The sequence below is a fragment of the Shinella sp. G-2 genome (genome assembly GCF_050172695.1).
Classification (GTDB): domain Bacteria; phylum Pseudomonadota; class Alphaproteobacteria; order Rhizobiales; family Rhizobiaceae; genus Shinella.
On sequence record NZ_JBBEYH010000004.1, the window covers coordinates 280,856 to 338,526 of the forward strand.

General features: G+C 64.8%; 47 protein-coding genes and 1 tRNA gene (2 of these 48 running past the window's edge). 35 read left to right on the forward strand and 13 right to left on the reverse strand.

The window, feature by feature from the left end:
• The 10 genes from flaF to V8U06_RS10460 all read left to right on the forward strand — a co-directional run.
• Positions 1–220, forward strand: the 3' portion of a protein-coding gene (flaF, locus tag V8U06_RS10415; RefSeq protein WP_427140559.1) for a flagellar biosynthesis regulator FlaF. The gene continues 131 nt to the left of window position 1, outside the view; 220 of the gene's 351 nt are visible here — the last part of the coding sequence; its start codon lies beyond the left edge, outside the window; it ends in the stop codon at positions 218–220.
• Positions 217–663, forward strand: coding sequence for a flagellar biosynthesis repressor FlbT (gene flbT, locus V8U06_RS10420; RefSeq protein ID WP_226920405.1), 447 nt, complete (start codon positions 217–219; stop codon positions 661–663). The genes flaF and flbT overlap by 4 nt, the downstream gene beginning before the upstream one ends.
• Positions 657–1,073, forward strand: a complete 417-nt coding sequence (gene flgD / locus V8U06_RS10425; RefSeq protein WP_226920404.1) for a flagellar hook assembly protein FlgD — start codon at positions 657–659, stop codon at positions 1,071–1,073. Before flbT ends, flgD begins: the two co-directional genes overlap by 7 nt.
• A gap of 9 nt (positions 1,074–1,082) precedes the next feature.
• Positions 1,083–1,349 (forward strand): flagellar biosynthesis protein FliQ, encoded by a 267-nt coding sequence (fliQ, locus tag V8U06_RS10430; RefSeq protein WP_226920403.1) that lies wholly within the window; start codon positions 1,083–1,085, stop codon positions 1,347–1,349.
• A 191-nt stretch (positions 1,350–1,540) separates the two neighbouring features.
• Positions 1,541–3,628: a flagellar biosynthesis protein FlhA gene (gene flhA / locus V8U06_RS10435; RefSeq protein ID WP_427140560.1), complete on the forward strand. Its 2,088-nt coding sequence runs from the start codon at positions 1,541–1,543 to the stop codon at positions 3,626–3,628.
• Positions 3,625–4,377 (forward strand): flagellar biosynthetic protein FliR, encoded by a 753-nt coding sequence (fliR, locus tag V8U06_RS10440; protein WP_427140561.1) that lies wholly within the window; start codon positions 3,625–3,627, stop codon positions 4,375–4,377. Before flhA ends, fliR begins: the two co-directional genes overlap by 4 nt.
• 1 nt (position 4,378) lies before the next feature.
• Entirely contained in the window at positions 4,379–4,777 is a 399-nt protein-coding gene (locus V8U06_RS10445; protein WP_226920400.1) for a hypothetical protein, read from the forward strand.
• 275 nt (positions 4,778–5,052) lie between these two features.
• Positions 5,053–5,604 carry a rod-binding protein gene (locus V8U06_RS10450; protein WP_427140562.1) on the forward strand — a complete coding sequence of 184 codons (552 nt, stop codon included), beginning with the start codon at positions 5,053–5,055 and terminating at the stop codon, positions 5,602–5,604.
• Between the two features lie 15 nt (positions 5,605–5,619).
• Positions 5,620–5,988, forward strand: coding sequence for a hypothetical protein (locus V8U06_RS10455; protein WP_226920398.1), 369 nt, complete (start codon positions 5,620–5,622; stop codon positions 5,986–5,988).
• Positions 5,985–6,518 carry a hypothetical protein gene (locus tag V8U06_RS10460; RefSeq protein WP_427140563.1) on the forward strand — a complete coding sequence of 178 codons (534 nt, stop codon included), beginning with the start codon at positions 5,985–5,987 and terminating at the stop codon, positions 6,516–6,518. Before V8U06_RS10455 ends, V8U06_RS10460 begins: the two co-directional genes overlap by 4 nt.
• 139 nt (positions 6,519–6,657) lie before the next feature.
• Here V8U06_RS10460 and V8U06_RS10465 read toward each other — a convergent pair whose 3' ends face one another.
• Positions 6,658–7,449: a WecB/TagA/CpsF family glycosyltransferase gene (locus V8U06_RS10465; RefSeq protein ID WP_427140564.1), complete on the reverse strand. Its 792-nt coding sequence runs from the start codon at positions 7,447–7,449 to the stop codon at positions 6,658–6,660.
• Positions 7,450–7,777: 328 nt separating this feature from the next.
• Here V8U06_RS10465 and folD point away from each other — a divergent pair, with 328 nt between their 5' ends.
• Complete coding sequence (gene folD / locus V8U06_RS10470) at positions 7,778–8,668, forward strand: bifunctional methylenetetrahydrofolate dehydrogenase/methenyltetrahydrofolate cyclohydrolase FolD (RefSeq protein ID WP_427140565.1); 891 nt, start codon at positions 7,778–7,780, stop codon at positions 8,666–8,668.
• Positions 8,669–8,774: 106 nt separating this feature from the next.
• On the opposite strand, the gene V8U06_RS10475 is transcribed toward folD, so the two are convergent.
• Entirely contained in the window at positions 8,775–9,800 is a 1,026-nt protein-coding gene (locus V8U06_RS10475) for a substrate-binding domain-containing protein (RefSeq protein ID WP_226920394.1), read from the reverse strand.
• A 328-nt stretch (positions 9,801–10,128) separates the two neighbouring features.
• On the opposite strand from V8U06_RS10475, the gene V8U06_RS10480 reads away from it, so the two are divergent.
• The 6 genes from V8U06_RS10480 (at position 10,129) to V8U06_RS10505 (ending at position 17,067) form a co-directional block, all read left to right on the forward strand.
• Entirely contained in the window at positions 10,129–11,469 is a 1,341-nt protein-coding gene (locus V8U06_RS10480; RefSeq protein WP_427140615.1) for an ABC transporter substrate-binding protein, read from the forward strand.
• 134 nt (positions 11,470–11,603) lie between these two features.
• The gene (locus V8U06_RS10485; RefSeq protein ID WP_427140566.1) at positions 11,604–12,614 is read left to right on the forward strand and encodes a carbohydrate ABC transporter permease; all 1,011 of its coding nucleotides are present in this window, start codon (positions 11,604–11,606) and stop codon (positions 12,612–12,614) included.
• 1 nt (position 12,615) lies between these two features.
• Positions 12,616–13,761: a carbohydrate ABC transporter permease gene (locus tag V8U06_RS10490; RefSeq protein ID WP_427140567.1), complete on the forward strand. Its 1,146-nt coding sequence runs from the start codon at positions 12,616–12,618 to the stop codon at positions 13,759–13,761.
• A 25-nt stretch (positions 13,762–13,786) separates the two neighbouring features.
• The gene (locus V8U06_RS10495) at positions 13,787–15,439 is read left to right on the forward strand and encodes an alpha-glucosidase (protein ID WP_427140568.1); all 1,653 of its coding nucleotides are present in this window, start codon (positions 13,787–13,789) and stop codon (positions 15,437–15,439) included.
• Between the two features lie 21 nt (positions 15,440–15,460).
• Positions 15,461–16,552 carry an ABC transporter ATP-binding protein gene (locus V8U06_RS10500; protein WP_427140569.1) on the forward strand — a complete coding sequence of 364 codons (1,092 nt, stop codon included), beginning with the start codon at positions 15,461–15,463 and terminating at the stop codon, positions 16,550–16,552.
• Positions 16,553–16,653: 101 nt separating this feature from the next.
• Positions 16,654–17,067, forward strand: coding sequence for a hypothetical protein (locus V8U06_RS10505; protein WP_427140570.1), 414 nt, complete (start codon positions 16,654–16,656; stop codon positions 17,065–17,067).
• 125 nt (positions 17,068–17,192) lie between these two features.
• Here the strand turns inward: V8U06_RS10505 and edd are convergent, their stop codons facing one another.
• From edd to V8U06_RS10530, 5 genes are all read right to left on the reverse strand, one after another.
• Entirely contained in the window at positions 17,193–19,013 is a 1,821-nt protein-coding gene (edd, locus tag V8U06_RS10510) for a phosphogluconate dehydratase (RefSeq protein ID WP_427140571.1), read from the reverse strand.
• Between the two features lie 122 nt (positions 19,014–19,135).
• Complete coding sequence (pgl, locus tag V8U06_RS10515; RefSeq protein WP_427140572.1) at positions 19,136–19,834, reverse strand: 6-phosphogluconolactonase; 699 nt, start codon at positions 19,832–19,834, stop codon at positions 19,136–19,138.
• Positions 19,835–19,843: 9 nt separating this feature from the next.
• Positions 19,844–21,316 carry a glucose-6-phosphate dehydrogenase gene (zwf, locus tag V8U06_RS10520; protein ID WP_427140573.1) on the reverse strand — a complete coding sequence of 491 codons (1,473 nt, stop codon included), beginning with the start codon at positions 21,314–21,316 and terminating at the stop codon, positions 19,844–19,846.
• A gap of 95 nt (positions 21,317–21,411) precedes the next feature.
• Positions 21,412–22,695, reverse strand: coding sequence for an NAD(P)/FAD-dependent oxidoreductase (locus tag V8U06_RS10525; RefSeq protein WP_427140574.1), 1,284 nt, complete (start codon positions 22,693–22,695; stop codon positions 21,412–21,414).
• A gap of 95 nt (positions 22,696–22,790) precedes the next feature.
• Entirely contained in the window at positions 22,791–24,230 is a 1,440-nt protein-coding gene (locus V8U06_RS10530) for a glutamine synthetase family protein (protein ID WP_427140575.1), read from the reverse strand.
• A gap of 170 nt (positions 24,231–24,400) precedes the next feature.
• Between V8U06_RS10530 and V8U06_RS10535 the strand changes: the two genes are divergently transcribed.
• From V8U06_RS10535 to V8U06_RS10545, 3 genes are all read left to right on the forward strand, one after another.
• Positions 24,401–25,582, forward strand: coding sequence for an NAD(P)/FAD-dependent oxidoreductase (locus V8U06_RS10535; protein ID WP_427140576.1), 1,182 nt, complete (start codon positions 24,401–24,403; stop codon positions 25,580–25,582).
• A gap of 147 nt (positions 25,583–25,729) precedes the next feature.
• Positions 25,730–25,870, forward strand: coding sequence for a hypothetical protein (locus V8U06_RS10540; RefSeq protein WP_427140577.1), 141 nt, complete (start codon positions 25,730–25,732; stop codon positions 25,868–25,870).
• 238 nt (positions 25,871–26,108) lie between these two features.
• Positions 26,109–28,631, forward strand: coding sequence for a methyl-accepting chemotaxis protein (locus tag V8U06_RS10545; RefSeq protein WP_427140578.1), 2,523 nt, complete (start codon positions 26,109–26,111; stop codon positions 28,629–28,631).
• A gap of 181 nt (positions 28,632–28,812) precedes the next feature.
• On the opposite strand, the gene V8U06_RS10550 is transcribed toward V8U06_RS10545, so the two are convergent.
• Positions 28,813–29,265 carry an Lrp/AsnC family transcriptional regulator gene (locus V8U06_RS10550; protein ID WP_427140579.1) on the reverse strand — a complete coding sequence of 151 codons (453 nt, stop codon included), beginning with the start codon at positions 29,263–29,265 and terminating at the stop codon, positions 28,813–28,815.
• 117 nt (positions 29,266–29,382) lie between these two features.
• On the opposite strand from V8U06_RS10550, the gene V8U06_RS10555 reads away from it, so the two are divergent.
• A complete protein-coding gene (locus V8U06_RS10555) occupies positions 29,383–30,357 on the forward strand; it encodes a nucleoside recognition domain-containing protein (protein WP_427140580.1) in 975 nt (324 codons plus the stop codon).
• A 101-nt stretch (positions 30,358–30,458) separates the two neighbouring features.
• Here the strand turns inward: V8U06_RS10555 and V8U06_RS10560 are convergent, their stop codons facing one another.
• The gene (locus V8U06_RS10560; protein ID WP_226920376.1) at positions 30,459–30,698 is read right to left on the reverse strand and encodes a hypothetical protein; all 240 of its coding nucleotides are present in this window, start codon (positions 30,696–30,698) and stop codon (positions 30,459–30,461) included.
• 48 nt (positions 30,699–30,746) lie between these two features.
• Positions 30,747–32,036, reverse strand: a complete 1,290-nt coding sequence (gene aceA, locus V8U06_RS10565) for an isocitrate lyase (RefSeq protein ID WP_427140581.1) — start codon at positions 32,034–32,036, stop codon at positions 30,747–30,749.
• Between the two features lie 219 nt (positions 32,037–32,255).
• Here aceA and V8U06_RS10570 point away from each other — a divergent pair, with 219 nt between their 5' ends.
• The 5 genes from V8U06_RS10570 to V8U06_RS10590 all read left to right on the forward strand — a co-directional run bounded on the left by V8U06_RS10570 (position 32,256) and on the right by V8U06_RS10590 (position 37,909).
• Positions 32,256–33,671 (forward strand): helix-turn-helix domain-containing protein, encoded by a 1,416-nt coding sequence (locus tag V8U06_RS10570; protein ID WP_427140582.1) that lies wholly within the window; start codon positions 32,256–32,258, stop codon positions 33,669–33,671.
• 182 nt (positions 33,672–33,853) lie between these two features.
• A complete protein-coding gene (locus V8U06_RS10575) occupies positions 33,854–34,948 on the forward strand; it encodes a polyamine ABC transporter substrate-binding protein (RefSeq protein WP_427140583.1) in 1,095 nt (364 codons plus the stop codon).
• A gap of 80 nt (positions 34,949–35,028) precedes the next feature.
• Positions 35,029–36,171, forward strand: coding sequence for an ABC transporter ATP-binding protein (locus V8U06_RS10580; protein WP_427140584.1), 1,143 nt, complete (start codon positions 35,029–35,031; stop codon positions 36,169–36,171).
• A 3-nt stretch (positions 36,172–36,174) separates the two neighbouring features.
• Positions 36,175–37,086 carry an ABC transporter permease subunit gene (locus V8U06_RS10585; RefSeq protein WP_427140585.1) on the forward strand — a complete coding sequence of 304 codons (912 nt, stop codon included), beginning with the start codon at positions 36,175–36,177 and terminating at the stop codon, positions 37,084–37,086.
• Between the two features lie 4 nt (positions 37,087–37,090).
• Positions 37,091–37,909 (forward strand): ABC transporter permease, encoded by an 819-nt coding sequence (locus V8U06_RS10590; protein ID WP_226920370.1) that lies wholly within the window; start codon positions 37,091–37,093, stop codon positions 37,907–37,909.
• Positions 37,910–37,924: 15 nt separating this feature from the next.
• Here V8U06_RS10590 and V8U06_RS10595 read toward each other — a convergent pair whose 3' ends face one another.
• Positions 37,925–39,757, reverse strand: a complete 1,833-nt coding sequence (locus V8U06_RS10595; protein WP_427140586.1) for an AsmA family protein — start codon at positions 39,755–39,757, stop codon at positions 37,925–37,927.
• A gap of 179 nt (positions 39,758–39,936) precedes the next feature.
• Between V8U06_RS10595 and V8U06_RS10600 the strand changes: the two genes are divergently transcribed.
• The gene (locus tag V8U06_RS10600; protein ID WP_427140587.1) at positions 39,937–41,889 is read left to right on the forward strand and encodes an acetoacetate--CoA ligase; all 1,953 of its coding nucleotides are present in this window, start codon (positions 39,937–39,939) and stop codon (positions 41,887–41,889) included.
• 267 nt (positions 41,890–42,156) lie between these two features.
• On the opposite strand, the gene V8U06_RS10605 is transcribed toward V8U06_RS10600, so the two are convergent.
• A complete protein-coding gene (locus V8U06_RS10605; protein ID WP_427140616.1) occupies positions 42,157–43,734 on the reverse strand; it encodes an ABC transporter permease in 1,578 nt (525 codons plus the stop codon).
• Positions 43,735–43,919: 185 nt separating this feature from the next.
• Positions 43,920–47,612, reverse strand: a complete 3,693-nt coding sequence (locus tag V8U06_RS10610; protein ID WP_427140588.1) for an ATP-binding protein — start codon at positions 47,610–47,612, stop codon at positions 43,920–43,922.
• Between the two features lie 240 nt (positions 47,613–47,852).
• Between V8U06_RS10610 and V8U06_RS10615 the strand changes: the two genes are divergently transcribed.
• The 8 genes from V8U06_RS10615 to bcsN all read left to right on the forward strand — a co-directional run.
• Positions 47,853–48,302: a phasin gene (locus V8U06_RS10615; RefSeq protein WP_226920365.1), complete on the forward strand. Its 450-nt coding sequence runs from the start codon at positions 47,853–47,855 to the stop codon at positions 48,300–48,302.
• A 143-nt stretch (positions 48,303–48,445) separates the two neighbouring features.
• Positions 48,446–48,522, forward strand: a tRNA-His gene (locus V8U06_RS10620).
• A gap of 333 nt (positions 48,523–48,855) precedes the next feature.
• Positions 48,856–49,431 carry a TetR/AcrR family transcriptional regulator gene (locus V8U06_RS10625; RefSeq protein ID WP_427140589.1) on the forward strand — a complete coding sequence of 192 codons (576 nt, stop codon included), beginning with the start codon at positions 48,856–48,858 and terminating at the stop codon, positions 49,429–49,431.
• Positions 49,428–50,357, forward strand: a complete 930-nt coding sequence (locus V8U06_RS10630) for a DMT family transporter (RefSeq protein ID WP_427140590.1) — start codon at positions 49,428–49,430, stop codon at positions 50,355–50,357. The genes V8U06_RS10625 and V8U06_RS10630 overlap by 4 nt, the downstream gene beginning before the upstream one ends.
• Before the next feature lie 159 nt (positions 50,358–50,516).
• Positions 50,517–52,778 (forward strand): UDP-forming cellulose synthase catalytic subunit, encoded by a 2,262-nt coding sequence (gene bcsA / locus V8U06_RS10635; protein WP_226920356.1) that lies wholly within the window; start codon positions 50,517–50,519, stop codon positions 52,776–52,778.
• Entirely contained in the window at positions 52,771–55,125 is a 2,355-nt protein-coding gene (locus tag V8U06_RS10640; protein ID WP_427140591.1) for a cellulose biosynthesis cyclic di-GMP-binding regulatory protein BcsB, read from the forward strand. Before bcsA ends, V8U06_RS10640 begins: the two co-directional genes overlap by 8 nt.
• A complete protein-coding gene (locus tag V8U06_RS10645; protein ID WP_427140592.1) occupies positions 55,122–57,071 on the forward strand; it encodes a hypothetical protein in 1,950 nt (649 codons plus the stop codon). The genes V8U06_RS10640 and V8U06_RS10645 overlap by 4 nt, the downstream gene beginning before the upstream one ends.
• A 7-nt stretch (positions 57,072–57,078) precedes the next feature.
• Positions 57,079–57,671, forward strand: partial view of a cellulose biosynthesis protein BcsN gene (bcsN, locus tag V8U06_RS10650; RefSeq protein ID WP_427140593.1) — the 5' portion only. 322 nt of this gene lie beyond the right edge of the window; the window shows 593 of its 915 coding nt (coding positions 1–593); it begins with the start codon at positions 57,079–57,081; its stop codon lies beyond the right edge, outside the window.

Sequence of the window (57,671 nt, forward strand, 5' to 3'; positions counted from 1 at the left end):
GGCGACGGTGGAAGCCGTCTATTTCACCCGTCGTGTCTGGATCCGCTTCATCGAGGATCTCGGCAATCCGGAAAACCAGCTCCAGGAGGAGCTGCGCGCCAATCTCATCTCGATCGCCATCTGGATCCTCAAGGAGATCGAAAAGATCCGCAAACGCGAATCCACGAATTTCCAGGGCATCATCGACATCACCACCATCATCAAGGATGGCATCCAATGAAAAGTACGCTGCGTATATCGCTGAAGTCCGGTGAGCGCATTTTCGTCAACGGCGCAGTCCTGCGGGTCGACCGCAAGGTGGCGATCGAATTCCTCAACGACGTGACCTTCCTTCTGGAAAACCACGTCCTGCAGCCGGAACAGGCCACCACGCCGCTCCGTCAGCTCTATTTCATCGCGCAGATGTCGCTGATCAACCCGGAAGGCGCCGAGCAGTCGATCGCCATGTTCCGCAAGTCGGTCATCATGCTCCTGTCCTGCTTCAAGAACGAGGAAGTGCTGGCCGAGCTGAAGCGCGTCGACGCGCTCGTAACGCAGGGCCGCGCCTTCGAGGCCCTGAAGGCCATCCGCGGCCTCTACCCGATCGAGGATCGCATCCTCAACAGCCAGGAACTGGCGCCGGCCACGATCGAACAGATCCGCAGGGAGATTGCACCATGGTAGACACTGTCGGCTCCGCGACGTCCTCCGGTTACACGCCCTCCGTCTCGGGCGCCGATTCGACCAAGGACACCAAGAACGCGACGCTGAACTACGAGAGCTTCCTGAAGCTGCTCGTGGCGCAGATGAAGAACCAGGATCCGACCGAACCGATGGACGCGACCCAGCAGATGGCGCAGCTCGCGACCTTCTCGCAGGTCGAGCAGACCATCAAGACGAACAAGAACCTGGAAAGCCTGCTTCAGCGCACCTCGCTGCAGGAAGCCAACTCCGTCATCGGCCGCACGGTCACCAGCGACGACGGCAAGGTTTCTGGCATCGTCAAGGAAGTGACGCTATATAACGACGGTATCGTCGCCACGCTTGATTCGGGCAAGAAGCTCGTCATCGGTCCCGGCGTAACCGTGAAGTGAACCTATTCCGTGAATGAGGCAGACGCCCTCGACATAGCGCAGGCAGCCATCTGGACGGTCGTCGTGGCCTCCGGCCCGGCCGTTCTTGCCGCCATGCTCGTGGGCGTCGCCATCGCTTTCGTGCAGGCCCTCACCCAGGTGCAGGAAATGACCCTCACCTTCGTGCCCAAGATCCTCGTGATCTTCGTCACGATCGCCATCTCGGCCCCCTTCATCGGCGCCCAGATCTCGATCTTCACCAATCTGGTGTTCTCCCGCATAGAGACGGGTTTCTAGAGCATTTCCAGCCGAAGCGGGATCGCTTCGGCGTTGGATAATGCGGTAAGAACAAAAAGCTAGAGCATTTCCGGTGAACCGGAAGTGCTCTAGCTCACCCTCGCGCAAGCTTCGTTCTGTACCCCATCGGATGAAATGGGCGATGCGTGTGACGCGTCGCTGCCTCTCATGACGAGACGGGACGCATTCAGATGGCGCAAGTACCGGCAATCAACCTTCCGAAGGTCAGCCCCAGCGGGCGCGATATCGCGTTCGCCGTCGGCATCCTGACGATCCTGTCGATCCTTTTCCTGCCGATCCCGGCCTTCATGATCGACATCGGCCTCGCCTTCTCGATCGCCTTCTCGGTCCTTATCCTGATGGTCGCGCTGTGGATCCAGCGCCCGCTCGATTTCTCGTCCTTCCCGACCGTCCTCCTCATCGCGACCATGGTGCGCCTCGCGCTCAACATTGCGACGACGCGCGTCATCCTCTCGCACGGCAACGAGGGGCACGATGCGGCCGGCGGGGTGATCGCGGGCTTTGCCAGCCTCGTCATGTCCGGCGACTTCGTCATCGGTATCATCGTCTTCATGATCCTGGTCGTGGTGAACTTCATCGTCATCACCAAGGGTGCGACGCGTATTGCCGAAGTCGGCGCGCGTTTCACCCTCGACGCCATCCCCGGCAAGCAGATGTCGATCGACGCCGACCTTTCCGCCGGCCTCATCGACGAGAAGCAGGCGCAGCTGCGCCGCCGCGAACTGGAAGAGGAAAGCTCCTTCTTCGGTTCGATGGACGGTGCGTCGAAATTCGTGCGCGGCGATGCCATCGCCGGCCTCATCATCACCGCCATCAACGTCTTCGGCGGCATCATCATCGGCTACTTCCGCCACGGCATGGAGCTGGGCGAGGCGGCCGACGTCTTCGTCAAGCTCTCGGTCGGCGACGGTCTCGTCTCGCAGATCCCGGCCCTCATCGTCTCGCTCGCCGCCGGCCTCATCGTCTCGCGCGGCGGCACGGCCGGCTCCACCGACCAGGCCGTCGTCAACCAGCTCTCCGGCTATCCGCGCGCGCTCTTCGTCGCCGCCGGCCTGATGGTGGTGCTGGCGATCATGCCGGGCCTGCCCTTCCTCCCCTTCATGACGCTTGGCGGTCTCATGGCCTTCGGCGCCTGGATCATCCCGCGCCGCATCGCCGAGGAAAACCGCGTCAAGCGCGAGCAGGAAGCCCAGCAGGTCCAGGCCTCGCGCGAGCAGGAAAAGGACTCGGTCAAGTCCGTGCTCAAGACCGCCGAAATCGAGCTTCTGCTCGGCAAACAGGTCTCGACGCGCCTTCTCGGCGCCCATCAGGAACTGGCCTTCCGCGTCGGCAAGATGCGCAAGAAATTCGCCGGCCAGTACGGTTTCGTGGTGCCGGAAATCAAGGTTTCCGACGACATCACCATCCCGGACAAGTCCTACCAGATCCGCATTCACGGCACGACGATCGCCTCCAACATCGTGCGTGTCGGCGAAGTGCTCGTCGTCACCGGCGGCGGCCGCAAGCCAAGCGTGCCGGGGGACGATATCCGCGAACCCGCCTTCGGCATGCCGGCCGTCTCGATTCTCGAAACCTTCGCCGACGACCTGCGGCGCGAGGGCTTCCACCCGATCGACAACGTCTCGGTGGTTCTGACGCATCTGTCCGAAGTCATCCGCAACAACCTGCCGCAGCTTCTGTCCTACAAGGACGTGAAGGTGCTGATCGAGCGCCTCGATCCGGAATACCGCAAGCTCGCGGACGAGATCTGCTCCTCGCACATGTCCTATTCCGGCCTTCAGGCGGTTCTCAAGCTGCTGCTGGCCGAGCGCGTCTCCATCCGCAACCTGCACCTCATTCTCGAAGCGGTCGCGGAACTGGCCCCTCATGTGCGCAAGACCGAGCAGATCGTCGAGCATGTGCGCATCCGCATGGCGCAGCAGATCTGCGGCGACCTGACGGACAACGGCGTGCTGCCGGTGCTGCGCCTCGGCAACAAGTGGGACATGGTGTTCCACCAGGCCCTCAAGCGCGACTCCAAGGGCGAAATCGTCGAGTTCGACATCGATCCGCGTCAGCTCGAAGAGTTTTCCGAACAGGCGACCCGCGTTATCCGCGAGTTTCTCGACCGCGGTACGCCGTTTGTGTTGGTCACCTCGCCCGAATCGCGCTCTTATGTGCGCATGATCATCGAGCGTCTCTTCGCCACATTGCCGGTTCTCTCGCATGTCGAGCTTGCCAAGGGCATCGAGATCAAGATTCTCGGCTCCATTTCATGATCACGGACCCGCAGGGCACGGTGCTGGCGCTGTTCGCCGCCTTCTGCCGTGTCGGCGGGTGCTTCATGCTGCTGCCGGGCTTTTCATCCGCGCGCCTGTCCATGCAGATCCGCCTGTTCCTGGCGGTGGCGATCTCCATGGCGATCCTGCCGCTGATGTGGGACACGATCTATCCGCGCGCCACCGGCTCGCTCGACGACTATCTCGTGCTCATCACCTTCGAGACGCTGACCGGTGCGGTCATCGGCCTCATCGCGCGCTACTACGTGCTCGGCCTGCAGTTCGCCGGCACGGTGCTGACGATGATGATGGGTTTCAATGCGCCGCCGACGCCTGACGTGCTTGAAGACACGGCCGAAAACCAGCTGACGAACCTGCTGTCCTTCGCCGCGCTGATGGTGCTGTTCATGCTGGATTTCCACCACATCGTCATGCGGGCGCTGGTGGAATCCTACAATGTCATGCCGCTCGGGGCGGGCTTCAATCCGCAGAGCGCGCTGATCACGCTGACGGATACGCTGAGCCAGACCTTCATGATCATGCTGCGGCTCGCCAGCCCCTTCATTCTCTATGGCCTGGTGTTCAACGTCACCATCGGCCTCATCAACAAGCTCGCGCCGCAGATCCCGATCTACTTCATTTCGCTGCCCTTCATCATCATGGGCGGCATGATCCTGCTCTATTTCGGCATTTCCTCGTTGCTTGAAATCTTCGCCGCCGGCTTCCAGCCGGTCTTCCGGGGAGAGTAGCATGGCGCAGAACCGCTCGGACAAGCTGAAGCGTCTCGTCACCGTGCAGCGCCATCTGGAAAAGATGGCCGAGATCGATCTCGCCAACACCACCCGCCAGCGGCAGGAAGTGAACGAGACGATGGAGGTCGTCGTCGAGGCGATCAATTCGCTCGAACCCGTGCACCGCAGCTTCTCCCACCACTATTCCGGCCAGTACAGCCGCCTGCAGCAGCAGGAGCAGATGCTGGCCAACGTGCAGCAGATGCACGAGATGCGCGTGGTGCGCGAACGCACCAAGGGCGACCGCATGGAAGAGCGCATGAAGGAAGCCCGCAGCGCCGAGGAACGCGAGGCCGCGGACGATTCGATCTACGACCTGATCGACCAGCATATCGCCTACAAGGCGCGCAGCGAATAATCGTTTTCACCAAGGTATTGGAAGAAAAAGCGATTTTCCCTGACCTAATCAAGCTTGCGTCAAAATGGATTTCGCCGCCGCCGCCGTCACGGCTTCGTCATCCGCCACCAGCCTCCCGTAAGGTTGAGCAGCGATAGTCGCTTCAGGACGATGACGAGGTTTGCCGATGCGGCCCTGATGGGCGCGGGTGGACCGGGTGTCCGGAAGGTCATGAGGCCGGCGACCGCCATGAGGACGGGTCCGGCTGTTGAGGATCACCTGAAAGGCTCTGAGACGTGGCAATTTCTCCCCCCAGCGATCTGGTGCTCGATGTCGTGCGCGCCGCCGACCCGAGCCAGGTTCAGGAAGCGCAAGCCAAGCTGAAATCGAACCGCGCTGCCTTCGAGGCCAACAGCCTTGCCGAAGCGGGCGCCGGCTTCCAGGCCGCCGTCAGCATTCTCAACCGTGACACGGCCACCACGGGCGCTGCCGACAGCGGCGTCAAGGCCGTGGGCGCGAAGGCCATTCCGGAGTACCTGCGCAAATTCGAGACCATGGTGCTGCAGAATTTCGTGAAGTCGATGATGCCCACCGAGAACGAGGACATCTACGGCAAGGGCACGGCCGGCGAGATGTGGCGGGGCATGATGGCCGACCAGCTCGGCGAAGCGCTCGCCAAGGGCGGCGGCATCGGCATTGCCGAAAGTCTCGCGGCCAAGAGCGGCGTGACGCTCAATCCGAAGGACAAGGATGTCGACCGGGTCGCCGCCGGCATGGTGCAGTCGCTGCAGCGTGAGGCCTTCGCGGACCTCACCCCCGGCATCAAAGAAGACAAGAACAAGGCATAAGCGGAGACCCGACACATGGAACAGGCTAACAACGAACTGCGGATCCGCACCGTCCTCGGCCGGCTCGAGACGATCATCGACAACGAGAACGACAATATCGGCAGCGATCCGGATTTCGACCTGCCGACCTCGAATGCCCACAAGAGCCGCTGCCTCTATGAGCTGGCGATGCTGACCCGCGACGTGCGGCCGGAAGAGGTTCCGCCGACGTTCTCCTCGCAGCTCGGCCGCGTGCGTGACAAGCTCGCCACCAATGCGCAGCGCGTCTCGGCCCATCTGGAAGCCGTGCGCGAGGTCGTCACCATCCTGAAGAATGCCGTGCAGGATCTCGAAGCGGACGGCACCTATTCGCAGGAGCAGTTCCGCCTGGGTTACGGTACATGATCAAGATCATCGGCACCGGCGTCTGGGTCCTCGCGATCACGCTCGCCTCGGTCTATTTCTCGCTGAAGATGGCCTCGGCCCCCAAGGTCGATACCGCCGCCGCCGAGCGCGAGGCGGCGATGGAATTTGTCAGCGGCTATACGACGACCGTTCCCGTCATCGGCGAGGGCGGCGTCAACGGCTATCTCCTGACCAAGCTCGCCTACAAGGCGAACAAGGAGCTGGCGGCCAAGCAGGTCGTGCCGGTTCCGCAGGTCATCACCGACGAACTCTATACGCTGCTGGTCGGCAAGAAGATGATCGACGTGGCGAATGCCGGCAGCTTCGATCTGGAAGCCTTCCGCGGCATCATCAAGGAAGGGCTGAACCGCCGCTTCGGCGCGGAGGTCATCGACGAGGTCTATGTCGAGCAGATCGACTATCTGACCACCGCTTCGGTGGAGGAGCCGCCGCAGAAGAAGGGCGTGACGCTGCTGAAGGGCGACGTCCCGGTCGTCGAACAGCCGGCGGAAAAGAGCGGCGGGCACTGAGGCCCGCGTCTCGACAGGGATTTTGGAGAGGCCGGCCGCTAGAGCATGTCAGGTTCAGATTGAACCGGACATGCTCTGAATTCTTTTGTTTTCGTTTGTCTCTTCGGGAAAACCGGTTCCCACTTTTCCCTGACAAACTCTAGCGCGCGCCGGCCTTTGCCGTTGCGGCGAGCACGGGCAGGGGACGCCGGCCGGAGAGCTTGTGACGCAGCACATGATAGAGGAAGCGCACATTGGCCAGGCCAGGCTCGCTGAACAGGAACCGGCGAAGCCCGTCGAAGCGGCGCTTGCGCACGCCGAGCGGCACACGGTAGGTCTCGTCCACCAGCGCCTCGAAGAGGCCGCCGACGCTGAGCACCAGCCGCGCATGACCCGGGCCGACATGGCGGTCGATCCACTTTTCCTGCGCGGGGCTGCCCATCGAGACGAGAAGGATATCCACCTTCGCCGCGCGCACGCGCTCCATGACTGAATCGGATTGGGCGGGATCGAAGGCGCCATCGGCGATCGGCACGATCTCGTGCCAGGGCGCGTGCCGGCGCAGCGCCTCGGCCGCCGCGATCAGCATCGACTCTTCGCCGCCGATCAGCGCCACGCGCATGGGGCGGGTGAGATAGGTCAGAAGCGCCGGCACGAAGGCCGTGCCGCTGAGATTTGCCGGAAACGACCGGCCATGGAACAGCCGGGAGGCAAGGTCGATGCCCTCGCCGTCGGGCAGCACGATCTGGCGTTCCAGCACGGCGCGATAGTCCGCATCCCGCATCATCCGGTTGCCGTTCTGTGCGGTCAGGAAGGCGATGACGCTCTGTCCGAAAGGCATCGTCGCCACCTCCTCGACAAAGGCGAAGGTATCGGCCCAGCCGAGGTCGCAGACCGGCAGGCCGAGAATATCCCGTTGCGAGGCGATGATGTTGCCTGACACGAAGGCCATGCGCATTCCTTCCTTTGCGACTTCTTCGTCTTTCTCTAGCAAGTCCGGCTGAAAGGCCGTTTAAGGATTTCCGGAAAAGCCGAGGCGCGATTTTCATCCTTCGCTAACCATGCGGTTCAAGCGGCTGGAAAACGGCACTTTCTCCATGATTTTCCCCACCCCAGCCCGTCGTCTCCGGTTGAAAAAATCCGGGGTCTTTCGGCCAAGGAGGGCGGGCTTTGGCCATCGCCGCTTGAAATTATGTGTTTTGGACAGCATAGGGCGTTAAAAGGCCATTCGCCGTCCGGGCAGGCCGCTAGAGTGACGCCATGCATTCAGGGAGAGAAATGTGACCACTGTTATCGATGGGAAGCAGGTTGCCGCTTCCGTGATTGAGGCCGTGAAGTCGGCCACGACAGCCCTGGAAAAGGACGCGGGCGTCAAGCCCGGCCTTGCCGTCGTCATCGTCGGCGATGATCCGGCGAGCCACGCCTATGTCGGCGCCAAGAGCCGTATGTCGAAGGAATGCGGCTTCACCTCCATCCAGCACACGCTGCCCGAGGAGACGACGCAGGAAGAACTCGCCCGCCTCGTCGAGACGCTGAATGGCGATGACAGCATCCACGGCATCCTCGTCCAGCTTCCGCTGCCCAAGCATCTCGATTCCGATCCGATCATCCAGTCGATCAAGCCGGAGAAGGACGTCGACGGCCTGCATGTCGTCAATGCCGGCAAGGTCGCGACGGGCGATCTCGACGGCGGCCTCGTTTCCTGCACGCCGGCGGGCGCCATGGTCTTCGTGCGCCGCACCCATGGCAACGACCTTTCCGGTCTCAATGCCGTGGTGATCGGCCGGTCCAACCTCTTCGGCAAGCCGATGTCGGCCCTGCTGCTCGCCGCCAATGCGACGGTGACGACCGCCCATTCGCGCACCAAGGATCTCGCGGACGTCTGCCGCAACGCCGATATTCTCGTGGCTGCCGTCGGCCGCGCGGAAATGGTGAAGGCCGACTGGGTGAAACCCGGCGCGACCGTCATCGATGTCGGCATCAACCGCATCACCACGGCCGAAGGCAAGTCGCGCCTCGTCGGCGATGTCGCCTTCGAGGAATGCGCAAAGGTCGCCGGCGTCATCACGCCGGTTCCGGGCGGCGTCGGCCCGATGACCATCGCCATGCTGATGGCCAACACCGTCATCGCCGCCTACCGCAAGGCCGGTCGCACGCCGCCGAAGTTCTGAGCGCGGTAGCGCTTCGCCGCCCTCCCGATCGTCATGGCCGGGCTTGATCCGGCCATCCGCCTTCGTCCAGGGCGGCCAGTGCAGCAAGCGCCCCACGGGCGCTTTCTCATTTTCCCGGCGCCGGCCCCGTCGAGGCGCGCACGATAAGATCGGTCTTCCAGAGCTCCTGCTGCGGCAGGGTTTCCAGCTCGAGGATGCCGGCGATGAGCCGGCGGGCGATGCGCTGGCCCGCGGCGCGCAGCGACGACCGGGTCGTCGTCAGCGGCACCATGAAATTCTCCGGCTTCAGCATCGGCAGCACGTCGTCATGGGCGATGAGCGAAATATCCGCGCCGAGTTTCAATCCCGCCTGGCTGATCGCCCGCACCGCGCCGAGCGCCAGCACGGTGCTCGAACACAGCACCGCCGTCGGCGGCGTTTCGAGCTGGAGGAAGCGCTGCATCGCGCGGAACCCGTGCTCGTCCGTCATCTGCGAATGCTGGACGCATTCCTCGCGCAGTTCGAGCCCGTGTTCGGCAAGCGCGCGCACGGTGCCCTTCTTGCGGCGGATCGCGAAGGCAAGGTTTTCCGGGCCGTTGAGGAGGGCGAACTGCCGGTGGCCGAGCTGCGCCAGCAGGCGCGCAGCATCGTAGAAGGCGCCGGTATTGTCGATATCCACGAAGGGATAATCCGTCGGCACGCCGATCGAGCGGCCATGCACGACGAAGGGCATCTTCAGCGATTTCATCATGGCGATGCGCGGATCCTTCTCGCGCATATAGGCCAGGAACAGCGCATCCACATTGCCGCTCGCCACCAGCCGGCGGCAGGTCGCCGCCTCGTCTTCCGGGTGGCTCGGATTGATGACGAAATGGAAGTCGTGTTTGACGGCCTCGTCGCCAAGACCCGCCAGGAACTCGCCGAAATGCACGTCGGAGTCGATGCCGTCGGCGGTCGGCATGACGAGACCGATGGAGCCCGCCCTGCCGGTGGCAAGGCGCTGGGCGGCGCGGTTGGGACGGTAGCCCGTCTCCCGCACGGCATCGAGCACGCGCTGGCGCGTCTCGGCATTGACCTCCGGATAGCCGTTCAGCGCCCTGCTGACGGTTGTCTGCGAGAGGCCCAGCAATTGCGATAACTGCTTGAGATTCACATGCTTAGCTTTCTTGAATTTCTAAAAGCGCTTTGGATGATTGGTCCCTGTTCCCTGATTTTGGTTCCAAAGCGTTTTGGCATCTAACATCAGCAAATCATGGAGGAAAAGCAGGATTTGATCATTTTGCGCCGCAAAACTACGCTGCACTGCGTCAGAAACGGCGTTTTGCGCCCAAATGATTTGGAGGGTCTTGACGAAGGCGCGGGGGAAATGGGATGAAAGGAAATCCAAAGCGCTTTGAATTTTGGGCTATTTTAGAGACTGCCTGCTCCGGGAGAGGGCGGGTCTGCCATGGGAGGCAAATCACGTGAAAAAGACATTGCTGATGACGGCCGCGCTCGCTCTTTTCATGGCGGGTGGCGCTGCTGCTGCCGATTTGAAGTTCAAGCCCGGTGAGGATTCCAAGTTCAACTGGCAGAGCTTCGAGGACTTCAAGAAGGGTCATGACCTGAAGGGCCAGACGCTGACCATTTTCGGCCCCTGGCGCGGCGAGGACGAGGCGCTGTTCAAGATCGTCTATGCCTATTTCAGCGAGGCGACGGGCGTCGAGATCAAGTATTCCTCCTCTGAAAACTACGAGCAGCAGATCGTCATCGACACGCAGGCCGGTAGCCCGCCTGACGTCGCCATCCTGCCGCAGCCCGGCCTGATCGCCGACCTTGCCTCCAAGGGGTACCTCACGCCGCTCGGCGACGAGACCAGGCAGTGGTTGCTCGACAACTATGCCGCCGGCCAGTCCTGGGTCGATCTTTCGACCTACAAGGGCAAGGACGGCAATGCCGCGCTCTATGCCTTCCCCTACAAGATCGACGTGAAGTCGCTCGTCTGGTACGTGCCCGAAAACTTCGAGGACGCCGGTTACGAAGTGCCGAAGACCATGGAAGACCTGAAGGCGCTGACGGAAAAGATCGTCGCCGACGGCGGCACGCCCTGGTGCATCGGTCTCGGTTCGGGCGGCGCCACCGGTTGGCCGGCGACCGACTGGGTCGAAGACCTGATGCTGCGCACCGCGTCGCCGGAAACCTACGACAAGTGGGTGAAGAACGAGATCCCCTTCACCGACCCGGCCGTGGTCGGCGCGCTGGACGAGTTCGGCTGGTTCGCCAAGAACGACACGTTCGTCGATGGCGGCGCGGCGGCCGTTGCCTCCACCGACTTCCGCGACAGCCCGAAGGGCCTCTTCGCCTCGCCGCCGAAGTGCTACCTGCACCATCAGGCCTCGTTCATCCCGTCCTTCTTCCCGGAAGGCACGGTTGTCGGCGAGGATGCGGACTTCTTCTACATGCCGCCCTATGCCAGCAAGCCGGAACTCGGCAATCCCGTGCTCGGCGCCGGCACGCTCGCCATGATCACCAAGGACACGCCGGCCGCGCGCGCCTTCATCGAGTTCCTCAAGACGCCGATCGCCCATGAGGTCTGGATGGCGCAGACGAGCTTCCTGACGCCCTACAAGAGCGCCAACAAGGATGCCTACGCCAATGCGCCGATGAAGAAGCAGGGCGAGATTCTGTTGAACTCCACGACCTTCCGCTTCGACGGTTCGGACCTGATGCCGGGCAAGATCGGTGCGGGCGCGTTCTGGACGGGCATGGTCGACTTCGTCGGCGGCAAGTCCGCGGCCGACGTGGCCGACGGTGTCCAGAAGGCCTGGGACGCCATCAAGTAATCTCCACTGAACCGGCCGGCACCGCCGGCCGGTTTTCAAGAGCATGCGAAAGTGCAGCCGGACCATGCGGTGAGAGCCGCGTGAACGATCGATGCACCCGAGAGGGTGGGGTGCATTCCTGGGGAGGGACCGCCATGCCGCAATTGTTATTCGCCGTTTCCACGATGGTCGGAGGCGTTCTCGCCTGTGTCGTCTATTTCTTCGGAACGAACTGGCTGCTCGACAGGATATTCCCCTCCAAGGGGCTGGTGGGTGCTGAGGCATCCCGTAATCTTCGGCTTACCAATGCCATCCGTCCCTGGCTGTTCATGGCGCCGGCGCTCTTCGCGCTCGCCATCTATCTGGTCTATCCGGTTTTCGAGTCCGTGCGGCTTTCCTTCCTCGATCGCTCCGGCCAGCAGTTCGTCGGTTTCAGCAATTATGTCTGGATGCTGGGCGATGGCGAATTCCGCCAGTCGATCTTCAACAATTTCCTCTGGCTCCTCGTGGTGCCGGCGCTCTCCACCTTCTTCGGCCTCGTGATCGCCGCGCTGACCGACCGCATCTGGTGGGGCAATATCGCGAAAACCCTGATCTTCATGCCGATGGCGATCTCCTTCGTCGGCGCCGCCGTCATCTGGAAATTCGTCTACGACTTCCGTTCCGAGGGGTCCGAGCAGATCGGCATCCTCAACGCCATCGTCGTCGCCTTCGGCGGCACGCCCGAGGCGTGGATGACCATTCCCTTCTGGAACAACTTCTTCCTGATGGTCATCCTGATCTGGATCCAGACCGGCTTTGCCATGGTCATCCTTTCCGCCGCCCTGCGCGGCATCCCGGAGGAGACAATCGAAGCGGCCGTCATCGACGGGGCGAACGGTTTCCAGATCTTCTTCAAGATCATGGTGCCGCAGATCTGGGGCACGATCGCCGTCGTCTGGACGACGATCACCATCCTCGTCCTCAAGGTCTTCGACATCGTGCTGGCGATGACCAACGGCCAGTGGCAAACGCAGGTTCTGGCGAACCTGATGTTCGACTGGATGTTCCGCGGCGGCGGCGATTTCGGGCGTGGCGCGGCGATTGCCGTCGTCATCATGATCCTCGTCATCCCGATCATGATCTGGAACATCCGCAACGCCACCAAGGAAATGGAAGGCCACTGAGATGATCGCCTCGTCCCGTTCGCCGCTCACCATCGTCGTCCATCTTTCCGTCCTGCTGCTCGTCGCGCTCTGGACCCTGCCGACCGCGGGCCTCCTCATCTCCTCGCTGCGCGACAAGGACCAGCTCGCCGTTTCCGGCTGGTGGACCGCCCTTTCCACCTCCTCGCAGAACCTCACGGGACGCGCGGCGTCGCCCGAGGCGCAGGTCGAGAAGGACGGCAAGTTCGTCATCACGGGGGATCTGCTGGAAGGGGGCGACGCCAAGGTCTCCGCCTTCGGCTTCCGTCCCCTGCAGCCCGCCGCCTTCGAGGCCGGCAAGGCGGCCGATATCGGCGACGGCCAGACGCTGACCGTCAACGAGGACGGCAGCTACGAGATCGTCTCGCCGACGAAGATGGAGGGCACGCGCGGCCAGCGCATCTTCTACACCGCCTCCGTGCCGCCGCGCTTCACGCTCGACAATTATCGTGAAGTCCTCAGCGCCGCCGGCATCGGCTCCTCCTTCCTCAACTCGCTGACGGTGGCGATCCCCTCGACGATCATCCCGATCCTCGTCGCCGCCTTTTGCGCCTATGCGCTCGCCTGGATGCCGTTCCCCGGCCGGGCGATCCTGATCGCGGTCATCGTCGGCCTGCTCGTCGTGCCGTTGCAGATGTCGCTGATCCCGCTGCTCCGGCTCTATAACGGCGTCGGCGCCTTCTTCGGCGTGCCGGCCAAGACCTATGTCGGCATCTGGCTCGCCCATATGGGCTTCGGCCTGCCGCTTGCGGTCTACCTGCTGCGCAACTACATGGCCGGCCTGCCGCGCGAGATCATGGAATCGGCCCGCGTCGACGGCGCATCCGACTTCGACATCTTCGTGAAGATCATCCTGCCGCTGTCCTTCCCGGCACTCGCTTCCTTCGCCATCTTCCAGTTCCTGTGGACCTGGAACGACCTGCTCGTCGCCATGGTCTTCCTCGGCACGGGCAATGACGAACTGGTCCTGACCGGGCGTCTCGTGAACCTGCTCGGCTCGCGCGGCGGCAACTGGGAAATCCTCACGGCCTCCGCCTTCATCACCATCGTGGTCCCCCTCATCGTCTTCTTCAGCCTGCAGCGCTACCTGGTGCGCGGCCTGCTGGCGGGGTCGGTCAAGGGCGGCTGAGACAACTTCGATACAGGAAACAGGAATGACGACGTTGGATTCCACTCTTCTCACGCCGGACAAGGACTGGTGGCGCGGCGCGGTGATCTACCAGATCTACCCGCGCTCCTTCCAGGACACCAATGGCGACGGGATCGGCGACCTCAGGGGCATCACCGAGCGGCTCGCCCATGTCGCCTCGCTCGGTGTGGACGCGATCTGGATTTCGCCCTTCTTCACCTCGCCGATGAAGGATTTCGGCTACGACGTTTCGGATTACCAGGACGTCGATCCGATCTTCGGCGTGCTGGCCGATTTCGATGCGCTGATCGCCGAGGCGCATCGCCTCAACATTCGCGTCATGATCGACCTCGTTCTGTCGCACACCTCCGACAAGCATCCCTGGTTCGTCGAAAGCCGCTCGCGCCGCACGAACCCCAAGGCGGACTGGTATGTCTGGGCCGATTCCAAGCCGGACGGAACGCCGCCGAACAACTGGCTGTCGATCTTCGGCGGCTCGGCCTGGCAGTGGGATCCGACGCGCCTGCAATATTACATGCACAACTTCCTGACCTCGCAACCGGACCTCAACCTGCACAATCCGGAGGTTCAGGACGCGCTGCTCTCGGTCGCCCGCTTCTGGCTGGAGCGCGGCGTCGACGGTTTCCGCCTCGACACGATCAACTTCTACTTCCACGACAAGGACCTGCGCGACAACCCGTCGCTCGCCCCCGAGCGCCGCAACGCGCAGACGGCGCCTGCCGTGAACCCCTACAACTATCAGGAACATCTCTACGACAAGAACCAGCCGGAGAACCTGGACTTCCTCAAGCGTTTCCGCGCGGTGATGGAAGAGTTTCCGGCCATCGCGGCCGTCGGCGAAGTGGGCGACAGCCAGCGGGGCCTGGAGATCGCCGGCGAATACACTTCCGGCGGCGACAAGATGCACATGTGCTACGCCTTCGAGTTCCTGGCCCCCGATCCGCTGACGCCGGCCTTCGTGGCCGAGACGCAGCGCGCGCTGGAAAAGGCCGCGCCCGAGGGCTGGGTCTGCTGGGCCTTCTCGAACCATGACGTGATGCGCCATGTCAGCCGCTGGGGCAATGCCGTTACCGACCACGACGCCCATGCCAAGCTGCTCGCCAGCCTTCTCATGTCGCTGCGCGGCTCGGTCTGCATCTACCAGGGCGAGGAACTGGCCCTGCCGGAGGCCGAGCTTGCCTACGAGGATCTGCAGGATCCCTATGGCATCCAGTTCTGGCCGGACTTCAAGGGCCGCGACGGTTGCCGCACGCCGATGGTCTGGGACGGCCGCCAGCAAGCCGGCGGCTTCAGCCTCGGCAAGCCCTGGCTGCCGGTGCCGGATGTCCACCTCGAGCGCGCGGTGAGCGTACAGGACGGCGACGAGGCCTCGGTGCTGGCGCATTACCGCCGCTTCCTCGCCTTCCGCAAGGAGCATGCGGCGCTGGTCAAGGGCGAGATCGAATTCCATGCCGCCGAGGGCGCGATCCTCTCCTTCGTGCGCACACACGGCAACGAGAAGGTGTTCTGCGCTTTCAACATGAGCCCGATCGCCCGCCTTGCCGACCTGCCGTCCGGCACGCTGGAGGCGCTGGAGGGCCATGGTTTCGGCAGCGTGATGCATGAGGAAAATATCGAACTTCCGGCCTGGAGCGGGTTCTTCGCCCGCTTTGCCTAACACGTTACAGGGGAGAGAGACATGACAGGGCTGGTTCTGAAGGATATCCGCAAGTCCTACGGCTCGGTGAACGTGATCCACGGCATCGACCTCGATATCAAGCAAGGCGAGTTCATCGTCTTCGTCGGCCCCTCCGGCTGCGGGAAGTCGACCCTCCTGCGCATGATCGCGGGTCTGGAGGAGATCACCGGCGGCGACATGACGATCGATGGCGAGCGCGTCAACGACGTGCCGCCCTCCAAGCGCGGCATCGCCATGGTGTTCCAGTCCTACGCGCTCTACCCGCACATGACGGTCTACGACAACATGGCCTTCGGCATGCGGATCGCGGGAGAAAGCAAGGAGGAGATCGACCGCCGGGTGCGCTCGGCCGCCGATATCCTCCAGCTCACCAAATATCTCGAACGCCTGCCCAAGGCGCTCTCGGGCGGCCAGCGCCAGCGCGTCGCCATCGGCCGCGCCATCTGCCGCAACCCGAAGGTCTTCCTCTTCGACGAGCCGCTGTCCAACCTCGATGCGGCGCTGCGCGTCGCCACGCGCATCGAGATCGCCAAGCTCAACGAGCAGATGGCCGATACGACGATGATCTACGTGACGCATGACCAGGTGGAGGCGATGACGCTCGCCGACCGTATCGTCGTGCTGTCGGCCGGCCATATCGAGCAGGTCGGTCCGCCACTGGAACTCTATGAGCGTCCGGCCAATCTCTTCGTCGCCCGCTTCATCGGCTCGCCGGCCATGAACATCATTCCGGCGAAGATCACGGCCGCCGGCGAAACGACCGCGCTGGAGCTGACCGGCGGGCGCACCTGCGGCGTCGGCATCGCGACGTCGGCCTCGGAAGTGGGCAAGACGGCGAGCTTCGGCGTGCGGCCCGAGGACCTGCAGATCACCAGCGGCGAGGACTTCCTCTTCGAGGGCACGGTCGCCATCGTCGAGGCGCTGGGCGAGGTGACGCTGCTCTATATCGACGGTCTGGTGCAGGGCGAGCCGATCATCGCGAAGATCCCCGGCATCCTCGACGTCAAGCGCGGCGAGAGGGTGCGCTTCACGGCGGACCGGGCGAAGCTGCATCTCTTCGATGCCGCCGGAAAGAGCTATCGCACAGCCTGATTTCGGGGGGCGGCGGCAGGATTTCGCCCCGCCGCTCAACCCGATGTTAAGCACTCGTCCCTAGGCTTTCTGCGGAAATTGAAAGTGCCGGGGGCAAGCAGATGCGTTTTCAGGATCAAGGGCCGCGAGGCAGCTACCTGAACAAGGAAGAGTCCTTCATGTATGACCGGGAAAAGAGTTTCCCGATGGAGGACACCTGCAACGAGGCGCGCATCGAGTTCACCGAGAGTGGCGGTCTCGTCAATCTCGTCTCGCGCCGTGGCGTGATCGTCAAGCTGTCCCGCAGCGGCGCCGTCATCACCATGACGACGAAGTTCCAGCTGCCGCGCAACTTCTATCTCGACATCGTCAGCGCTCGCCTGCCGATGATCGGCTGCCTGACGCAACGCGTCTATCCCAACGACGTGGTCGAAGCCCGCTTCCTGCGCATGCTCTCCGACAAGGACCTGCAGCGCATCTTCGTCTACTCGACCCATCGCAATCACCAGGGCCGGACGCTGGACATCTATAGCTGAGACGAAAAGAGGGGCGCATGCCCCTCCGTCCGCGATCGATCGCCTGCTTTTCCGCCATCGTGCCCGGGCCTTGCCCGAGCAGGCGCCGGCGCGCGTGAAAATGGCCGCCTGAACGGCCGTCCGCCCTACGCGAAGAGCACGCTCGCCCCGTGGTCCGCCGGTCCCGCAATGGCGCGGAACGGGGCGAAGAGTTCGCGGCCCATGCCGAATTCGTTGCCGGAGAGATCGGCCGCTGCCTGTGGGCGGGCGGAAAATTCGGCGGCGTCGACCAGCACCTCGATCGTGCCATGGGTCGCGTCCAGCCGGATCATGTCGCCGTCGCGGATGCGGCCGATGGGACCGTTGTCGACCGCCTCGGGCGTCACATGGATCGCCGCCGGCACCTTGCCGGACGCGCCGGACATGCGACCGTCCGTCAGGAGCGCCACCTTCTGGCCGCGGTCCTGCAGGATGCCGAGCACGGTGGTCAGCTTGTGCAGCTCCGGCATGCCGTTGGCCTTCGGTCCCTGGAAGCGCACGACGGCGATGAAATCGCCCGTCAGCTCGCCGGCCTTGAAGGCGGCGTTGAGTTCGAGCTGGTCGTGGAAGACCTTGGCCGGCGCCTCGATGACGTGGCGTTCCGGCTTGACGGCGGAAATCTTGATCACGGCGCTGCCGATATTGCCGGTCAGCATCTTCAGGCCGCCCGTCGCCTGGAAGGGGGTCTCGATACTGGCGAGCACCTTCGGGTCGTGGCTGACCTTCGGTGCCGGCGCGCGGTGGACGGTGCCGTTCTCGCCAAGCTGCGGATCGATCGTATAGGCCTGGAGGCCCTGACCGTAGACGGTGCGCACGTCGTCATGCAGCATGCCGGTCTTCAGCAGTTCCTGGATGAGGAAGCCCATTCCGCCGGCGGCGTGGAAATGGTTCACGTCGGCAAGGCCGTTCGGATAGACGCGGGCAAGCAGCGGCACGACGTCGGAGAGCTCGGAAATATCCTTCCAGGTCAGCACGATGCCGGCGGCGCGCGCCATGGCGAGAAGGTGCAGCGTGTGGTTGGTCGAACCGCCCGTGGCATGCAGGCCCACCACGCCGTTGACGATGGAACGCTCGTCGATCATCTCGCCGGCAGGGGTGAACTCGTTGCCCTGCGCGGTGATGGCGAGCGCCCGCTTGGCGGCTTCCCTGGTCAGCGCGTCGCGCAGCGGCGTGCCGGGATTGATGAAGGAGGCGCCAGGCATGTGGAAACCCATGATCTCCATCAGCATCTGGTTGGAATTGGCCGTGCCGTAGAAGGTGCAGGTGCCGGGGCCGTGATAGGACTTGGATTCGGCTTCCAAGAGCTCTGCGCGGCCGACCTTGCCCTCGGCATAGAGCTGGCGCACGCGCGCCTTCTCGTCGTTCGGCAGGCCCGAGGTCATGGGGCCGGCCGGAATGAAGATGGCGGGCAGGTGGCCGAAGGTCAGCGCCGCGATCGTCAGGCCCGGCACGATCTTGTCGCAGACGCCGAGATAGACGACGGAATCGAACATGTTGTGCGACAGGCCGACGCCCGCCGCCATGGCGATCAGGTCGCGCGAGAAGAGCGACAGTTCCATGCCCGGCTGGCCCTGGGTGACGCCGTCGCACATGGCCGGCACGCCGCCGGCGACCTGCGCCACGCCGCCGGCTTCGCGCGCCGCTTCGCGGATCAGCGCCGGATAGGTCTCGAACGGCTGGTGGGCCGAGAGCATGTCGTTATAGGAGGTGATGATGCCGAGGTTCGGGACGCGGTCGCCGGCGAGCGCATCCTTCTCGGCGGGGGAACAGACGGCAAAGCCGTGCGCGAGGTTGCCGCAGGACAGCACGGCGCGGTGCACGCCCTTGGAGGCAGCGGCGCGCACACGCTCCAGATAGGGCTGGCGGTGCGGCTTGGAGCGTTCGACGATGCGGGCGGTGATGGCTTCGATGCGTTTGTCGGCGGACATGGGAGCTATCCTGACTTTCTCGATTGCAGTCTGGCACGGCAAGGCGAGCGGGAACGCTGCGCCCTCCGCGGGGAAACGGCGCCATGCGCCGGGGCATGTTCGGCTTCAGCCGGCTGGGCGCTTCAGGGCGCCCAGTAGATATCGACCGGCGTTGCCGCGCGCCGCAGAATGGCGCGGACCGGCATGTCGGTTTCCGGACCGTCGCCTTCCGCGGCGGCCAGCACGTCCTTCTTGCCCTGGCCCTCGATATGCAGCACCAGAAGGCGGGCATCCTGAAGGCTGGCGAAGGTGAAGGTGAGGCGGGGCTCGCCCGCGCCTTCGGCTTCCATGGTGATCACGCCGCGCGGCGTCTCGTCCGAGATCGCCTCGGCAAGACGGTTGCCGCCGGGGAAGAACGAAGCCGTGTGGCCGTCCGTTCCCATGCCGAGAATGGCGACGTCGAAGGGATGACCGAGGCTTTCGGCATCGGCGGAGACGATCCTCGCGGCCTCTTCCGCGCTGCCGGCCGCGCGATAGAGCGGCAGGAAGCCCGCCTCCTTCGCCTTGCCCTGCAGCAGGTTGTCGGCGACGAGCAGGTGGTTCGAGCGCGCATTGTCGGCCGGCACGAAGCGCTCGTCGACCAGCGTGATCGTCACCTTCGACCAGTCGAGGTCGCGACCGGACAGCGCCTTGAAGAAGGCCTTCGGCGTCGAGCCGCCGGAAACGGCGAGGGTGGCCTTGCCGCGGGCGGCGACGGCGTCGGCCAGCACGCCGGCAACCCGGTCCGCCAGGCTTTCGGCGAGCGTCGCGCCGTCCTTGAATTCATGCAGTCTCGCGCTCATCGGTCTTCCCTACGTTTCGTGCCAGGTACGGCCGTCGCGCTCGATGAGGGCGATGGACTGGCTCGGACCCCAGGTGCCGGCGGTGTAGCCCTGCGCCTGCTGGCCGGTCGCTTCCCAGGCCTTCAGGATCGGGTCGACCCAGCGCCATGCCGCTTCCACTTCGTCGCGGCGCATGAAGAGCGTCTGGTTGTTCCTGATGACGTCGAGCAGCAGGCGCTCGTAGGCGTCGGCATTGCGCGCGTCGAAGGCCTCGGCAAAGCTCATGTCGAGCGAGACGTTGCGCAGGCGCATGCCGCCCGGGCCGGGGTCCTTGATCATCAGCGACTGCTTGACGCCTTCGTCCGGCTGCAGGCGGATGATGAGCTGGTTCTGCTCGATGCGGCCGGCCGAGGGATCGAAGATCGAATGGGCGATCGGCTTGAAGGTGATGACGATCTCCGACATGCGCGTGGAAAGGCGCTTGCCGGTGCGGATGTAGAAGGGCACGCCCGACCAGCGCCAGTTGCCGATCTCGGCCTTGATGGCGACGAAGGTCTCGGTGTTGGAAACGCCGCCTTCCAGTTCCTCGAGATAGCCCTTGACCGGGCCGCCCGCGGACGCGCCGGCGCGGTACTGGCCGCGCACCGTCAGGCGCTCGACATTGTACTGGTCGATCGGCTTCAGCGCGCGCAGAACCTTCAGCTTCTCGTCGCGCACGGCTTCCGCATCCATGGAGGAGGGTACTTCCATCGCGACAAGGCAGAGCAGCTGGAGAATGTGGTTCTGCACCATGTCGCGCAGCGCGCCGGCCTTGTCATAGTAGCCGGCGCGGCTTTCGAGGCCGACGGATTCGGCGACGGTGATCTGCACGTGGTCGATATGGGCGGAGTTCCACAGCGGCTCGTAGAGCGCATTGGCAAAGCGCAGCGCCATCAGGTTCTGCACCGTCTCCTTGCCGAGATAGTGGTCGATGCGGAAGATCTGCTCTTCGCGGAAGACCTTGCCGATCGTGTTGTTCAGCTCGTTGGCCGAGGCAAGGTCGCGGCCGATGGGCTTTTCGACGACGATGCGGGTCTGCTTGGTGATGAGCTTGTGATCGCGGATCTTTTCCGAGATATCGCCGAAGATGGCCGGCGCGACGGCGAGGTAGAAGGCGCGCACGCGCTCCTTGCCCTCGTCGAGCAGGTCCTTCAGCTTGTCCCAGCCCTGGTCGGACTTGGCGTCCACGGCGACATAGAACAGCCGGTCGCAGAAGATGCGCACCTGCTCGTCCTCGAATTCGCCGGGCTTCAGGTGCTCCTTCAGCGCGTCGATGGCGAACTTGCGGTATTCCGCATCCGTGAAGGCGGTGCGCGACGCGCCGATGATGCGCGTCGGGTCGGAAAGCTGGCCGGCGAGCTGCCGGTGGTAGAGGGCCGGGAGGAGCTTGCGTTCCGCAAGATCGCCGGTTCCGCCGAAGACGACATAGTCGAAGGGTTCAACGGGAATGATCTGGCTGCTCATCGGATATCTCGATCTCGTTCAGTTGCCGGTGTTATAATCTAATCGATTTAAAAACGCCAGAGTGCAACGCAACGAAATCGAGATTTTCGTCCCGATCAGAGCCTGTCGCGCAGCGCGTACCAGGTCATGGCAAGGAACAGCAGCGGCGAGCGGAACCGCGCGCCACCCGGAAAGGCCGGTATTTTCAAGGCCTTGAGGTAGTCGAGTTCCGCGCTTCCGCCCGTGACGTCCTCGGCATAGAGCTTGCCGCAATAGTTCGACAGCATGACGCCGTGGCCTGAATAGCCGCCGATCGTCGTGATGCCGGGCATGACCTCGCGCACATAGGGCTTGCGCGGCATGGTGATGCCGACCGAGCCGCCCCAGGCATGGGTGAGCTCGATGCCCTTGAGTTCCGGATAGACCTCCTCGATCTGCCGGCGGATGGGCGGGGTCATGTCGTCGAGATTTTCCGAATAGGCCTCGCGCCCGCCGAACAGCAGCCGCCCGTCGCGGGTCTTGCGGAAGTAGCGCACGACGAACCGCGTGTCGGCGATGGCTTCGCCGCCGGGAATGACGGAGGGGAACTTGTCGAGCGGCACCGTCGCGCCGATGAAGGAGCGGATCGGCATGACATGCGCCGCCGTCTGCGGCTCCAGATCGCCGATATAGGCGTTGCAGCAGATCAGCGCCCGGTCGGCGCGGATCGTGCCGCGGGCGGTGGTGATGACGGCCTTGCCGCCCGCCCGGTCGATCTTGAGGGCGGCGGTCTTCTCGTGGAGGCTCGCGCCTGCGGCCCTCGCCGCACGGGCAACGCCGACGATGAGCTTCATCGGGTGGATATGGCCGGTGCCGGTATCGCGGATACCGAAGAAGAAGCGCTTCGAGCCGACGCGCTCCTCCGTTTCCGCGCGGTCCATGAAGCGCATATGCGGGTAGTCGTAGCGCGTAGCGGCGATCTCGATGTGGTCGCGGAAATCCTTCTCGTAGCTCGCCTTGTGGCTGACATTGAGCTGGCCGGGCACGTATTCGATGTCGAGGTTCTGGGCGCTGGCGAAATCGTGGATATGCTGCTTGGCGTTCTCCGCGAGACCGAACAGCGCCTTGGCGCGCTCATAGCCGAGCTCGGCCTCCAGTTCCTCCGCCTCGGCGCGCTGGCCGGTGCCGAGCTGGCCGCCGTTGCGGCCGGAGGCGCCGTCGCCGAAGCGGTGCGCCTCGATGAGCGTGACGCGCACGCCCTTCTTCGCAAGATTGTAGGCGGCCTGAAGGCCGGTGAAACCGCCGCCGACGATGGCGACATCGGTCTCGACGGAGCCGTCGAGAGGCGCATATTCGGGACGGTCTCCGACACTCGCCTCATACCAGGAGATGCCGGGAGAAATAGGGCTTTGCCAGGGCATTGCACACACTCGTAAACAAGAGGGTGCGGCGGCGCGCCGGGGCGCCGGCCGCTCTCAGGACTGGATCTCGTCAGGCGGCCCGGACCGCCGGCCGCTCAGACGTTGAGCAGCAGGAACTCGCGTTCCCAGGGGCTGATCACCTGCATGAAGGTCTCGAACTCGCCCCGCTTGACGCCGGAATAGAGGCCGATGAACTCGGCGCTCAGGACCTCGGCAAGCGCGGGATCGGATTCCAGCAGCGACACGGCCTCGAGCAGGCCGCGCGGCAGCTCGATCGATCCTTCGTTGGCGGTATCCTCCGTCGGGGCGGTCGGCTCGATCTGGTTCATGATGCCGAGCAGACCGCAGCCGAGCGAGGCCGCAAGCGCCAGATACGGATTGGCGTCCGAGCCCGGCAGGCGGTTCTCGACGCGCCGCGCCGCGGCGTCCGATACCGGCACGCGGAAGGCCGTCGTGCGGTTGTCGTAACCCCAGGCATTGTTTACCGGCGCCGACATGTCGGGCGTCAGGCGGCGATAGGAGTTCACATAGGGTGCCATCATCACCAGCGTCTTCGGCACATAGGCCTGCATGCCGCCGATGAAGTGGAAGAAATCCTTCGAGGCCGATCCGTCCGGATTGGAGAAGACGTTCTTGCCCGTCGCGATCTCCACCACGGACTGGTGGATATGCATGGCCGAACCCGCCTGGCCCTGCATGGGCTTGGCCATGAAGGTGGCGTAGATGCCGTGCTTCAGCGCCGCTTCGCGGATCGTGCGCTTGAACAGGAACACCTGGTCGGCAAGCTCGACGGGATCGCCGTGGCGCAGGTTGATTTCGAGCTGCGCGGGACCTTCCTCGTGGATCAGGGTGTCGATCTCGAGACCCTGCCGTTCGGAGAAGTGATAGATGTCGTCGATCAGTTCGTCGAACTCGTTGATGCCGGCGATGGAATAGCCCTGGCCGCCCTGGATGGACCGGCCGGACCGGCCCTTCGGCGGATGCAGCGGATAGTCCGGGTCGTCGTTGACGGCGACGAGGTAGAACTCGATCTCGGGCGCGACGACGGGCTTCCAGCCGCGGTCGCTATACATCTTCACGACGTTCTTCAGCACGTTGCGCGGCGTATAGGGCACGTTCTCGCCGGTCGAACCGACGATGTCGCAGATGACCTGCGCGGTCGGATCGGTTTCCCACGGCACGACGGAAAGCGTCGAAAGGTCCGGCAGAAGCTTGAGGTCGCTGTCGCGCGGCTCATAGCGGAAATTGCCGGTCTCTTCCGGGTAGTCGCCGGAAATCGTGTGACGGTAAAGCGCGGAAGGCAGGGCCAGAGACGTGTTCGAGGTGAACTTCGACGACGGCATCATCTTGCCGCGCGGCACCCCGGCGAGGTCGGGCGTGATGCATTCGATGTCTTCGATGCCGCGGGCGCGAAGCCAGTCTGCGGCGTCCTTCCAGGTCTTTACCCCGCGCGGCACGCTGATAGCGGGAGGGATTTTTGTGGAGCGTGCAGCTTTCTCGATAGTAGGGGTAACGACTTTCTTTTTGGACGGCATGAGACACCGGGTTTGGTTGACGATGGCGCCATCATAACCACAGTTTGAACCTTGGCTAGTTCCCCCCGGGGGGTAGAAATGCCGATTTCTTCAGGAAAATTAGTTTTCCCTGTCCCGATTGACTTTCGGCTGCGATGGCCGAAAGGAAAAGGCGAACGGGGATCGCATACGTGGCGGAACGGCAGGACGTCGTCATCATCGGGGCAGGCGCAGCAGGCATGATGTGCGCCATAGAGGCCGGCAGGCGGGGTCGCCGCGTGCTCGTCCTCGATCACGCGCGCGCCCCCGGCGAGAAGATCCGCATCTCCGGCGGCGGCCGCTGCAACTTCACCAATATCCATGCCGGCCCGAAGAATTTCCTCTCGGCCAATCCGCATTTCTGCAAGTCGGCGCTCGCCCGCTATACCCCGCGCGATTTCCTCGATCTCGTCGAGCGCCACCGCATCCCGTGGCATGAGAAGACGCTCGGCCAACTGTTCTGCGACAACTCTGCGAAGGACATCATCGCCATGCTGCTTGCCGAGATGAAGGCGGTGGGGGCGGAGCTCCGGCTCTCCACGCCCGTCGCGTCGGTCGAGCATGACGGCCATGCCTTCCGGGTCGTCACGGAAGCGGGCACGGTGGAAGCCGCCGCGCTGGCGGTCGCCACCGGCGGCAAGTCGATCCCGAAGATGGGCGCGACGGGCCTTGCCTATCGCATCGCCGAACAGTTCGGCCTGAAGGTCACGGAAACCCGCGCCGGCCTCGTGCCGCTGATGCTCGACCCTGCGACGCTCGCCGCCCATGAAGGCCTGCCGGGCGTTTCGGTCGATGTCGTCGCCCGCCACGGCAAGACGGAGTTCCGGGAAGCCGCGCTCTTCACGCATCGCGGCCTCAGCGGTCCCGCCATCCTGCAGATCTCCTCCTACTGGCGGGAGGGGGAGGAAATCGCCCTCCACATCCGGCCCGACGTGGATTTTGCCGCCGTCATCGCCGCGGCGCGAAAACAGAACGGCCGGCAGGCCCTGCAGACGGTGCTTGCCGAACACATGCCGAAGAAACTGGCGCAGCTTTTCGTCACCGATCTCGGCATCGACGGGCCGCTCGCCGAGCAACCGGGCAAGCGCATCGATGCGCTCGTCCAGCGCCTCAGGGACTGGCGGTTCCGCCCGCCGGGCTCCGAGGGCTACCGGACGGCCGAGGTCACGCTCGGCGGCGTCGACACGGCGTCGCTCGATTCCCGCACCATGGCGGCGAAGACGGTGCCGGGGCTCTATGTCATCGGCGAGGCGGTGGATGTGACGGGCTGGCTCGGCGGCTATAATTTCCAGTGGGCCTGGGCCTCCGGCCATGCGGCGGGCCAGGACGCCTGATTGGCGTCGCCGTCTTTACCGTCCTTTAAGATGTCGGGGCGGATGCTGGCCGACGTCGGCGTTTCCGGCCATCGGGCGGAGACAGCGTGACAGGAGCCGGCCGGCCGGATCGTCCGGGCTGCGCCACCGCGTAATGGAGTAGTGCTGATGCCTCAAGGACGTCGTCCCGCCCGTGCCGTCGCCATCGCCGTCGCAGCAGAGGAAAGCCGCCGCCGGCTGCTCTTCATCACCCTGAATTGCACCCTTGCCGCGAGCCTCATTGCCGGCCTCGCGCTTGCCGTGTTCTGACGCTTCCGACTGGTCATAAATCGGTTTAAAGCGGTGATGGAATTTTAAAGATTGCCGCCGATGATCCCCGGATTGAGGTCCGGAGGCCGAGTCGCCATGGTGCAGACACGGCCGGCAATGAATGCACTCCCGGATAGGCGGCATTGCGGCCGCATGACAGTCGGTAATCCGGCGTCCGAATCCTGGGGAGGCCCTAAAAAGGGCAGGGGTGGAGCACGCCGACAACGGATGTTCCGCTATGTTCATCGATAGAATTCTTGCGCGTTTCAAGATCCAGACCAAGGTTCTGGTTTTCATCCTGCCTTTCGTGCTCAGCATCTGCGCGGTGGGCTTCACCGGGCTTTATGCCTCGGGCCTGCTTCAGGGCCGCATGGAGATTTCCAACAGCGTCCTCCAGTCGCTGAGCGGCTTCAAGGATGTCTATGCCGGCATGAACCGCTTCCTGCAGAACACCAGCGAGGAAAGCCGCAACGGCGTTCATGAGCGCCTGACCGCGCAGGTCGAGGTGCTGCAGGACACGATGGACGGCCTTGCGCCGGATGCCGACAAGTCCAAGCTGATGGACGCCCAGGCCCAGACCAAGGATATCGAAGCGCGCATGGACGGGCTCTGGTCGCTCTACCAGAAGGAAGTCGCCCTGCATGACACGATGGACAAGAACCTGAACACGCTGACCAGCGAGCAGGTGAAGATCCTCGACGAGGCGACGAAGCTCCAGCGCACGGTGCGTCAGAACGAGAATGCCGCCAAGAGCATGCTGCGCGAGGCCGAGCGCCTGACCGCCGCCAGCAAGTTCTTCGGCGAGTTCCTCTCCGAGTTCAGCCGCGGCGCGACGCCGGAGGATCAGCTCAAGATCGTCAAGGAGCGTTATCCCTTCTTCTCCAAGACCGAACGCTCGATCGCCATGATCCTGCCGAAGAACCAGAAGGTCGTGTCCATCACCATCCGCAACACGATCGACGAGCTCGGCGCCTATCTCAATTCGTCCGATCCGGCGAGCGTCACGGTGCCGGAAATCGCGCGCCGCGTGAACCGCTTCCGCCAGGTCACCATCCAGATGCAGGGCGCGGCCGCCGAAAAGATGCGTGAAGCGACCCGCATCTTCAACGAGCTCGACGCACCGATCATCAAGTCCGAAGCGGTTCTGAGCTCCACGCGCAAGCTGGTGTCCTCCATCGACGACATCGAAGTCGCCGCCGCCCGCTTCCTCGGCCAGACCTCGGTGCAGAACCGGGTCAAGCTGCTCGGCAACCTTTCGATCCTGCGCATCGACATGAACGGCCTGCGCGGCAGCGCCAGCGGCCTGCCCTTCTTCGACAAGGTCGACGAGACGCTGAAGCCGCTGATCGAGCGCATCGAGGCCGACAGCGCTGAGCTGGTGAAGATCAGCACCGAGCGCGTCGCCGATTTCGACGCCGCCGGCCAGTCGATCGATACGATCTGGAACCTCCTCAGCCAGTTTGCCGAGGAACAGAAGGCAAGCGCCGGCACCGAGCGCGAAAAGGCCAACCAGGTCTCGATCTTCGCCACCGTGGCAGGCGCCGCCATCGCCATCCTCGCCGGCATCGCGCTGGTGCTGACGCTGAAGGGCCCCATCGGCCAGATCACCGGCGCCATGCGCCGCCTGGCCGACGGTTTCCTCGACACCGGCATTTCCGGCGAAGGCCGCGCCGACGAGATCGGCGACATGGCCCGCGCCCTCGGCGTCTTCAAGGAAAACGCCCTGTCGAAGATCCGCATCGAATCGGAAAGCGAACAGCAGCGCGCCACGGCGGAAGCCGAGCGCGCCCGCAACGATGCCGAAAAGCAGAGCCTCGACGCCGAGATCGACTTTGCCGTCAGCGCCCTTGCCGCCGGCCTCGGCCGTCTTGCGGCCGGCGACCTGTCGCGCCAGATCGACACGCCGTTCTCCGGCCGTCTCGAACAGTTGCGCCGCGACTTCAACGTCTCGCTGGAACGTCTTCAGGATACGCTCGGCCAGATCCGCAACAACGCGCTGTCGATCCAGCGCAGCGGTTCGGACATGCTGCAATCGGCCGATGCCCTGTCCAAGCGCACCGAATCGCAGGCCTCCTCGCTGGAGGAAACGGCCGCCGCCGTCGAACAGATCACGGCGACCGTGCGCTCCTCCGCCGAGCGGGCGCATGAGGCGAACCTCGTGGTCGGCACGACCAAGCGCAGCGCCGACAGCTCTGCCGCGGTCGTCAACAACGCGATCGCCGCCATGGACCGCATCGAGGGCGCCTCGCGCCAGATCGAGCAGATCATCGAGGTGATCGACGACATCGCCTTCCAGACCAACCTTCTCGCCCTCAATGCCGGCATCGAGGCCGCGCGCGCCGGCGAGGCGGGCAAGGGCTTTGCCGTCGTCGCGCAGGAAGTGCGCGAACTCGCCCAGCGTTCGGCGAGCGCCGCCCGCGAGATCAAGGGCCTCATCGAGAAGTCGACGAGCGAGGTCAGCGCCGGCTCCCACCTCGTGCAGGAGACGGGCGCGGTGCTTGCCTCGATCAGCCAGCAGATCGTCACCGTCAGCCAGCATGTGGACATGATGGCGACGGCGAGCCGCGACCAGGCGGCGGCGCTGCAGGAGGTCAACGGCTCCGTCAACCAGATGGACCAGATGACCCAGCAGAACGCCTCGATGGTCGATCTCACCACCACGGCGAGCCGCAAGCTTGCCGGCGATGCCGATACGCTGATGATGCTGGTCGAACAGTTCCGCCTCGAGGCGGAGGAGCACGCGGTCTACCGCGCAGCTTGATCCGCCCGCGACCCGACACGCGCCCGCAAGACGAAGGTCTTTGCGGGCGTTCTTTTGCCCGCTTCCATCGGAGCCGCGATGAAGAGTCCGGCACGCAGATGCGCCCCTGTGCATGGCCGGCAAGACAGATCGCTTCTCGCGGGCGACCATGATCAAGCGGCCTGCGGGTAGGCGCGGCCGGTCAAAGGCGGATGGCGGTCTCGTCTTTCGCCGTCCGCATCACCACCATGGTGAAGAAGCGGGCGACTTTGTGCTGGTCGCTGAAGAGCCTGTCGCACAGCGCGACATATTCTTCCATGTCGCGCAGCCACAGCATCAGGACGACATCGGTTTCGCCGGTGACGGCATAGGCCTGCGACACGGCCTCTTCGGCGACGGCGATGTCCAGGAAGCGGCGCATGTGCTGTTCGCCGTGCAGTTTCAGTTCCACCGTCACCAGCGCCTTGATGGTGCGCCCGGCCCTGGCCGGGTTCAGGATCGCGACGATGCGGTCGATCACGCCGGTTTTCCGCAGCCGTTGCATGCGGCGCAGGCAGCTCGAAGGCGACAGGCCCACCTCGTCCGCCAGGTCGACATTGGTGCGCGATGCGTCGCGTTGCAGGAGGTTCAGGAGTTTCCGGTCGATGCGATCCATCCACCCAGCATAGAAGCCGGAGACATCTTTGCAATAAAATTGCAAAGAACTGCAATCTTTGACCAAAACTGCGAGACGGTTCGGGTTAGGAAGAGGGCAACCGGAAGGAGCCCACCAATGCCGTTCTTGACCTCAGCCCTGCAAAAAACCAGGCAGACCCTCGAAATCTACTGGGTGCTTGTCCGCATCACCGTCCCGATCGCGCTCCTGACGGAGCTGTTGTCGCGTATGGGGGTGATCGAGGCCATCACGCCCGTCTTCGCGCCCGTCATGAACCTCGTCGGGCTGCCGCCGGAACTGGGCCTTGCCTGGCTGACCGGCATGCTCATCGGCATCTGGGGCGCCGTCCCGCTGATCTTCACGCTCGTTCCCGTCTCCTCGCTCAGCGTCGCCGATGTCACGATCTTCTCGGCGCTCATCCTCTTCGCCCATGCCCTTCCCATCGAGCAGAAGATCATCCAGCAGGCGGGTCCCGGCATGGTCGCCACGACGGCGCTGCGCTTCTTCGGCGGGCTGCTCTATGCCTTTCTGCTGCACCAGGTTCTCTCGGTCACCGGCTGGCTTTCGGCGCCGGTCGATCCCGCCTGGATCCCCATGAGCGCGACGCCCGACTGGAGCACCTATCTGCTGGGCCTCGGCGAGACCATGGTCTGGATGCTCGTCATCCTCGTCGTGCTCTCCTGGAGCCTCGAAGTCCTCAAGGTGACGGGTGCGCTGGGTCTTCTGATGAAGGCGCTGTCGCCGGTGCTGCGTCTCGCCGGCATCCGGGGGGAGGCGGAACATCTGACGGCCGTCGGCCTGTTCCTCGGCATTTCCTACGGGGCGGGCCTCCTGATCCGCGAGGCGCAGTCGGGCGCGATCTCGCCGCGCCAGATCTTCCTTTCCTGCGTCCTCATGGGCTTTGCCCACAGCGTCATCGAGGACACGCTCATCGTGATCTCGCTCGGCGCCGACGTCTACGGCGTTCTTGTCGGTCGGGTCGTCTTCGCCGTCGCGGCTACGGCCGCCATCGCCTTGCTGCTGCGCCGCCTCTCGGACCGGACGTTCTTCGCGCAGATGTTCCGGCCGGTCCCGGTCAAGGCGGAAGGCTGACGCGCCAAGGGCAGTCCGCTGCGGCGCCTCGCCAAACCTGTGAAACGAAAAATCCCCGGCGCAGGGAACGCCGGGGATTTTCTTGACTGGATATGCCTGTTTCAGCCGCGACCCTGCGTCACGATGACGGGGATCAGGAGATCCCCCCAGTTGCCCTCTCCGCCATGGTGGCGGGCGGAGCGGACGAGCTCGACCGAAACGCCGGCCTCGACCGCCTTCATGACGGACTGGTTGAGGCGGTGCAGGTCGTTGGCGACCATGCGGATCATGGCCTGCTGGTCGGCGGTCATGGCGGAAGCCTGTTCTTCGGCTCGTTCCTTGACGCGGGTCTGGACTGTCATGGCATTTCTCCTCTTATGTCGGGGTTCTTGAAAGGTTGACGTTCAGGGTTATTCGGCGGCCGGGCGGAACTGCTCGTGCTCGGTCGATTCATGCATGGCGGTGGTCGACGACTGGCCGCCGGTGATGGCCATGGAGACGGCGTCGAAATAGCCGGTGCCGACTTCGCGCTGGTGCTTGGTCGCGGTGTAGCCGTTGACCTCGGCGGCGAATTCCGCCTCCTGCAGCTCCGAATAGGCGGCCATCTGGCGGTCCTTGTAGCCGCGGGCCAGTTCGAACATGCCGAAGTTCAGCTGGTGGAAGCCGGCGAGCGTGATGAACTGGAACTTGTAGCCCATCGCACCCAGCTCGCGCTGGAACTTGGCGATGGTCGCGTCGTCCAGGTTCTTCTTCCAGTTGAACGAGGGCGAGCAATTGTAGGCGAGCAGCTTGCCCGGATGGGCCTTGTGTACCGCCTCGGCGAACTTGCGGGCCTGTTCGAGGTCCGGCTTGCCGGTTTCCATCCAGATCAGGTCGCAATGCGGCGCATAGGCGATGGCGCGGGCGATGCACGGCTCGATGCCGTTCTTGACCTGGTAGAAGCCTTCGACCGTGCGGCCCCGGTCCTTGTCGACGAAGGGCTGGTCGCGCTCGTCGATATCGGAGGTCAGCAGCTTGGCGGCCTCGGCGTCGGTGCGGGCGACGATGAGGGTCGGGACACCCATGACGTCGGCGGCGAGGCGCGCGGCGTTGAGGTTGCGGATATGGGCCGCGGTCGGGATCAGGACCTTGCCGCCGAGATGGCCGCACTTCTTTTCCGAAGCGAGCTGGTCCTCGAAGTGAACGCCTGCGGCGCCTGCCTCGATGAAGGCCTTCATGATCTCGAAGGCGTTGAGCGGGCCGCCGAAGCCGGCTTCCGCGTCGGCGACGATCGGGGCGAACCAGGTATCGACCGAAAGGCCGTTGCCTTCCGCGGTCTCGATCTGGTCCGCGCGCTGGAGCGTGCGGTTGATACGCTTGGCCAGTTCCGGCGCGGCGTTCGCCGGGTAAAGCGACTGGTCGGGATACATGGCCGAGGCGGTGTTGGCGTCGGCGGCGACCTGCCAGCCGGAGAGATAGATCGCCTTCAGGCCGGCACGGACCATCTGCATGGCCTGGTTGCCCGAGAGCGCGCCGAGTGCGTTGACGAAGTCTTCCTCGTGGATGAGCTTCCACAGACGGTTCGCACCGTTTTCGGCCAGCGTGTGCCGGATCTGGACCGAGCCGCGCAGCTTCTCGACCGTCTCGGCCGTATAGGGGCGCTCGATACCGTCGAACCGGCCCTTGGGTGCGCTCGGAACAAGGTTGTAAAAGTCGGTCATAATATCCTCCAATGCGGTGTCTCGGGATCGGGGATGGGCTGTCTGTTGCCCCGATGTCATGTGACAGTATTTACATCGCAGCGCACAACAGGGCGAGAGAAAACCGGAAAATCAGAGGGATAATCGGGTAATGATGTCTTGTCTTTGACAGGATCGCTCTGTAAAAAAGTAAAAATTGTAAAATTGACTGACGCGCCCGTCGTGTAAAGGATTTGACATATGGCGGAGAACAAGATCTTTGCCGGCCCCAAGGTCCGGCGTATCCGCAACACGCTGGGGCTGACCCAGACGGCGATGGCCGAGGGCCTGTCGATCTCGCCGTCCTATCTCAACCTCATCGAGCGCAACCAGCGGCCGCTGACGGTGCAGCTCCTCCTGCGGCTCGCCTCCGTCTACAAGGTGGACCTCGACGAGCTTCAGGGCGAAAGCGCCGACAATGCGCGTCAGCTGCGCGAGGTCTTTGCCGATCCGCTGCTGTCAGGCGAATTGCCGGGCGACCATGAGCTGGTGGAAATCGCCGATGCCGCGCCGAATGTCGCGAGCGGCATCGTCAAGCTCTACCGCGCCTACCGGGAACAGGCCGCGCGCCTCACCGACCTTGCCGACCTGCTTGCCCGCGAGGGCCATGCGACGACGCTTTCCGGCGCGCTGCTGCCGATGGACGAGGTGCGCGACAAGCTGGAGAACCGCGCCAACTATTTCGGCGCCATCGACGAGGCGGCCGAGCGCTTCCATGCGGCGCTGGCGCCGGGCGACGAACTGGCCGCCGCGTTGAAGGGCTGGCTGCGCAAGGAGCACGGTGTCGTCGTGCGCCTGCTGCCCGTGCATACCATGCCGAACCTGCGCCGCCGCTTCGACCGGCATTCCATGCGCCTCTTCCTGTCGGAGCGCCTGTCGCCCTTCGACCAGTTGCGCGAGATCGCCATGGAGACGGTGCAGCTTGCGCTTCAGGACGAGATCTTCGCCGAACTCGACCTGCTCGCCTTCTCGACGGCCGAGGCCAAGCGCATCGCCCGCTTCGAGCTGGCGCGTTACGCGGCCCATGCGCTGATGATGCCCTACGAGGCCTTCCATGCGGCGGCGCAGCGCGCGCGCTACGATATCGACGTGCTGCGCTCGCGCTTTGCCGTCTCCTTCGAGCAGGCGGCGAACCGGCTGACCATGCTGCAGCGTCCCGGCAAGGCGGGCGTGCCCTTCTTCATGCTGGAAATCGACAATGCCGGCAACCGCTTCCGCCGGGCGGGCGCGCAGGGCTTTCCGCAGGCGCGCTTCGGCGGAAGCTGTCCCAAGCTCGGCGTGCATTCCGCCTTTTCCCAGCCGGGGCAGGTGCTGGTCGACCGGGTGGAAATGCCCGACGGCACGGCCTTCCTGACGATCTCCCGCACGCTGGAAGGCCCGCAGGGCATCTTCGCCGAGCGGGTGCGCCGGACCGCGCTGCTGCTCGGCTGCGACGCCGCCCAGGCGGAGGAGACGGTCTATGGCGAGGCGGTGCGGCGGGAGGGGGCTGTCGCCGTCGGCACGGCCTGCCGGCTTTGCGAACGGCAGGGTTGTCTTGCCCGCGCCGAACCGCCCGTCACCCGTCCGCTCGGCCTCGACGAAATGGTGGCAGGGCTCAGCCTTTTCGACTTCCAGTAAATTTCGCTTGCTTTCCGTCGAAGATGCGGCTTCAAATATGATAGGAATGGGAACAATGTGATACAAAAATCGTCCTGTGTTTGCGTAGAATGCCGCTTGTCGCCTCTTGAAAAACAACCATAATCGGCGGCGTTGTTCATACGAACTCATAGGTCCGGAAAAGAAAACTGGGAGATAAATCAATGATAAGACGTAGTCTTTTGGCGACTGCCGCCTTTGCCGCGCTTCTTTCCGCCGGCGGTGCGTTCGCCCAGGAAAAAGTCGTAAACGTCTACAACTGGTCGGACTATATCGACTCATCGATCATCGACGATTTCACCAAGGAAACCGGCATCAAGGTCGTCTATGACGTCTACGATTCCAACGAGATCCTGGAAACGAAGCTGCTCGCCGGCGGCACCGGCTACGACGTCGTCGTGCCCACCAACACCTTCCTCCAGCGCCAGATCTCGGCGGGCGTCTACCAGAAGCTCGACAAGTCGAAGCTGCCGAACCTCAAGAACATGTGGGACATGGTCGCCACCCGCATGGAGCCCTTCGATCCGGGCAACGAATATTCCATCAACTACATGTGGGGCACGATCGGCATCGGCTATAACAAGGCCAAGATCAAGGAAGCCCTCGGTACGGACCAGATCGACAGCTGGAGCGCCATCCTCGACCCGGCGAATGCCGAGAAGCTCAAGGATTGCGGCATCAACATGCTGGATTCGCCGACCGACATCATTCCGGTCGTGCTGGCCTATCTCGGCCTCAACCCCGACAGCCATGACCCGGCCGACGTTGCCAAGGCCGAGGAAGCGCTGATGAAGGTGCGCCCGTTCGTGCGCAAGTTCCACTCGTCGGAATTCATCAACGGTCTTGCCAACGGCGACATCTGCATCGCCATCGGCTGGTCGGGCGATATCTTCCAGGGCCGCGACCGCGCGGAAGAGGCCAATAACGGCGTCGAAGTCGGCTATGCCATCCCGAAGGAAGGCACGCAGATGTGGTTCGACCAGATGGCGATCCCGGCCGATGCGCCGCATGTCGAAGAGGCGCATGCCTTCCTCGACTACATCATGCGCCCGGAAGTGATCGCCAAGGCATCGACCTACATTCACTATGCCAACGGCAACAAGGCTTCGCAGGCGCTGCTGCCGGAAGAGATCATCAAGGATACGACGATCTATCCGGATGAGGAGACCCTGAAGAAGCTCTTCACCAACACGACGCTGGACGCCAAGACGCAGCGCCTGTTCACGCGCACCTGGACCAAGATCGTGACCGGTCAATAACCGGTCCACCAGGAATTGCCCGGAAGCCTCTTCCGGGCAATTTCATTTTGACTGCCAAGAAAAAGAGATGGGGACAGGCAATGAAATCTCTCGGCAATATCCGTCGCTCCTTTGCGCCGTGGACGGATCCGGACGCAAAGCCATTCATCACGTTCCGCAATGTCACGAAGCGGTTCGGTGATTTCACCGCCGTCGACGATCTCACGCTCAACATCTACCACCGCGAATTCTTCGCCCTTTTGGGGGCGTCCGGCTGCGGCAAGTCCACGCTGCTGCGCATGCTCGCCGGCTTCGAGCGACCGACCTCGGGGGAAATCATCCTCGACGGCCAGGACATCGCCGGCATCCCGCCCTACAAGCGGCCGGTCAACATGATGTTCCAGTCCTACGCGCTGTTCCCGCACATGACGGTGGAGAGCAATATCGGCTTCGGTCTGCGCCAGGACGGCATGCCGAAAAGCGAGATCGCCGAGCGCGTCGCCCAGATGCTGAAGCTGGTGAAGCTCGAAAAGTTCTCCAAGCGCAAGCCGCACCAGCTTTCCGGCGGCCAGCGCCAGCGCGTGGCGCTCGCCCGCTCGCTCGCCAAGCGCCCGAAGGTGCTGCTGCTCGACGAGCCGCTCGGCGCACTCGACAAGAAGCTGCGCGAGGAAACCCAGTTCGAACTGATGGACCTGCAGCAGGAACTCGGCCTGACCTTCGTCGTCGTCACGCACGACCAGGAAGAGGCGATGACCATGGCGGACCGCATCGCGGTCATGAGCCACGGCAAGGTCATCCAGGTCGCGACCCCGGCGGAAATCTACGAGGCGCCGAACTCCCGCTTCGTGGCCGACTTCATCGGCGACGTGAACATTCTCGACGGCAAGGTCTCGGCGAGCGGCAACGGCAAGATCGAACTGGCCGTCAACGAGGGCTTCACCGTCCGCACGGCGGCCGCCGACGCGCCGGCGATGGGCAGCGCCGCCGGCTTTGCCGTTCGGCCGGAAAAGCTCAAGGTCAGCCGCGCGGCCCCGGCCGACGCCTCCGTCAATGCGGCGCAGGGCGAAATCTGGGATATCGGCTATCTCGGCGACATGACCGTCTTCTACGTCAAGCTCGACAGCGGCAAGGTGGTGAAGGCCTCCATGCTGAATGCCCAGCGCGAGGTGGAAAACCCCATCGCCTATGACGAGAAGGTCTGGGTCTCCTTCGGCGAAACGGCCGGCGTCGTGCTGAAGGATTGACCGATGAACAAGCTCGGCTCCGCCATCTTCAGCCGCCTTGTCATCATCATTCCCTATGCCTGGCTGCTGTTCTTCTTCCTCGTCCCGTTCTTCATCGTCTTCCGCATCTCGCTGTCCACCACCGCGATTGCCCAGCCGCCCTATGAGCCGGTCTTCGCGCTGGCGGACGGTCTTTCGGGCCTCTTCGGCAAGATCGGCCAGCTGAGCTTCGACAATTTCGTCTGGCTCACGGAAGACGCGCTCTATTTCAACGCCTATCTGTCGAGCCTCTGGATCGCCGGCGTCTCGACCTTCATCACGCTGCTGATCGGCTATCCCATCGCCTATGGCATGGCGCAGGCGCCGCGCACCCTGCGGCCTACGCTGCTGATGCTGGTCATCCTGCCGTTCTGGACGAGCTTCCTCATCCGCGTCTATGCCTGGATCGCCATCCTGAAGCCGGAAGGCCTGCTCAACCAGTTCCTCATCGGCACCGGCCTCATCGACCAGCCGCTGATCATCATGAACACCAACTGGGCGATCTATATCGGCATCGTCTATTCGTACCTGCCCTTCATGGTGCTGCCGCTCTACTCCGCGCTGGAGAAGATGGACAACACGCTGATCGAGGCGGCGCAGGATCTCGGCTGCCCGCAGATCACCGCCTTCTGGAAGGTGACGTTCCCGCTCTCCATTCCGGGCATCGTGGCGGGCTGCATGCTCGTCTTCATCCCGGCCGTCGGCGAATTCGTCATCCCCGACCTGCTCGGCGGGTCGCAGACGCTGATGATCGGCAAGACGCTGTGGAACGAATTCAACGCGAACCGCGACTGGCCGGTTTCGGCTGCCGTCGCCACCATCCTGCTCCTCATCCTGGTCGTGCCCATCGTGTTCTTCCAGAATGCGCAGGCCAAGGCCGAAGAGCAGGGGAGGTAAGCCCATGAACACCTGGTCCCGTTTCAACATCACCTCGGTCGTCCTCGGCTTTTCCTTCCTCTATCTGCCGATCGTGCTTCTGGTCGTCTTCTCCTTCAACGAGTCCAAGCTCGTGACGGTCTGGGCCGGCTTTTCGACGAAATGGTATGTCGCGCTGTTCCATAACCAGGGGCTGATGGATGCGGCCTGGGTGACGGTCCGCGTGGCGCTGCTGGCGGCCTCCGTGGCCACCGTGCTCGGCACCATGGCGGCGCTGGCGCTGACGCGCTACACGCGCTTCCGCGGCCGGCTGCTGTTTTCCGGCATGGTCTATGCGCCGCTCGTCATGCCGGAGGTCATCACCGGCCTCTCGCTGCTGCTGCTCTTCGTCGCCATCGGCTTCGACCGCGGCTTCTGGACGGTGACGCTCGCGCACATCACCTTCTCCATGTGCTTCGTCACCGTCGTGGTGCAGTCACGCCTCATGTCCTTCGACCGTTCGATCGAAGAGGCGGCGCTGGATCTCGGGGCGACCCCGGTCAGGACCTTCTTCGAGGTGACGCTGCCGGTCATCGCGCCGGCGGTGCTCTCGGGCTGGATGCTGGCATTGACGCTCTCGCTCGACGACCTCGTCATCGCAAGCTTCACCTCCGGCCCGGGTGCGACGACCCTGCCAATGAAGATCTACAGCCAGGTGCGTCTCGGCGTGACGCCGGAAATCAACGCGGCCTGCACGCTGCTCATCGGTCTCGTCGCCATCGGCGTCGTCATCGCCTCCGTCATGACGAAGCGGCGCGAGGTGCAGCGCGTGCGTGACGAACAGGCGGCCTTCGCCGGCCGCTGAGGCGCGCGAAAAGCCCTACTGACGGGGCTGCTGCCCCGTCAGGATGGAGATCGGCGAGATCACCGGATCGGGCCAGGAGCCGCCGACGAAGAAGCTGATGGCCGGCTTGACGGCCGTCGCCCCCGCCTGCGGGCGATCCGCCAGCGTGCCGGCCAGCGCCACGCTGCCCGTGCGATAGGGGATCATGCCCGAAAGCGTCAGCAGCTTGTCCGCGCTTTCGATTTCCGCCTTGGTGAGTTCCGCAAGGCCCCGGTCCAGCCGGGCCTCGACGTCGGCGCGCGTGAAGTCGAAGGTGCCGCCGGCCGTTTCCTTGATGTTGAAGAAGGCATTGCGCGCCGCGCGCTCCTCGAAGGCCGCGCGGTCGAAATGGGTGAGCGTGCCATTGCCCAGGCGCAGCCGGAATTTTCCGGACATGTCGGATACCGTCGTCGCCCAGAGCGGGCGGTCCGTCGACAGCTCGAAATCGGCCGAGCCGGTGCCGGTCGGTAGCGGGCCAGGCAGGCCGAGCGTGCCGACGATCGCGCCCATGTCGACATTGCTCAGCGACATCTGGAACTGCCCGCCGCCGCGAAAACCGTTTTCGGCAAGGGCGATACGTCCGGTCATGCGCCCGTCGAGGAAGGTGCTGTCGCCGATATCGAAGGAGGCGCGGCCGTTCTCGATACGCATGCCGGCGGCAAGGTTCTGCAGCGAGAAGGGCGAGAAATCCGCGGTCTTGGCGGACAGGCGCAGGTCAACGCCGAACTGGTGGATGAAGGCCGTGTCGATGGTCGGCGCATTCTGGTCGGCGTCGGGCAGCGGCGAGAAGGCCGTGAGAAAGGCGCGCAGATCGATGCGGTCGAAGGCGAGGGTTCCGCCGACCTGCGGCACGCCTTCGGGCGGCATGGCGAGATCGAGCACGCCGGTGGCCTGGGCGTTGTCGAGCGTCAGCTTGACGTTCTCGAGCTTGGCCGCATAGCCCGAGGTCGCTATGTTCGCCTCGACGCTGAGCTGGCCGACGGTGCCGACCGCCGGGATATCCTTGCCCTGCCAGGCGAGCAGCCGGCCAAGGGAGGGCGTCGCCAGTTGCAGTGCACCGGAAATGAAGCCGTTGCCCGAGAGATTGGCCGTGCCGTCGAAATTGACCGTGGTCGGATCGGCCGAAAGGTTGGTGCGCACGGCCGCGTCGCGCCCGGCAAGCAAAGCGAGCGGCTGGTCGCTGGCAAAGGACCAGCGGGTCATCTCGCCATTGACGACAGCGGAAAGCGAAAGCTCGAGCCGCCGGCGCAGCGCCGGCCAGGTGATGGCGCCGTTGATATCCGTGATGCGATAGGGGCCGCCGTCGGCGCGCGCGATATCGAGCACGCCGTCATGGATGGAGATCGAGCCGATGCGCTCGTCGGGAAGATCGGCGGCTTCGCCCGAAGGGGCCGAGGCGGTGGCGTCGATGGCCTGCATCATCCAGCCGCTGTGCCGCCAGTTGAACACGCCCTTGGCATCCCAGCCGACATGGATCGCCGGCCGGACCAGCTCGAAATCGCTGAAGGCCGGTTGGCCGCGTACCGCGCCGAGCAGGTCGAAGGTTGCCGAAATGGCCTCGGCGGAGCCAAGCAGGCTGCCTTCCCCTCCGCTGGTGATGCGCACATTGCCGAGCGTCACGCGCGGATAGGGCCAGAAGGCGAACTGCGCCTGCCTGCCGACATGCACCTCGGCGCCCGTCCAGTTTTCCAGTGTCTGCTCGACGCCGCGTGCTACCGTCTCCGTCTGCACCAGGAAGGGGAAGGCGATCCGCACGGCCGCAACGACGATGAGAACGCCGAGGATTGCCCGCACCAGCAGCTTCGATCGGAGGAAACGGGACAGGGTCATCAGGGGCGCGGTCCTCTGCCGGGAGCGTAATATCTCAAGCGAAACGGGGATAGGCGCTCATGCGGAAGAAATCAAATGCCGCCATGGCGGAATTTCGTCCGGCGACGGCGCGATCCGGCATTCGGCGGTGTATATTGCGACGCAACATAGAGTGGGAATGCCAAGGAGGGGAGGACAGCATGACGTCGGAAATGCCCTTGTGGGAACCTTCGGCCGAAATCCTGGAAAAGAGCCCGATGGCGCTCTTCATGAGAGCCGCCGGCGTGAGGGCCGGGCGCGATTTCAAGACCTATGACGATCTCCATGCCTGGTCGGTGGCGGAGCGCGCGGCATTCTGGACCGCGATCTGGGACACGTGCGGCGTGATCGGCGAAAAGGGCGCAACGGCGCTGGAAAACGGCGAACGCATGCTGGAGGCGCGTTTCTTTCCCGAAGGGCGGCTGAACTTTGCGGAAAATCTGCTGCGAAGGACTGGCCCCGATGATGCGGTGATCTTCCGCGGTGAGGACAAGGTGGCCTATCGCTGGTCATGGGACGACCTGCGCGCCCGCGTCTCCAGGCTCCAGCAGGCCTTTGCCGCCATGGGCATTCAGGAGGGCGACCGCGTCGCCGCGATGATGCCGAACATGCCGGAGACCATTGCCTGCATGCTGGCCGCCACCTCGCTTGGCGCGATCTGGTCCTGCTGTTCGCCCGATTTCGGCGATCAGGGCGTGTTCGACCGCTTCGGCCAGATCGAGCCGAAGCTCTTCATCGCCTGCGACGCCTACTGGTATGCCGGCAAATTGCAGGACGTTTCGGACAAGGTGAAGGCCGTCGCCGGAAAGCTCGGCGTGCCGGTTCTCGTCGTACACTATGCCGGGGATGCCGAGGCGCTGGCGGCGGCGTTGCCGGACGGGCGTATCTTCGACGCCTTCATCGCGCCCTATGGGGAAAAGCCGCTCACCTTCGTCAGGCTTCCCTTCCGCCATCCCCTCTACATCCTGTTCTCCTCGGGCACGACGGGCGCGCCGAAATGCATCGTGCATTCGGCCGGCGGCACGCTGTTGCAGCACCTGAAGGAGCAGCATCTGCATTGCGGCCTCGTTGCGGGGGACCGGCTGTTCTACTTTACCACCTGCGGCTGGATGATGTGGAACTGGCTGGTCTCGGGCCTGGCGGTCGGCGCGACGCTCTGTCTCTTCGACGGTTCGCCCTTCCATCCGGACGGCAATGTGCTGTTCGACTATGCCCAGGCGGAACGGTTCGCCGTCTTCGGCACCTCGGCCAAATACATCGACGCGGTGCGCAAGGGCGGTTTCACGCCGCGCAGGACGCATGATCTTTCAAGCCTGCGGCTTCTCACCTCCACCGGCTCGCCGCTCTCGCCGGAGGGTTTTTCCTTCGTCTATGACGACATCAAGCCGGACGTGCAGCTTGCCTCCATATCGGGCGGCACGGATATCGTGTCCTGCTTCGTGCTCGGCATTCCGCTGAAGCCCGTCTGGCGCGGCGAAATCCAGGGGCCGGGCCTCGGCCTTGCCATGGATGTCTGGGACGAGGACGGCCGTCCGGTGCGCGGTGAAAAGGGTGAGCTGGTCTGCACGAAGGCCTTCCCCTTCATGCCGGTCATGTTCTGGAACGACCCCGAGGGCGCCAAATATCGCGCCACCTATTTCGAGCGTTTCGACAATATCTGGTGTCATGGCGACTTCGCCGAATGGACCAGCCATGACGGCATCGTCATCCATGGCCGGTCGGATGCGACGCTGAACCCCGGCGGGGTGCGCATCGGCACGGCGGAAATCTACAATCAGGTCGAACAGCTGGACGCGGTCGTCGAAGCCCTCTGCATCGGCCAGAACTGGGACAATGACGTGCGTGTCGTGCTCTTCGTGCGCCTTGCGCCCGGCATGGTGCTGGACGAGGCGCTGGAAAAGACGATCCGGACGAAGATCCGCACGGGCGCGTCGCCGCGCCATGTGCCGGCGAAGATCGTTGCGGTCGCCGATATCCCGCGCACCAAATCCGGCAAGATCGTCGAGCTTGCCGTGCGCGACGTCGTGCACGGCCGCCCGGTCAAGAACAGGGACGCGCTTGCCAATCCGGAAGCGCTGGACCTCTTTACCGATCTTGCCGTGCTGAAATCGTGACGGCGCGCCGGTGATGCCGGACAGGCCATGTTAACCAAATGCACGAAGTTGTGAACGAAAGGTTTGTGCCGGAACCGGTCAGGTAAGGATTTGTTAAACCGGAATGGCGCAAGGTCGTGCCAACTTGAGCGCGCCCGATGAAGGGCGTACCGGTCGCACCCGACCCCGATGGCATGAAGCCGTTCCTTCGCTTTTGTTGGACAGCATTCAACTATCGGGGCGGCTTTTGCCGCCCTCTTTTTTACCGCCCCCCTATATCGCCTCTTTTTATCGATTGCCCTTGTCGAGCGAGCGCGAGACGAGGAAGACGGGAATGAGCCCCACCGCAACGATGATGATGGCCGGCACGCCGGCATCCTCCACCTTCGCCCGCGAGGCATCCTCGTAGACGAGGGTCGCCAGCGTGTTGAAGTTGAAGGGCCGCAGCATGATCGTCGCGGACAGTTCCTTCATGGTCTCGATGAAGACGAGAAGCGCCGCCGTCAGCGTCGCGGGCCGCATCATCGGCAGCAGCACGCTCCACAGCGTCTGGCCGCTGGTGCGTCCCAGCGTGCGGGCAGCCATGTCGAGATGCGGCGAGAGCTTGTGGAAGCCCGCATCGATCGTGCCTTCCGCCATCGTCAGGAAGCGCACGGTGCAGGCATAGATGATGGCAAAGCCGGTGCCGGAAAGCAGCAGGCCGGTCGAGATGCCGAACTGCGCGCGCAGGAACGCGTCGAGCATGTTGTCGAAATTGGCGAGCGGGATCAGCACGCCCATGGCCAGCACCGTGCCGGGCACGCCATAGCCGAAGGAAGCGAAGCGCCCGGCGGCGCCGTTCAGCCGCGAGCGGGTGGTGCGCGCCGCATAGGCGAGCAGGAAGGCGAGCAGCACGGCGATCACCGCCGTCGAGCCGGACACGAGCACGCTGTGCCAGAGCGCCGAGAGGAGCCGCGTCGAGGCGAACTGTTCCAGCCGCCGGGCCGCATAACCGCCGAGCACGAAGACGGGAATGGCAAAGCCGATGACCGGCGGCATCAGGCAGGCAAGGCTGGCCGCCCACTTCTTCCAGCCCGTGAGCCGAAGCCGCACGGAATCGTGCACCGCGGCCGTCGTCTTCTGGCTGGCGAAGCGCTGCCGGCGGCGCGCGGCGCGCTCCACCATCATCAGGCAGATGACGAAGACCAGCATGACGCAGGCGATCTGCGCCGCGCCGGCAAGGCTGCCGCGGTTGAGCCAGGTGTCGAAGATCGAGAAGGTGAGCGTCTGCACGCCGAGATATTCGACCGCGCCGATATCGTTCAGCGTCTCCATGGCGACGAGCGTCAGGCCCACCATGATCGCCGGCCGCGCCATGGGGATCTGGATGCGCGCGAACACTTTCAGCGGCCCGGCGCCGAGCGTGCGGGCCACATCCGCCGCCGCGCGGCCCTGCATCAGGAACATCGAGCGCGCGGCGAGGTAGATATAGGGATAGAGCACGCTGGACAGCACCAGCATGGCCCCGCCGGTGGTGCGCACCTCGGGGAACCAGTAGTCGCGGCTGGTCTGGAAGCCGAGGAGGGCGCGCAGACCCGTCTGCACCGGTCCGGTGAAGGAGAAGAATTCCGCGAAGGCATAGGCGCCGAGATAGGCGGGGATGGCGAGCGGCAGCACGAGCAGGCCGGAGAGCACGCGCCGCCCGGGAAAATCGCAGCTCGCCACCAGCCAGGCAGTGATGACGCCGGTGGTCGCCGTCAGCGTGGCGACGCCGGCGAGCAGGATCAGCGTGCGCAGCGTCGCGCGGGGAATGACGTTGCTGAGGAGATGCGGCCAGTTGTCCGTGCCGCCCGTCGCGGCGATGACGATGATGGCGATGGCGGGCATCAGCACGATCGCCGCCGCCAGCACGGCGGAGGCGGTGAGAAGCGGATGGCGGGCTGCGCCGGAACGGCGTCGGCCGCGCGCCGGCACGCTTTCGGAAAGGACCTGCAAGGCATTACCTCGACGATGCGGCAATCCCTGGAAACGGGATCGCCGGAAGGCGTTTGGCCCGGTCTAGACCAATCGGCTCAATCTGCCAACACGCGCGGCGAGGGAAAGATCACCTCGACCAGCGTGCCCTCGTTCGGCGTGGAGCTGATCGCGAAGTTCGCCCGGTTGGCATCGACCATCGCCTTGGTGAGCGGCAGGCCGAGACCGGTGCCGTCGCCGCGCTTGCGCGCGCCGGTCGTCACCTGCCGGAAGGGTTTCATCGCCTGTTCCAGCTCGCTGCGCGTCATGCCGACGCCGGTATCGCGGATGCGCAGCACGACGCTGCCATTCGCCTCATAGGCGGTGGAGACGACGATCTGCCCGCCCGAGGGCGTGAAGCGGATGGCGTTCGACAGGATGTTGAGCGCGATCTGCTTGATCGAGCGCAGGTCCGCGACGATCTGCGGCACATTGGCCGAGAGCGAGGTGCGGATGATGACGCGCTGGGCATTGGCCTGCGGCTGCACCAGCGAGACGGCCTCGGAGATCGTCTCGTTGAGACCGACGGCGGTGAATTCGAGATCCATCTCGCCGGCTTCGATCTTGGAAATGTCGAGCAGGTCGTTGACGATATCGAGCACATGCCGGCCGGAGCGGCCGATGTCGTTGGCATATTCGATGTAGCGCGGATGGCCGATCGGCCCGAAGCGTTCCGTCGCCATCATGTCGGAGAAGCCGATGATGGCATTGAGCGGCGTGCGGATCTCGTGGCTGACGCGGGCGAGGAAATCGCTCTTGTGGGCATTGGCCGTCTCGGCCGCGCGCTTGGCGTTGCGCAACTCGTCTTCGGTGCGCTTCCACTGGGTGATGTCGCGGATCACGGCGCAGTAGCCGGCGGAGGAGGAGAGGCGGCCCATGGTCATGAAGAGCGGGATGAAGCCGCCGGCCGCCTCGCGGCCGATGACCTCGCGCCCGTCGTTGAGCACGCTTGCGACGCCATGGTCGGAAAGCCCGGCAAGATAATCCTGCACCGCCTTCTGGCTTTCATGCGCGAAGAGCATGGCGAAGGGCCGGCCGCGCGTCTCGTCCTCGTCATAGTTGAAGAGGGCGCTCGCCGAGCGGTTCATCGAGCGGATGTCGCCATCCTGGCCGACGACCACGACACCGTCCGTCGCCGTTTCGAGGATGGAGCGCAGCTCGCTGACTTCGATGCGCAGCGCCGAGATCGCCGCCTGGTCGGCGGTGCGGTCTTCCGCTTCCGCCGGTGCCACGGCCGGTGTTTCGACCAGGGTCAGGGCCGGCTTCTCATGGGCGGGGGTCAGCGCCAGCATCAGCGCGGTGCCGTCTTCCCAGCGGATCGATTGCAGCCGGGCGCGCACGGCGCTGGTGCTCTCGCCGTCGGCATGGCGCAGCGCCATCGTGCCTTCGCTGTCTTCGGCATCCTCGTCCGGGCCGGCGAGCAGGATATCGAGGCCGCCGGAGGCTTCGAGGTCTTCGATGCTGCGATAGCCTGTCAGGCGGAAGAATTCCGGATTGGCATGGATGAGGCGGTCGCCGACATGGACGAGCAGGGCAACCGGAAGCGCATCGACCACCGCGCCGGTAAGGCCGTAGTCCATCTGTCGGCGCGAGGGCGCGAAAGCGTTGCGCTCGCCGGCGGGCTCGTCGGTCAGGAGATCGTCGGCATGCGGGCCGACTTCGAGGCCGGGCATTTCCGTCTCTGCCTCGCTGGCGGCAGGCGTTTCCACGGCCGTATCTTCGGTCGCGGGCTGGTTCGCCTCGTCCGCTACGGCATCGGGCGTTTCGAGCGGCTCGCCCGGCGGGCGGTCTTCGGGCTTGCGCTTGCCGAAGGTCTCGCCGAGCTGGCGGGCGATCTCGCGGAAGGCGGCCTGCTCGCCCGTGGAAAGCCCGTCGAAGAGCCCCGTGCGGTTGCGGCGCGTCTCGAGTTGCACGACCTTGTCCGAGTGGCGCCGGGCGGGCGTCTCGACGAGGCGCAGCGCCGGGCGCTCGCCGCGGAAGGCGTCCTGTTCGTCGTCCGGTGCCGGAAGCGCCTTCGCTTCGCTGGATGCGGCGTCGCTCTCGGCGTCCTCGCTCGCAGACGGGTCGGCGGCGTCTTCGGAAGAGGGCGCCGCGTCCGTGCTATCGTCCGGCTGCGCCGACGCGTCGTCGTCCGCCTCGAAAGTTTCATCGGCGGGTGCGTTCAGCGCGTCCTCGGCATTTTCGAGAAGTGCGCCGGTTTCCTCCGCGAAGGTCTCTTCCACCAGCGCGGTTTGCGCGTCGGGCTCTTCGTTCGCGACGGCCGTCTCGTCCAGTGCCAGGCCCCGGGCGTGCGGATCCGTTGCCGCATCGGCGATGCGCACGATGCCGAAGCCGCGGAACCCGTCGAATTCGCGGTTGCGGGAATAGGTCGGAAGGGCGGCGAGGTCGACCGGAACGACGAGGTTCGTGCCCTCGACCGGCCAGTGGATCGTCTTGCCCGACCAGGTATCGCGCCGGCTGAGCAGATCGCCGATCTTGCCATCCGGGTCGAGATCGAAGCGGGCGGCGACAGCGCTGAACTTTTCGCCGGAGATGGCGGCGGCCGCGGGGCCGACGGCGGCGGCGAACTCTTCGGAGATTTCGCTGAACCGGCCCTCGGCGTCGATCTTCCACACGAAGCGGATCGGCCGGCCCTGGCGGTTGAAGAGGAAGCCGGAATTGCCCTCGTTTTCTTCGGAGGCTTCGCTTTCTTCAGATGTTTCGTCCGTGCCTGCCTGGCTTTCGTCTGCCTGGCTTTCGCTCAAGGCCAACTCGGGCGAAGGTGCGGCCTCTTCGGCGGCGGCAACCTCTTCCAGTTCGGCCGGCGCTTCCGGCAGGTCCGAAACGGTCTCGACCGGCTCTCCGGCAAAGGTCTCTGCGCTGACGATCTCCGAAGGTTCTTCCAATGGCGTCTCGTCCGCGACGACATCCTCGCCGGCGGCGTGTTCTTCCGCGATGGCCGGTTCGTCGATCCCGGCGGCAGGCGCGTCCTCCGCCTCGGCGGCCGGTTCGTTTTTCGCTTCCGGCTCCGCCAGCGGTACGAGTGCAGCCTCCGTGGGCGCCTCGGCAACGGAGGCGGGCTTCACGTCCTCATGCGGATCGAGATGGCCGAGAATGGTTTCGACGGCGAACAGCAGGTAGAGGGCCGGCTCGCTCGAAATATGGCCGATGGCGGCGGGCAGGTAGCCGAGACCGGTGGCGATCGGGCGCTTGACGAGCCGCTCGCTGCTGCGGCCGGCCGCCTCGGCGAGGGCGCGCCGGGTTTCGGGGCTGATCGCCAACCCGTCGAAGCCGTTCGAGGCCGCGACCACGGCGCCGTCGCTGTCGAGCACCGCCATATGCGTGTCGGGATCGTCGAAGCCGGCGAGCATGGCGGACGCGGCGTCCTGCTGGCTCTGCCCGGTGGCAACGGGCGCGCTGAAGAGGATCGCCTCTTCGCCGCGGCGAATGGCAAGACCCTCGACGGCGGCGTTCACCGGCACGCTGCGAAAGCCGCTGCCGATGCGCATGATGAGATTGCGCCGTTCGCCGGGCGCCGTGACCTGGCGCGCGGCGGCGGCCAGCTGGCGGAAGGCGACGTCGGCGCGGTCCGGGCCGGCATCGAGAAAGTCGTAGATATTGTCATGGCCGAAGAGGGCGGCGCCCCGGCCGTTCGACCAGAGCACGCGCGCCATATCCCGCGAAAACAGCACGACGGCCTCGCCCCGGGAAAAGGGCAGGCGCACCCGCTCGTGGACGGCGACGTCGATGAAGGGATACTGCTTTGCGGACATGTTCGGGCCTGTCTTTCCGGCGTCCCGGCTCTCGATTAACGCTTTATTAATAGCGGCGCATAGGCGGAGGGTCCAGCATGCGACCCGCAAAGCCCCGGGCTTTCGGGCGGAAGGGTTAACGCCTGCCCTGATTTATTGTGCAGCGCACAAAATTGTTGCAATGCGAAATGAGATCGACTATATAGAGGTCATCCAAGAACACGGCGCCTCTAGAGAGGGCCAAACCAAGGAGCGCAGACAATGGCTACCAAGAAGACCGACGACGTATTCTCCATCGCATCCATCGACCCGTCCAAGCTTTCCGAAAGCTTCCGTGAATTCGCCGAAAAGGGCGCCGTTCAGACCAAGGAAGCCTATGCCAAGATGAAGGAAGCTGCCGAAGACGCCACGAAGACCGTTGAAGCGACGCTCGAAAGCGCGCAGGCCGGCTCCGTCGAACTCGGCCTCAAGGCCATCGAAGCGCTCCGCACCAATGCCGAAAACTCGCTTTCGCACATGGAAGCCCTCCTCGGCGTGAAGTCGGTTTCCGAGCTGTTCGAACTGCAGACCGCCTTCCTGCGCAAGCAGGCTGAAGTCGCCGTCGAGCAGGCCAAGACCCTTCAGGAAACCTCCAAGAAGGTTGCCGAAAAGGTTGCCGCTCCCGGCAAGTCGGCTGCCGAGAAGGCCATGAAGTCCTTCAAGACGGTCTGATCCGCGCCATGGTGCGGGTTTCGACCCTGTGATAGAATGGCCGGGCGTCGTCCGGCCATTTTCATTTGGGGCAGTGCAAAAAACGCTTGAAAAAAGCTCCGGGTCCCCGTATGTGACCCCCAAGCGCGCCGGACGCGCCTTGTGCGGTTGTAGCTCAGTTGGTTAGAGCGCAGGTTTGTGGCACCTGAGGTCGGTGGTTCGACCCCACTCAACCGTACCATTCCCCTCTCCCAGTAAGTCGATATGTCACAAAGACTTACCGGGAGAGGGGAACTTCCTTCCCGATCCCCGATCCCGCAAAACAGTCCTGACGGTTTACGCCCGCAGCATCTTGGGTGCCCGCCGTGGACCGCTGGAGATGGCTGAGGCGCCGGGGAGATCGTGCCAGAACCCGTGAGGCGTGGCGCGAAACCCTCTCTTGCCCCCATCCCGCCTCCCTTCATCTCATGAATGATCGCCCTTCAGACCGACGCGGTTTTCGCGCCGTTCGTCCGCACACCTTGACAGGTGAGCGAAATAGGTAGATCGGTCTACATATGAACGGAGGCGCGGAATGAGCGAGCGGGTGCCGGCACGGGAGCGGTTGCTGAAGGCGGCGGCGGAACTGTTTTATCGGGACGGGGTGGGGGCGACGGGGATCGACACGATCACCGCCCATGCCGGCGTCGCGAAGATGAGCCTCTACAACAATTTCGCCTCCAAGTCGGATCTGGTGAAGGCCTATCTCGATGCGCGGCTGGAGGAGTGGCACGCGCTCTTCCGCGAGCGGCTGGCCGGGGCCGGGACGCCGCGCGAGCGGCTGCTGGCGGTCTTCGATTCCTATGTCGACCATGCCGAACTCGCCTATGGCTGGGGTTTTCGCGGCTGCGGCCTGCTCAATGCGGCGGCGGAACTGCCCGTCGGCGATGCCGGCCGGGCGACGGTGGCCTTCCAGAAGGACGAGGTCGAAGAACTCTTCCGGACCTATCTGCGGGAGATGAAGCCCGAGGATGTCGCCCTTGCCGACGAGACGGCCGAGCACCTCTCCTTCGTGCTGGAAGGGGCGATGGCCCGCGCCGGCCTCGACGGGCATGACGGGCGGCTGAAGGCGGCCCGAAGGATCGCACTCTCGATCATGGACCGCCTATGACCGCCACGGACCTTGCCGTCTCGCCGCCACGCCGGCCCGCGCAGCTCAAGGCGCTCGCCATCCTCGTCATTCTCGAGGCCGCGCTGGTCGTGTGCTGGAGCGCCGGCTTCATCGGCATCCGCTTTGCCAGCGACCATGCGCCGATCTTCCTCATCCTTCTGTGGCGCAGCCTCGTATCCGGCCTCGTCCTCCTGCCCTTCGCCCTCCTGCTGGGGCCGAAGCTGCGGGGCAGGGACGTCGCCTTCCAGATGCTGCTCGGCGCGCTTGCCATGGCGGGCTATCTCTCGGGCTTCGCGCTGGCGATCGGCCTTGGCGTGCCGACCGGCCTCGTCGCGCTGATAACCGACATGCTGCCGCTCGCCGTCGCGTTCCTTTCCTGGCCCATTCTCGGACAGGCGCTGAGCGGCCGGCAGTGGATCGGTTCCTTCATCGGGCTTGTCGGCGTGCTCATTGCCTCCGGCGGCGCGCTCGATCTCGGCGCGGTGCCGCTCTGGGCCTACGGATTGCCCATTCTCGGCACACTGTCGCTGGCGCTCGCGACGCTTCTGCAAAAGCGCAGCCGGGTCAACGCCATGCCCGTCTACCAGAGCCTTTGCATCCAGTGCCTGTCCGCGGCCGCCCTTTTCGTTCCGCTCGCCTGGCATGAGGGCGGCGTGCTGCCGGTGATGGAGGAGGGCTTTGTCGGCGGCATCCTGTGGCTCGTCTTCGTCGCCACCTTCGGCGCCTGGAGCCTCTATTATCTGGCGCTGCGCAAGTCCTCGCCGGCGCGGGTGACGGCGGTGCTCTATCTGAGCCCGCCCGTGACGATGATCTGGGCCTTCGTGATGTTCGGCGAGCCGCTGTCCTGGGCGATGGCCGCAGGCCTCCTCGTTTCCCTCGCCGGCATCCTCATCGTCGCCCGCGCGCAGCCGGTCGTTCACCCCTAAGCGGCTGTAAACGTTTCGTTTACTACATAAGCGATGGCTGATCCCGATTCGGCACGCCATTAGGACTCCGTTGACCAATGAATCCCTAGGGTCCTCCCGTTCCCATGACGGGAACCGGTCCGCATGACGCGCCGCCGCGATGCAAATGGGGTTCTTCAAATGCACATGACGTGCGTCAAATGGCTGGCGATTCCCGCCGGCTTGCTCGGGCTGTTCCTTCTCTGGCTGCCGATCAGCCTCCAGGCCCAGCTTATTCTCAGTTTCGCCGTGCTCGGCGTGATGTTCCTGGCGATGACCCGCCCGAAGAGCACCACCTTCCGGCTCGTCACCTTCACCTTCGCCGGCATTCTCGCGATGCGTTACGCCTTCTGGCGCACGACCGAGACGCTGCCCAGCATCCATGAACCGCTGAACTTCATCCCCGGCCTGATCCTCTATCTCGCCGAGATGTACTGCCTCGCCATGCTGGCGATCAGCTTCTTCATGCTGGCCGACCCGCTGGAGCGCAAGGCGCCCGAAATCGGCGATGCCGCGGACCTGCCGACCGTCGACGTCTTCATTCCTTCCTACAACGAGGAGCCGGAACTGCTCGCCGGCACGCTGGCGGCCGCAAAATCCCTGCTCTATCCCAAGGACAAGCTGAACGTCTATCTGCTGGACGACGGCGGCACGGAGGCCAAGCGCAACCACAAGGATCCGCGCATCTCGATTGCCGCGATCCGCCGCCACGAGCAGCTGAAGGCCCTCTGCGCCTCGCTCGGCGTGCACTACCACGCCCGCAAGCAGAACGACCATGCCAAGGCCGGCAACCTCAACGAGGGCCTGAAGATCTCGAACGGCGAGCTCGTCGTCGTCTTCGACGCCGACCATGCGCCGGTCAGGGCTTTCCTGCGCGAGACGGTCGGTTATTTCGCCAAGGACAAGAAGCTCTTCCTCGTCCAGACGCCGCACTATTTCCTCAATCCCGATCCGCTGGAAAAGAACCTCCAGACCTTCGCGCGCATGCCTTCGGAAAACGAGATGTTCTATTCGATCCTGCAGCGCGGGCTCGACAAGTGGAACGCGTCGTTCTTCTGCGGCTCGGCGGCCGTGCTGCGCCGCTCGGCGCTTGCGACGGCCAACGGCTTTTCGGGCCAGTCGATCACCGAGGATTGCGAGACGGCGCTGGCGCTGCATTCCAAGGGCTGGCACAGCATCTATGTCGACAAGCCGCTGATCGCCGGCCTGCAGCCGGAGACCTTCGTCTCCTTCATCGGCCAGCGCGCCCGCTGGTGCCAGGGCATGCTGCAGATCCTCATCCTCAACCGGCCGTTCCTCGCCAAGGGCCTGACGCTCGCCCAGCGCATCTGCTATGCCGGCATCAACCTCTTCTGGCTGTTCCCGCTGTCACGGCTCGCCTTCGTCTTCTCGCCGCTGCTCTACATCTTCTTCTCGCTGGAGATTTACCAGGCGAACATCCTCGAATTCGCCTCCTATGCCGTGACCTATCTCATCGGCTCCTTCGCGATGCAGAGCTACCTTTACGGCCGCGTGCGCTGGCCCTGGGTGTCCGAGCTTTACGAATATGTCCAGTCGGTCATGCTGTTCGGCTCGATCCTCAGCGTGGTCCGCAATCCGCGCAAGCCCACCTTCAATGTCACCGCCAAGGGCCAGACGCTGGACCGCAGCATGCTGTCGCCGCTCGCCCGGCCCTATTTCCTCATCTTCTTCGTGCTTTTGGCCGCCGCGCTCTATTCCGGATACCGCTTCCTGACGGAGCCGGTCGCCACCGAGCTCCTGACCATCGTCGCCGGCTGGAACCTCATCAATCTCGGTCTTGCCGGCGCGGCGCTCGGCGTCGTCGCCGAACGGCGCGAGCTGCGCCGCAACCAGCGCCTGCCGGTCAAGCGCCACGCGCTGATGAAGATGGACGGCAAGCTCAGCAACATCATCGTGCAGGATGCCTCCTTCGGCGGCGTCTCGGTGGAATTCGTCGAGCAGGCGCCGCAGATCGACCCGGAGAACCCGGTCGAGGCGACGATCCAGCTGCGCCGCGGCGGCCAGGTCATCGCCTTCGACGTGGTCTGCCGCTCGAGCCGCAGTCTGGGCGAGGGCGCCGTCTACGGCTTCGCCTACAAGGAGCGCACGCCGGAAACCTTCCTCGCCATTGCCGAGCTGATGTATTCCGACCAGGCCGTGCTGCAGGAGCGCCTGACCCGCCGCCAGGTGCGCGGCAGCTTCTTCTGGGGCACCTCGCGCTTCATGCTGTGGAGCATTCGCGAGACGCTGCGGGCGCTGCGCTATGCCGCCGGCCTCATCCGCGAAAACGCCGTCACCTCCGTCGCCGACGCCCCCATCGTCGTCAAGGAGAACAATGCCCAGATTTCCGGCCGCACCCCCGAGCTGCCGCCGGTCCTGACAGGAACCCAGGCCTATGGCTAAGCCTCTTCTTCTCGCTCCCCTCGGCCTCGGCCTCGCCCTCATCCTCGCCTCCGCCGGCCTCGCCCGCGCGGAAGGCCTGGTGGCCGACGCTGCCCGGCCCCTCCTGGAAAGCACCGCCCTTTCCGGTGGCCTCATGCCCGAACCGGTAGAAACTGGCACCGCCGCGCAGCCGGAAGAGGCTGCCGCGGGCCATCTCGTGCCCTTCGAACAGTCGGCCGATGCCTTCACGCTGTCGGGCGAGGATGCCGTGGCGACCTTCACCTTCGCGCTCGACGGCCCGCAGGCCGCTGCCGGCGGTGCGCTGAACCTTGCCTATGTCAACGCCGTCTCGGTCCTGCCCGACACGGCGCGGATGGATATCGAGGTCAACGGCCGCGAGGCCGGCAGTTTCCCCATCGTCTCGCCGAACGGCGTGCGCACCGAGGCGCTGCGCGTCGGCGCGGAATTCCTGAAGGCCGGCCGCAACGAGGTGCGCCTGCGCGCCCGCCAGCATCACCGGGTCGATTGCTCGCTGGAGGCGACCTATGAGCTCTGGACGAAGCTCGATCCCAAGCTGACCGGCTTTTCCGCGACGGTGCCGTCCGCCTTCACCGATTTCGACAGCCTGCTCTCCGTCCGCCGCAACGCGGCGCAGCGCACGGATGTCCGCATCGTCGTGCCCGACGCGCTGACGGCCGAGGCGCTCGACGAAGTCGCGCCGGCCCTTCAGGCGCTGGTTCTCTTCCTCGATCGCGACGACGTGACGGTCTCCGTCGCCGATACGCCCGGCACCGGTCCGGGCATCGATCTCGTCATGGCGATGGACCGCGCCGGCGCCGCCACGCTTTCCCGGCTCGGTCTTTCCGCCGCGCCGCGCGGCCTTTCCGTCGCGGCGGGCGCGTCGGACGAGCGGGCGACGGTCGTTCTGCGCGCCGGCAGCCTCGGTGACATCAACACGGCCGTGCTTGCCGCCGTGAAGGGGCCGATGGCCGACGGGTTGAAATCCGGCATTTTCGGCAAGGGCAGGGGCGTTCTTGCGGTGGACGCCGGCGAGCGCCGCAGCCTGAAGGAAGCCGGCTACGAGACCCGCGTCTTCTCCGGCCGCCTTTCGCGCACCGACTTCACCGTCGAAATGCCGGCGGATTTCTATCCGGCCGAATATGCGACCATCGATCTGCGCCTTTCCGCCGCCACCTCGCCGGGGCTGGAGCAGACCGCCCAGCTTCTCGTGCGCGTCAACGACAAGGTCGTGACGAGCTATCCCTTCCGCAACCGCGAGGGCCAGCAGTTCGACGGCAAGCGCATCGAACTGCCGCTGCGCGCCTTCCAGCCGGGCGTAAACCGGGTGGAGCTGCTTGCCGAATTGCCGGTCGCCGCGGATGCCGCCTGCCGGCCGGAGGAGCGCGACGACGCCAAGCCGCGCTTCATCCTGCTCGACACGACGGCGATCGAGGTGCCGGACCTTGCCCGCGTCGGCCGGTTGCCGGATCTCGCGGCGCTCGCCGGCAAGGCCTATCCCTATGGCGGCGGCAAGCCGTTCGATCTCGTCATCGACCGGTCGGATTCCCAGTCGGTCGGCGCGGGCCTGACGATGCTCTCGCGCCTTGCGCTTTCGGCCCGTTCGCCGCTGAACGCAAAGATCGTCCTCGGCGCGCCGGCCGCAGGCACGGGCCGCGACGCCCTCGTCGTTTCTTCGCAGAACGACTTTGCCGAGCTTGGCAAGACGGGCAAGGCCGCCTTCCCGGATGCGGGCGACGTCACCGCTTCCCTCGCCGATCTCATGAAGACCGATCCGGTCGTCACCGCCTCGGTCTCGACCGGCGGCGGCGACGATACGGCAGACCTGCTGCAGGCCTTCCACAAATCGACGGCGGCGGAAGAGGATGACCTGTCCTTCGGCTCGCGCGCCCAGCTCTGGTTCTCCGCCGCCTCGAAGAACTTCGGCCGCTGGCTGAACTACGAGGATGCGGACGGCGCCAGCCTTGCCCATGGCGAGGGCTCGCTCGTCACGCTGTCGCAGATGCAGTCGCCCGACGGTCTCGCCACCTGGACGGTGATCAAGGCCAATTCCCCGCGCGATGTGGATGCCGGCGTGCAGCGTCTCGTCGAGCCGTCCGTCTGGCGCGGCCTTCAGGGCGGCACCGCCTCCATCGAGACGGCAAGCCTGTCGCTGGTGAGCCTTCCGGCCGCCGACCGCTATATCGCGGACCTTGCCGACCGCAGCCCCGGCAATCTTCGCCGGGTGGCGGCCGCCTGGTTCTCCGACAATTTCCAGATCTATGTGCTGCTCGTGCTCGCCAGCCTCGGCCTCTTCGCCGCCTGGCTCGGCCTGACGGTGCCGCGCAAGGGCGTGAGGTCCGACACATGAGAACGCTTTTCCTGTCCGCCCTTCTCCTCGGCTCGACCGCGCTTTCGGTCCTTGCCGCGGACAAGAAGCCCGCACCCGATGCGGTGGAATTGGCCGCGCTCTATTACTACGTCGAGCAGAAACAGCAGGACCGGCTCGATGCCGAGACGAGCCGGCTGCGGCTGAAATACCCCGATTTCGTCGTGCCGGCGGATGTCTATACGCCCGCGGCGCGTCAGGTCGACGAAAGCACGCTCTGGGCGCTCTACGAGAAGGACGACTTCACCGGCATCGAGGCCGAGATCGGCCGCCACCGCTCGCAGACCCCCGAATGGATGCCGAGCGCGGATTTTTCCGAAAAGCTCGCCCGTCGCAAGCAGCGCGTCGAGATGACCGCCGCGACCGCCCGCAAGGACTGGATGGGCGTCATCGAGGCGGCAAAGACGCTCGACCCCTCCAGCGAGACGGAGGTCGATCTCGTCTGGATGCTGCTCGACGCCTATGCCGGAACGGGCAGCAAGGATGCGCTGACCACGGTCTATCGCGGCCTTCTCTTCCGCGAGGGCGACAAGCGCCTGCCGGATGCGCAGATCCTGACGACGCTGCAGAAGTCGACGCGGGATTTTGCCGCCGAGGACGTGCGCAAGGCCATGAGCCTCTTTGCCGCTTCGCCGCTGCTGCAGGCCGGTCTTCAGCCGGTCGAACTCGACCTCACGCGCAAGGATGTCGCCGACTTCAATGCGGACGACAAGCGCCAGACGCCGCTTGCCGACGGCGAGATCGCCAAGCTGCGCACCGTCGCGGAAAAGGGCGAGCGCCTCGAGGACCTGTCGCTGCTCGGCTGGTACGACCTGAAGCTCAAGACGCCGGACAGCGCCGAGCGCTGGTTCAAGGCCGCGCTCGCCAAGCGCCGCGACGCGGAAAATGCCAAGGGCCTCTATCTCTCGCTCGTCGCGATGAACAAGCAGGACGAGGCCTATGCCGTCGCCGAGGATTATATCGCCGAATTTTCCGGTGACCCGGAATTCCTGATGAACGCGCTGTCGCTGCGCTTCTCCAAACCCGACCAGCCGGATGCGGACGTGAAGACCGTCACGGCCTACAGCAATGCGATCCTCGCGACGAAGAATGCCGACCATGCGGAAATCCTCGCCTGGTACGCCTATAATTCCCGCCAGTACGAGGCCTCGAAAGCCTGGTTCCTGAAGGCGCTCGACTGGGAAAGCGCGCCGGTGCGCGTCAAGGGCCTTGCCCTCAGCCTGCTGCGCCTCGGCGAAAAGCAGGATTATGCAGCGCTCGAGGACGAATACCGGGCCGTCTACCCGGATATCTGGGCGGAGATAAAGGTCGCGACGCCGCCGAAGGGCGGCCGGCGCAGCGTCGCCGTCGAAATGCCCGTCGCCTCCGCATCCTCGGCCGCCACCGGCTACCTCGCCCATTTCAAGGCCAAGCGCTTCAGCGCCTGCGTCAAGGAAATCGCGGGCATGGAAGCGCGCGGCGCGGTCTCCGCCGATGCCATGCTCATCAAGGGCTGGTGCCATCTGGAACTCAGCCGTCTTGCCGAGGCCCGCAACGCCTTCGAGGCGGCGCTCGGCAACAGCCGCACCCGGCAGGACGCCGCCTATGGCGCGGCGCTGACCCTTCTGCGCGGCCGCCTGACGGACGATGCCGAGGCGATGATCGCCATGTATCCGCTGGCGGAAAAGCGCGACCGGGAGGTGCGGGCCGAAATCTACTGGCAGCGCGCCCGCTCGGCCTTCGATCACAAGCAGTATCAGCGTGTGCTCGATGCGCTGAACGCCCGCGCGGCCCTCGTCGCCGAGCCGGCCGATCTCAGCCAGTTGCGCGGCTGGGCCTATTACCATCTCGGCAACCGGGGGCAGGCGCAGGCCGTCTTCGCGCGGCTGAACATGAGCCTTTACGATCCGGCGGCGGCCCGTGGCCTTGCCGTCTCCTCGACCCGATAGGTGCCCGATGCTGCGGCTGATCCTCGCTCTTCTTCCCCTCCTTGCTGCCGGCTGCACCGCCGTGCACGACCCGTTCCTCGAGACCGGCGCCATCCGTCCCGATGCCCCGTCGATCGCGACGGAGGTCTCGCCGGAATTTGCCGCCGCCTACCTGCCGTCGATCTCCGGCCGCATCGAGAGCGTGCGCCAGACGGCGCGCGACGGCTTCTTCGAGCAGGCGATCGTCTATTCCAACGCCACGGCCTCGGCGGGCGAGAACGTGCTGACGGTGCGTGTCGGCACGCCCTCCGAGGGCGCGGTCTTCCTGCGCGCGCCGACGCGGCGCGCCGTCATGGCCGAGATGCGGCAGGCGCTGCCGGGCGTCGCGATGACGATCAGCTCGGCCGCCGGCGAGAACGTGCACGGCGTCTATGGGTATGCGACCGGGCCGCTCGGGACATCGGGAAGCTGCCTCTATGCCTGGCAGTTCGCCAAGCGCGTCTCGCCGCTGAAGGAAACCGCGCTCGGCCGGCTCGAGACGGGCGCCTATTCGGCGCAGGTGCGCCTGCGCTTCTGCCATCCCACCATGCCGGAGGACCGTATCGCCGCGCTGATGGGCGG

Coding starts and splice junctions, on each gene's coding strand:
- flbT (WP_226920405.1), top strand. CDS start 217: ATGAAAAGTACGCTGCGTATATCGCTGAAGTCCGGTGAGCGCATTTTC.
- flgD (WP_226920404.1), top strand. CDS start 657: ATGGTAGACACTGTCGGCTCCGCGACGTCCTCCGGTTACACGCCCTCC.
- flhA (WP_427140560.1), top strand. CDS start 1,541: ATGGCGCAAGTACCGGCAATCAACCTTCCGAAGGTCAGCCCCAGCGGG.
- fliR (WP_427140561.1), top strand. CDS start 3,625: ATGATCACGGACCCGCAGGGCACGGTGCTGGCGCTGTTCGCCGCCTTC.
- V8U06_RS10445 (WP_226920400.1), top strand. CDS start 4,379: ATGGCGCAGAACCGCTCGGACAAGCTGAAGCGTCTCGTCACCGTGCAG.
- V8U06_RS10455 (WP_226920398.1), top strand. CDS start 5,620: ATGGAACAGGCTAACAACGAACTGCGGATCCGCACCGTCCTCGGCCGG.
- V8U06_RS10460 (WP_427140563.1), top strand. CDS start 5,985: ATGATCAAGATCATCGGCACCGGCGTCTGGGTCCTCGCGATCACGCTC.
- V8U06_RS10465 (WP_427140564.1), bottom strand. CDS start 7,449: ATGGCCTTCGTGTCAGGCAACATCATCGCCTCGCAACGGGATATTCTC.
- V8U06_RS10480 (WP_427140615.1), top strand. CDS start 10,129: ATGACGGCCGCGCTCGCTCTTTTCATGGCGGGTGGCGCTGCTGCTGCC.
- V8U06_RS10485 (WP_427140566.1), top strand. CDS start 11,604: ATGCCGCAATTGTTATTCGCCGTTTCCACGATGGTCGGAGGCGTTCTC.
- V8U06_RS10490 (WP_427140567.1), top strand. CDS start 12,616: ATGATCGCCTCGTCCCGTTCGCCGCTCACCATCGTCGTCCATCTTTCC.
- V8U06_RS10495 (WP_427140568.1), top strand. CDS start 13,787: ATGACGACGTTGGATTCCACTCTTCTCACGCCGGACAAGGACTGGTGG.
- V8U06_RS10500 (WP_427140569.1), top strand. CDS start 15,461: ATGACAGGGCTGGTTCTGAAGGATATCCGCAAGTCCTACGGCTCGGTG.
- V8U06_RS10505 (WP_427140570.1), top strand. CDS start 16,654: ATGCGTTTTCAGGATCAAGGGCCGCGAGGCAGCTACCTGAACAAGGAA.
- edd (WP_427140571.1), bottom strand. CDS start 19,013: ATGTCCGCCGACAAACGCATCGAAGCCATCACCGCCCGCATCGTCGAA.
- pgl (WP_427140572.1), bottom strand. CDS start 19,834: ATGAGCGCGAGACTGCATGAATTCAAGGACGGCGCGACGCTCGCCGAA.
- zwf (WP_427140573.1), bottom strand. CDS start 21,316: ATGAGCAGCCAGATCATTCCCGTTGAACCCTTCGACTATGTCGTCTTC.
- V8U06_RS10525 (WP_427140574.1), bottom strand. CDS start 22,695: ATGCCCTGGCAAAGCCCTATTTCTCCCGGCATCTCCTGGTATGAGGCG.
- V8U06_RS10530 (WP_427140575.1), bottom strand. CDS start 24,230: ATGCCGTCCAAAAAGAAAGTCGTTACCCCTACTATCGAGAAAGCTGCA.
- V8U06_RS10540 (WP_427140577.1), top strand. CDS start 25,730: ATGCCTCAAGGACGTCGTCCCGCCCGTGCCGTCGCCATCGCCGTCGCA.
- V8U06_RS10545 (WP_427140578.1), top strand. CDS start 26,109: ATGTTCATCGATAGAATTCTTGCGCGTTTCAAGATCCAGACCAAGGTT.
- V8U06_RS10550 (WP_427140579.1), bottom strand. CDS start 29,265: ATGGATCGCATCGACCGGAAACTCCTGAACCTCCTGCAACGCGACGCA.
- V8U06_RS10555 (WP_427140580.1), top strand. CDS start 29,383: ATGCCGTTCTTGACCTCAGCCCTGCAAAAAACCAGGCAGACCCTCGAA.
- V8U06_RS10560 (WP_226920376.1), bottom strand. CDS start 30,698: ATGACAGTCCAGACCCGCGTCAAGGAACGAGCCGAAGAACAGGCTTCC.
- aceA (WP_427140581.1), bottom strand. CDS start 32,036: ATGACCGACTTTTACAACCTTGTTCCGAGCGCACCCAAGGGCCGGTTC.
- V8U06_RS10570 (WP_427140582.1), top strand. CDS start 32,256: ATGGCGGAGAACAAGATCTTTGCCGGCCCCAAGGTCCGGCGTATCCGC.
- V8U06_RS10575 (WP_427140583.1), top strand. CDS start 33,854: ATGATAAGACGTAGTCTTTTGGCGACTGCCGCCTTTGCCGCGCTTCTT.
- V8U06_RS10580 (WP_427140584.1), top strand. CDS start 35,029: ATGAAATCTCTCGGCAATATCCGTCGCTCCTTTGCGCCGTGGACGGAT.
- V8U06_RS10585 (WP_427140585.1), top strand. CDS start 36,175: ATGAACAAGCTCGGCTCCGCCATCTTCAGCCGCCTTGTCATCATCATT.
- V8U06_RS10590 (WP_226920370.1), top strand. CDS start 37,091: ATGAACACCTGGTCCCGTTTCAACATCACCTCGGTCGTCCTCGGCTTT.
- V8U06_RS10595 (WP_427140586.1), bottom strand. CDS start 39,757: ATGACCCTGTCCCGTTTCCTCCGATCGAAGCTGCTGGTGCGGGCAATC.
- V8U06_RS10600 (WP_427140587.1), top strand. CDS start 39,937: ATGACGTCGGAAATGCCCTTGTGGGAACCTTCGGCCGAAATCCTGGAA.
- V8U06_RS10605 (WP_427140616.1), bottom strand. CDS start 43,734: ATGCCCGCCATCGCCATCATCGTCATCGCCGCGACGGGCGGCACGGAC.
- V8U06_RS10610 (WP_427140588.1), bottom strand. CDS start 47,612: ATGTCCGCAAAGCAGTATCCCTTCATCGACGTCGCCGTCCACGAGCGG.
- V8U06_RS10615 (WP_226920365.1), top strand. CDS start 47,853: ATGGCTACCAAGAAGACCGACGACGTATTCTCCATCGCATCCATCGAC.
- V8U06_RS10625 (WP_427140589.1), top strand. CDS start 48,856: ATGAGCGAGCGGGTGCCGGCACGGGAGCGGTTGCTGAAGGCGGCGGCG.
- V8U06_RS10630 (WP_427140590.1), top strand. CDS start 49,428: ATGACCGCCACGGACCTTGCCGTCTCGCCGCCACGCCGGCCCGCGCAG.
- bcsA (WP_226920356.1), top strand. CDS start 50,517: ATGCACATGACGTGCGTCAAATGGCTGGCGATTCCCGCCGGCTTGCTC.
- V8U06_RS10640 (WP_427140591.1), top strand. CDS start 52,771: ATGGCTAAGCCTCTTCTTCTCGCTCCCCTCGGCCTCGGCCTCGCCCTC.
- V8U06_RS10645 (WP_427140592.1), top strand. CDS start 55,122: ATGAGAACGCTTTTCCTGTCCGCCCTTCTCCTCGGCTCGACCGCGCTT.